Origin of the sequence: Sutcliffiella cohnii (assembly GCF_002250055.1) — a bacterium.
In the GTDB taxonomy this organism is placed as follows: Bacteria; Bacillota; Bacilli; order Bacillales; family Bacillaceae_I; genus Sutcliffiella; species Sutcliffiella cohnii.
The window spans coordinates 4,632,501-4,690,000 of record NZ_CP018866.1; the positions used below are offsets into that span (position 1 = coordinate 4,632,501).

The following is a 57,500-nucleotide window of genomic DNA, read 5'->3' on the forward strand; positions in this document are numbered from 1 at the left end:
GTCGTGGGCGTAGGAAATTTGAGAGGAGCTGTCCTTAGTACGAGAGGACCGGGATGGACGCACCGCTGGTGTACCAGTTGTCTTGCCAAAGGCATAGCTGGGTAGCTACGTGCGGACGGGATAAGTGCTGAAAGCATCTAAGCATGAAGCCCCCCTCAAGATGAGATTTCCTTTAGCGCAAGCTAGTAAGATCCCTGAAAGATGATCAGGTTGATAGGTTCGAGGTGGAAGCGTGGCGACACGTGTAGCTGACGAATACTAATCGATCGAGGACTTAACCAATTTAAATGAACGATATGAATGATCTTGATGAAAATATATTATCTAGTTTTGAAAGAACAATTCTTTCAACTAAATATGTCTGGTGATGAAGGCGAAGAGGTCACACCCGTTCCCATACCGAACACGGAAGTTAAGCTCTTCAGCGCCGATGGTAGTTGGGGGCTGTCCCCCTGTGAGAGTAGGACGTCGCCAGGCAGAAGAAAAAAACGGTTTAGTGCTAATAGGCGCTGACCGTTTTTTAGTTTGTTCGGTATGGGAACGACCGAAGGTCGAAAAGTAAATAATATTAAAATGGAATAGAAAATAAAACAGTACACTCCCGATGGTGCCAGAGAAGCGAGAAGATCGAGGAAGCGAAGGCCGTGAGGACCGGAGTGTACGTTTGCGAGGGTACATGAGGACCGGAGCGGCAGAGCTGACGAAGAGATTCGAAGCTTATCGGGCGCCAACGGCGAACACGGAAGTTAAGCTCTTCGGTGCCGATGGTAGTTGGGGGCTGTCCCCCTGTGAGAGTAGGACGTCGCCAGGCAAAAGGAAAAAACGGTTTTGTGCTAATAGGCGCTGACCGTTTTTTTGTTGTCTAGTTCCAGGCGTTAGCGGCTAACAAACTTCCCATTCTGTCCGTACGATAAGTCAACATCGGTTCATGCTAACGCATTCACCGTGTTTCCTTTATCTCCTACCAGAATAGTCCAGTTTGTACGCCGCTGATCGAACGCCTTCCACTTTTCTACTTTGTTCGGTATGGGAACGACCGAAGGTCGAAAAGTAAATAATATTAAAATGGAATAGAAAATAAAACAGTACACTCCCGATGATGCCAGAGAAGCGAGAAGATCGAGGAAGCGAAGGCCGTGAGGACCGGAGTGTACGTTTGCGAGGGTACATGAGGACCGGAGCGGCAGAGCTGACGAAGAGATTCGAAGCTTATCGGGCGCCAACGGCGAACACGGAAGTTAAGCTCTTCGGTGCCGATGGTAGTTGGGGGCTGTCCCCCTGTGAGAGTAGGACGTCGCCAGGCAAAAGAAAAAAACGGTTTAGTGCTAGTAGGCGCTGAACGTTTTTTTGTTGTCTAGTTCCAGGCGTTAGCGGCTAACAAACTTCCCATTCTGTCCGTACGATAAGTCAACATCGGTTCATGCTAACGCATTCACCGTGTTTCCTTTATCTCCTACCAGAATGTCGAGACCCCCCTTCTTTGGGTATGGACCAACTTAAATACTAGAAGGGTTATCAAAAATTTTGCGCTTGGCTAACACTTCCGTTTTTTACTAATAAGTTTATTTGTAATCAAGACAGACACAGACTAGTAGCAACGTCATACACTTTATATAAGATAATCAAACTACAAAGTTAAAAGTCTTGTATATATAAAGCATGTTTAGGGCAAAATAGTTGATGGAGGTGGAGAAATGAATCAAAGTATTCGTTCATCCGTTGGGGAAACGTGTATTATATGTGAAGAGATAAAATATAGAGGTTTACATCTTTATACAGAATTTATATGTTTGGATTGCGAGAAAGATATGTTAAATACAAGTACAGACGATCCAAAATATAAATATTATGTACAACAACTAAGAAAGATAAGCCTCCCCAAAATGTATTCTTAAAAAAGTCCTTTAAAAGGGCTTTTATTTTTGTAATAAAATACTAACTTGTTTACTTTATACAATAAGAGGTTAATAACTTGTTATAATAAAATAAAAAAAGGAATAGAAAAAAGATGAATAGTAAAAGTAAAAACGATATAGACACTCCTATATTTTCTACATTAATGAATCATTTTGAAAAAAAACCAATATCAGGACATGTTCCAGGTCATAAATATGGTACAGTATTTCCGAAGGAAGGTAGGCGATTTTTTGATAATATTTTAAAAATTGATGCTACCGAAATTACTGGTCTGGACGATTTACATGACCCACAAGGAATAATAAAAGAAGCACAGCAATTAACTGCTCAATTGTATGGATCCGAACGTACATATTTTCTTGTGAACGGCTCGACGGTAGGAAATATAGCAATGATTCTTGCCAATTGTGAAAGAGGAAGTAAAGTACTCGTTCAAAGAAACTGCCATAAATCTATTTTAAATGGAATAGAATTAGCTGGAGCAGAGCCAATTTTTATCATGCCTGAGTATAATCAAATGATCGGTGTATCTACTTCCATTACACTCGAATCGTTAGAGGAGGCATTAGACCAATATAATAACGTTAGTGGCCTTATTATAACAAATCCTAATTATTACGGATTAACCGTTCCTTTAACAAAAATAATTGAAAAGGCACATGATTACAATATTCCCGTTTTAGTGGATGAAGCACATGGAGCTCATTTCGTCATAGGTGACCCATTCCCTTCAAGTGCTATTCGATGTGGAGCAGATATTGTCATTCACTCAGCACATAAAACATTACCTGCGATGACAATGGGCTCATTTCTACATATGCAAGGAAACCTCGTAAACCGAGATCGAGTGGAATATTATCTCCGGATGTTACAATCAAGTAGTCCGTCCTATCCTATTATGGCTTCGCTAGATTTAGCAAGAGCTTATATCTCCAATTTTCGGGAACAGTCTAGCCTACTAATAGAAAAAATAAATAATTTAAAAGAAGAGATAAGTACAATAGAAGAAATTGAAATTGTGGAATCGGAAGAAAATGTTAAAATGGATCCACTTAAAATTATTCTTCGGTCAACCGTAGGATTGTCAGGGTATCAATTACAAAGTTTACTAGAGTCAGAAAATATATTTCCAGAATTAGCGGACTTACAAAATGTACTTTTTATCTTGCCATTGAGCACGGAAGAACATTTTCATGGTATGATTAATAAAATAAGGAAAGCAGTTCATTTAAAAGGAGATAATAGAAAAGAATCTCCAAATCCTTTAAATTTTGTAGATAAGTCAATAAGGAAACTTAGTACTTTACACATTCCGCTAGATAAACAGTACATGTTTAGAAAAGTAGAGTGCGATCTCCTACAAAGCGAGGGGAAAGTTAGTGCGGAAACAATTGTCCCATATCCACCTGGTATTCCAGTTTTGTATAAAGGGGAAGTAATAACAAAAGAAATAATTGAGTATATTACAACATTATCTGAACAAGGTGCTAAACTTCAGGGGAAGGAATTAGCGAAATATCGAAAAATATATGTTTTTTATATAGAAAAGGAGTTACATCAGTGAACGGACTATTTATAACTTTTGAAGGACCTGAAGGAGCTGGAAAAACAACAGTCATCCAAAGACTTGCAAAAGATTTTAGTAACGAATTGAATATTTTATTAACTCGCGAACCTGGTGGAATATCAATTGCTGAGCAAATTAGAGCTGTTATTTTAGATTGTGACAATACGAAGATGGATGCTAGAACAGAAGCTTTACTATACGCTGCTGCTAGAAGACAGCATTTAGTTGAAAAAGTTCTACCTGCACTCGAAAAGGGCAGTATTGTACTTTGTGATCGTTTTATTGATAGCTCGTTAGCTTATCAAGGATATGCTAGAGGACTAGGGATAGATGAAATATTAAAAATAAATGAATTTGCCACACAAAAGCATATGCCGAATTTAACAATTTATTTTGATGTGGAACCAGAAGAAGGACTTCGAAGAATTGCAGCGAATAATAATCGTGAAATCAATCGTTTAGATGAAGAAACTATTGATTTCCATTATAAAGTAAGAAAAGGTTATCACCTCGTAATGGAAAAATTCAAAAACCGTTGTGTACTAGTTGATGCTTCTAAAGATTTAGAATCAGTTTATGAAGAAGTAAAGGCTATATTTATTCAAACCATCAAGGAGAATTTCCAAAAATGAGTCAGTGAAGAACTGCCTAATTAATGGTAAAATGGAGGGGATGTAGGTGAAACTTATTATGGCTGTTGTACAGGATAAAGACAGTAATAAGCTTCTAAATGCGTTAGTGGAACATAACTTTCGAGCTACAAAGTTAGCTAGTACGGGTGGATTTCTTAAGTCTGGTAATACAACCTTCATGATTGGAACTGAAGATGTACGGGTACAAAAAGCTTTAGATATTATTAAAGAAAATTGCCAACATCGACAGCAGCTTGTTGCTCCTGTATCACCAATGGGTGGAAACGCAGATTCTTATGTACCGTACCCAGTTGAAGTAGAAGTGGGCGGCGCTACTGTATTTGTACTTCCTGTTGAAGAGTTTCAGCAGTATTAATATAGGCGGCTAACTAAGCTGCCCTTTCTGTTATTTAGTTAGAAAGGAAGCAGGACTAAAATGAAGATAACATCAGAATTCCGGACAGGTTTAGATAAAAATAGAGTAGAACAACCTAACGGATCAAATAAAAAGGCAGTATTTGGAGATATGTTACAAAAACATGATTCCAAATTAAAGTCTAATCAATTACAGTTGCTAATGCACGATATTAATAATGCAGGGGATCGTCTTAGTAATTCAAGGACGTTTCAAGACTTAGCAAAATACAAAACGTTAGTAAAGCGATTTATGGAAGAAACGGTTGAATTCGGTATGGAACTTAATCAATCTTATCATTGGACGCAAGATGGACAAGCAAGGCAGCTACAACTTGTACATCAAATAGATGAAGCATTACTTTCTTTAACGGGAGATGTAATGAATAAGGAAAAGAACAGGCTTGATATTTTAAGTAGTATCGGTGAAATTAAAGGTTTATTAATAAATTTATATACGTAGTAAGTGAGTGATATAGGTGTTGAAAAGCTGGACACAACTATCGGACGTTCAACCGACTGTTGCAAAAATTGTTGTAAATAGTTTACGTAGAGACCGTATTGCCCACGCATATCTTTTAGATGGTATGAAGGGTACTGGGAAAAAAGAGACAAGCTATTTATTTGCTAAAAGCCTCTTTTGTAAAAACCGAGATGGAGAAGATCCATGTCATCAATGTGTAAATTGTAAAAGGATCGAATCAAGAAATCACCCTGATGTTCATGTTGTTGAACCAGATGGAAATTCGATTAAAAAACATCAAATTCAGTACCTACAAGAAGAATTTTCAAAAACAGGATTAGAATCAAAGCAAAAAATATATATTATTGATCATGCTGATAAAATGACAACAAGTGCTGCTAACAGCTTGTTGAAATTTTTAGAAGAACCGAACCAAGAGACTTATGCCTTTTTATTAACGGAAAATATCCACCGAATATTAAATACGATTATATCAAGATGTCAGCCTTTGTCCTTCCAAGCGTTAACCTCAAAAAGATTGATAGACAAGCTAGTGGAACAAGGATATTCACCGTCTATATCCACAACCGTAGCACAACTAACGAATGATATGAATGAAGCTTTAGAACTATTAACAGACGACTGGTTTGCAGAAGCAAGATTATTAGTGATAAAATTATATGAAACATTGCAAGTAAGACCACAACAAGCCTTACTATTTATTCATGAAAAATGGATGCCGCATTTCCCAGATAGAAGTCAGTTAGAAATAGGACTAGATTTATTATTATATATATATAAAGATATGTTATATGCACAGCTTCAAAAAAATGAGGAGATAGTTTTTATTGATCAGCTCGAATTGATTGAAAAACAATCATTGCAAACAACTCAAAGTAAAATTGTTGATCAACTATCTTTTATATTACAAAGCAAGTCTAGGTTAGCGTCAAACGTAAATGCTCATTTATTAATGGAGCAAATAGCACTAAACTTGCAGGAGGGATAGTAGCTTGTATGAAGTAGTAGGAGTTCGCTTTAAAAAAGCGGGAAAAATATATTATTTTGACCCAAATGGGCTTAATATAAATGAGAACGAATTTGTAATTGTAGAAACAGTAAGAGGAATCGAGTACGGTAGAGCAGTTTTGATTGGGAAAAAGGTGGAAGAGGAAGATATAGTACTTCCATTAAAGAAAGTACTTCGAATTGCAGACCAGAAAGATCGCTTAATTGTAGAAGAGAATAAAAAAGCGGCAGAAGAAGCGTTTCACATTTGTTTTGAAAAAGTAGCAGAACATGGAATTGACATGAAGCTTGTAGATGTAGAATATACCTTTGATCGAAACAAAGTTATTTTTTACTTTACAGCTGATGGTCGTGTAGATTTCCGTGAACTTGTAAAAGATTTAGCAGCTATTTTCCGAACTAGGATTGAATTACGTCAAATTGGTGTTCGTGATGAAGCAAAATTACTCGGTGGTATTGGACCTTGTGGTCGGATGCTTTGTTGCTCCACCTTCCTTGGAGATTTCGAACCAGTATCGATTAAGATGGCTAAAGACCAAAATTTATCTTTAAATCCTTCTAAAATTTCAGGGCTTTGCGGACGATTAATGTGTTGTTTAAAATATGAAAACGACGAATACGAATCTGCAAAAGAGCAATTACCTGATTTAGATGAGGTAATTGCAACACCTAGAGGTGAAGGTAAAGTAGTTGGCTTAAATATTTTAGAAAGAGTATTACAAGTACAATTGCTAGAAGAAGAAAAGGTTATTGAATACACCTTAGATGAATTAATCAAAGAAGGAACCGTTTCGATACAAGCCACAGATTAATGAGGTGGAGATATTGGACAAGAAACAAATATTTGATTCGGTTACGAACATGGAAGAGCAAATAGGTCACTTATATAAGCAATTAGGTGAATTAAAAGAACAGCTAGCCCTTTTTATTGAGGAAAACCACAACCTACAAGTTGAAAATATTCATCTTCGCAACCGTCTAGAGCACTTTTCTCCTTCTGAAGAAAATATTGAAAAGATAGACAAAGAAACAGAAGGGAAAAAAGATGAGCAAAGGGCGGAAATTGGGGAAGGCTATGATAATTTAGCTCGCTTATATCAAGAGGGATTTCATATTTGTAACTTACATTTCGGAAGCCCAAGAAAAGAAGGGGATTGCTTATTTTGCCTCTCCTTCCTTAATAAAAAGTAAAGGTCGCCTATTTTTGGCGACTTTTTCTTTACGTGTTAAGAGAGACTAATTTTATAACTATTTATTTTTTTAACACCAACAATTAATCCATTAATGCTCGTCATAGAAAGGAAATAAATATGGTACAGTTACAAGGTGATGAAAGATTAGATTATTTACTAGCGGAAAATTTAAGAATTATACAAAGTCCTTCTGTGTTCTCGTTTTCTTTAGACGCAGTGTTGTTATCTCGTTTTGCGTCTATACCAATTCAAAAGGGGAGCATTGTCGACTTATGTAGTGGAAATGGAGTAGTTCCGTTACTAATGAGCTCTAGAACGAAAGCCTCCATCATTGGGGTTGAAATACAAGAACGGTTGTCAGATATGGCAAAGAGAAGTATTACATATAATAACTTAGAAGAGCAATTATCAATTATACATGGTGACTTAAAAGATATGCCAAAACAATTAGGAAAAGAAAAGTATGATAGTGTTACATGTAATCCTCCTTTTTTTCCAACTGTATCCGAAGAGAAGATTAGTGACAATATACATTTAGCGATTGCACGTCATGAAATATATTGTACGCTAGAGGATGTTATCCAAGTAAGTAGCCAATTATTAAAACAAGGGGGAAAAGCAACGTTTGTTCATCGTCCTGGAAGGTTGATTGATATCATAACGTTAATGAGAAAATATAAATTAGAACCGAAACGGATGAGGCTAGTTCACCCGAAAGAGGGAAAAGAAGCAAATACCTTATTAATTGAAGGAATAAAAGACGGAAAGAAAGATCTAAAGGTTTTGCCACCGTTAATTGTTTATACGGAAGATAACGAGTATACACCTGAAATTAGGAGTATATTGTATGGAGAATAATGAACACTATTTTTATGTATTACAATGTGCGGACAAGTCTTATTATGCTGGTTATACAAATAATGTTGCTAAAAGAATTGATGCACATAATGCGGGAAAAGGTGCAAAATATACGAGATATCGAACCCCTGTCCATCTAATCTATCAAGAGCAATATTCAACAAAAAGAGCTGCGATGCAAGCAGAATACCGCTTTAAACAATTAACAAGAAAACAAAAGGAAATTTATATAAAAGAGGGATTATGGAATGGAGCAATGGACACAGTCTAGTTTTTCCGATAAATACGAATATGGACGATTATACTTAGTGGCAACACCGATAGGAAATTTAGAAGATATTACATATCGTGCTCTACGAATATTAAAAGAAGTAGATATTATTGCTGCGGAAGACACTAGACAAACAAAAAAGTTAAGTAATTACTTTGAAATTGCAACACCGTTAATAAGTTATCATGAACATAATAAAGAACAAAGTGGTTACAAAGTAATCCAATTACTGAAAGAAGGAAAAGACGTTGCTTTAGTTAGTGATGCCGGAATGCCTTGTATATCCGATCCAGGATATGAATTAGTAGTAGAAGCAATAAAAGAAAAACTATATGTCATACCTGTACCAGGAGCTAACGCTGCGTTAACGGCTTTAATAGCATCAGGTTTACGAGCACAACCATTTTACTTTTACGGTTTTTTAAATCGACAAAAAAAAGAAAAGAAAAAAGAGCTAGATGCGTTTAAAAAATTAAAAGATACGATTATTTTATATGAGTCTCCTCACCGTCTTAAAGAAACATTAGTACTCATTCAGGAACAATTAGGTGATCGAAATATAGTTTTAAGTAGAGAGCTAACAAAACGTTTTGAAGAGTTCGTAAGAGGACCTGTAGGGGAAGTGCTCGAAAAAATAAAACAGCATGAAGTAAAAGGAGAATGCTGTTTAATTATTGAAGGCATTGAAATGGAGCAAGAAGATGAGGAAACAGAGTGGTGGGTAGATTTATCAATTGAAGAACATGTTCAACAAATGATAGAAGAAGGACATTCTTCTAAGGATGCCATCAAGCTAGTAGCAAAAGAAAGAAATATACCGAAGCGAGAAGTGTACCAATCCTATCATATTAATTAATAAAGAATAAAAGCGGAGGCGTCTCGCTCTGGCTCGACAAGAAAGGTATGGCGCTGAAGGTTTTGTCGACGGGAAGTGACTGACTTATGTCTCGAGGGCTATGTCGCCAGAGCTAGACGTAACAAAAGATGTCAAAAGCTATCCACAAGCTTTCCAGTGTTATAACCTCCTTAAAATGAAAAAAGCTTCAAGTGTTGAGTTAAAATCAACCACTTGAAGCTTTTGCTGTTTACATTATTTTGTTACTAATCTATTTTGGATTTCTTCCACGATTTTTTCTGCACCTTCACGGCTTAAGATGATTTTACCTTCTGCTAAAGTAAGGTTATCATCAGAAACTTCACCAGTAACTTGGCAAGTCATGTTTGGTTTGTATTTCTTTAAGATGATTTTTTCATCATCTACATAAATTTCTAATGCGTCTTTCTCAGCAATTCCTAAAGTTCTACGAAGTTCAATTGGAATCACCACTCGGCCAAGCTCATCAACTTTACGTACAATACCTGTAGATTTCATTTGTTTTTCTCCCTTCATTTTATAAATCATGTATGGTTTTTGGCATAGTGTTTCGTCATTATTCGACATTTATTCTATGAAACAATCATAGCAGTATTTACATTTTCCGTCAATCATTTTATTCTAGAATTTTGTACTTCTATTAAAATATGTATAATATACTCGGTGAGAACCCTATAAAATCAACATTCTTCATAAAGTAATACTATTTGGTGAATAATATATTTTTTCCAAAAAAATAATGCACTAAAAATAGATGACGAGCAAATTCGACAAAATACGACATATTCTACATAAACTTGTCGAAACAATGTTTTTGTAGTTTTCCTTTCGATGAAGTAGTAGTTACCATTCAGGAGTGAAAGAATGTATAATAATAAGAAGAATTAGGTTAAGATGTATCTATTAATGATACTAATTAACTTCCATTTTATATACAATTCGTACAAAAGGAGGATATTGTGTTGGTACAAAAAACATTTTATATTACTACTCCCATTTATTATCCAAGTGGTAAATTACATATTGGTCATGCGTATACTACGGTTGCAGGGGATGCGATGGCTCGTTACAAAAGAATGCGTGGATATGATGTGATGTACTTAACGGGTACAGATGAGCATGGTCAAAAAATACAAAGAAAAGCGGAAGAACTAGGTGTCTCGCCTCAAAAATATGTCGATGATATCGTAGTTGGTATTAAAGAGCTTTGGGCCAAGATGGATATTTCATACGATGATTTCATTCGTACAACGGATCAAGGTCATAAAGAAACAGTCGAAAAAATCTTTCAAAAACTGCTTGATCAAGGAGATATTTATTTAGACGAATATGAAGGTTGGTATTCTGTTCCAGATGAGACTTTTTATACAGAAACTCAATTAGTCGACCCAATCATGGAGAATGGAAAAGTTGTTGGTGGGAAAAGTCCAGATAGTGGACACCCAGTTGAATTAGTTAGAGAGCAATCTTATTTCTTCCGCATGGGTAAGTATGTTGATCGACTTCTTCAATACTACGAAGAAAATCCTACGTTTATTCAACCAGAGTCTAGGAAAAACGAAATGATCAATAACTTCATAAAACCAGGATTAGAAGATTTAGCAGTATCTAGAACTTCGTTTGACTGGGGAGTAAAAGTTCCTGGAGATCCTAAACATGTTATTTATGTTTGGATTGATGCGCTATCCAACTATATTACTGCATTAGGGTACGGTTCAGATAATGACGAAAAATATTTAAAATACTGGCCGGCTAATGTTCATTTAATGAGTAAAGAAATTGTGCGTTTTCATACAATATATTGGCCAATTATGTTAATGGCGTTAGATTTACCGTTACCTAAACAAGTATTTGCACACGGTTGGCTATTAATGAAAGATGGGAAAATGTCTAAATCTAAAGGAAATGTAGTGGACCCAAATACTTTAATAGACCGTTACGGATTAGATGCTCTTCGCTACTATTTATTACGAGAAGTACCGTTTGGTTCAGATGGGGTATTTACGCCAGAGGGATTTGTTGATCGTGTAAACTTTGATTTAGCGAATGACCTTGGAAACTTATTAAACCGTACTGTAGCGATGATTGGGAAATACTTTGATGGTGTAGTACCAACATACAATGGAAATGTAACGAATTATGATGAAACACTATCTAATTTCGCAAAAGATACTGTAACTAATTATGAGCAAGCGATGGAGAAAATGGAGTTTTCCGTAGCTCTAAGTACGATTTGGCAATTAGTAAGCCGTACAAATAAATATATAGACGAAACGCAACCTTGGGTGTTAGCAAAAGATGAAGAAAACAGAGAGGGACTCGCTTCTGTCATGACTCATTTAGCAGAAAGTTTGCGATATACAAGTGTAATGTTAAAGCCATTTTTAACAAGAACACCAGACAAAATCTTCAGTCAACTAGGAGTTAACGAATCTACTTTGACAAATTGGGATAGTATCCAAACTTGGGGAGTTATACCTGAAGGGACAAAAATAGAAAAAGGTGAGCCATTATTTCCAAGGTTAGAAGTAGCGGATGAAGTAGAATATATTAAAACCTCTATGTCAGGAAGTTCTGCTCCTACAATCGAAAAGGAACAAGAAGAGCAGGAAGAAACTCTACCGGAAATAACAATAGATGATTTCTTTAAAGTTGACTTGCGGGTAGCAAAAGTAATAGAAGTGGAACCTGTTAAAAAGGCTAATAAGCTGCTAAAACTTCAGCTAGACTTAGGATTTGAAAAGAGACAAGTCGTGTCCGGAATTGCAGAATTTTATAAACCAGAAGAGCTTGTTGGAAGGAAAGTTATTTGTGTCACAAACTTAAAACCAGTTAAGCTTAGAGGTGAATTATCGCAAGGAATGATATTAGCTGGAGAAAAAGACGGTGTATTATCACTAGCTACTGTAGATGAGGAATTACCGATAGGTGCCAAAGTAAAATAATAATTATATAGAAATACTATTTGGAAATAGGTGTTTCACGTGTAACGACGGGTAACACCTTTTCCTTTTTTGAATTAGGAAAGAATAATCATAACTAAATTAAAATGAGGTGTTCTCTTTGTTGTTTGATACACATGCCCACTTGAATGCTCATCAATATGAAGAAGATTTACAAGAAGTGATTGATCGGGCTATGAGTGAAGGGGTAACGAAAATTGTTGTTGTAGGTTTTGATAGACCTACCATTACACGTGCAATGGAGTTAATTGATCAATATGACTTTATATACGCAGCAATTGGATGGCATCCAGTAGATGCAATTGACATGAAGGATGAAGACTTACAATGGATAGAAAAATTATCCCAGCATGAAAAAGTAGTTGCAATAGGGGAGATGGGATTAGATTATTATTGGGACAAATCTCCAAAGGAGGTTCAACAGGAAGTTTTCCGTAAACAAATTCGCCTTGCTAAAAAATTAAAATTGCCAATAGTTATACATAACCGTGATGCAACAGAAGATGTCGTAACAATATTAAAAGAAGAGGATGCTCAAACGGTTGGGGGGATCATGCATTGCTTTACTGGTAGTATAGAAGTGGCACATCAATGTTTAAATATGAATTTTTATATCTCGTTAGGTGGTCCCGTTACCTTTAAAAATGCAAAAAAACCGAAAGAAGTGGCTAAAGAGATTCCTTTAGATAAATTACTTATTGAAACGGATTGCCCGTATTTAACACCGCACCCATTTCGTGGGAAGCGAAATGAGCCAGGTTACGTGAAGTATATCGCAGAGCAAATTGCAGAATTAAAAAATATTTCATACGAAGAAGTTGCAAGACAAACAACTCAAAATGCAGAAAAACTATTCGGCATTAATCGACACAAACACATGTAATTTATGGAAGAATCTTGTCCAATTATAAACTAATTCAAAAAAGTTCTACATGCCTCTTTTTCCTCATAGGATAAACTGTCGAGAAGTTATGCTTTCCTTTTTTTTAGATTGTCTGCATAATAAACAATACGTCAGGGCAATAAAGGGAGGGGTTGACAAGGCAGAAACAACTGTTTATAATCCATCCAAGGAGAAGGAGGCGTTTTTGCATGTTTCAAAACATGAAAAAACTGTTTTCCGGTTCTATGGGGAGAAAAAAATTAGTTATTATTATTACTAGTTTTATAGTCTTCCTAACCATACTAAGCTTCGGTACATACGAAGCGACAAAAGCGTCCGTAACAGTTAACGTTGATGGGGAAGAAGTAAACGTTCGAACTCATGCTAAAACTGTGGCAGACATCCTTAATGAACTAGACATCACTGTTCGATCAGAAGACTATTTATTTCCGGAGAGCTCAGAGCTTGTTACAAACTCGATGGAAATAGTATGGGAACCAGCCAAACAGATTACGCTTAATGTTAATAACGAAGAGCAAATCGTTTGGACAACGGCGAAAACAGTAAAAGAGCTTTTAGCTCAGCAAAACATAACAGTATCGAAACACGATAAAATTAATCCTAGTCTTGATACAGAGTTAGAAAAGGATATAAACATTGTATATGAGCAAGCATTTGAACTTACCTTAACAGTTGGTGGAGAAGAACAACAAGTGTGGTCAACTTCGACTACGGTCGCTGACTTTTTAGAACAGCAAGAAATTACGTTAAATGATTTAGACCGAGTTGAGCCTGGATTAAAAGCAATGGTTACGAGCGATTCTAATGTGGAAGTTATTAGAGTTGAAAAAGTCACCGATGTAGTGGAAGAACCGATAAAATTTGGTGTTGTTACGAGAAATGATAATTCTTTAAACAAAGGTAAAGAAAAAGTTGTTCAACAAGGTCAAGAAGGTTTAGTTGCTAAGCATTACGAAGTTATTATCGAAAATGGTAAAGAAGTTTCAAGAGAATTAGTAGAAACAAAGACATTGAAAGATAGTAGTGACCGAATTGTGGCAGTTGGAACGAAGCAAGCTCCTCAACCACAACAGGTCTCTAGAAGCAACAGTTCATCGTCAAAAGAATTTTATGTTTCATCTACAGCGTATACTGCTAATTGTAACGGGTGTAGTGGAATAACGAGCACGGGAATCAATTTAAAGGCTAACCCTAATATGAAGGTTATTGCCGTTGACCCTAGCGTTATACCTTTAGGAACAAAAGTTCATGTTGAAGGTTACGGTTATGCAGTAGCTGGAGATACTGGTGGTGCGATTGTTGGAAATAAAATTGACGTATTTTTCCCAGATAAGCAAAGTGCTTACCGCTGGGGATCAAAGCGTGTAAAGATTACAATTTTAGATTAACGTAAAGAGCAGAGGTGTTTTTACCTCTGTTTTTTTATTTACATTCTAGCTATAAATCGTATACAGCCTATTTTTTAATCCTCTTGGCTCAAAATTAGTTTTCGGGGTGTTATTAATACAAATACTAATTCAAGCCTTGTTGCGCTTTTTTTAACGTTTTGCGTTATAATATAAAAACATAAAAACAACTCTATATATATAGACGTATGTACATATGAAAAGTTGCATGATTTCGGAGGAAAAAATGAAAATAAAAGAAATAATCGTTGTGGAAGGAAAAGACGATACAGTAGCGATAAAAAACGCAGTTGATGCAGATACAATTGAAACAGGAGGATCTGCTATTAATAGAGAAATTTTGGAACGGATTAAACATGCACAAAAAACTAGAGGTGTGATCGTATTTACCGATCCAGACTTTCCAGGGCAAAAAATAAGACATACTATATCAGAGTATGTACCAGAATGTAAACATGCCTTCCTGCCGAAGGAACTAGCTAAAGGGAAAAATGGAAGGGGCATCGGAGTGGAGCATGCAAGTAAAGAATCAATTATTAAGGCTCTAACTGGGCTTCATCAATCGTATGAAGGGGAAAGCGAGCTTATCCCTATGTCTGTTTTGATTGATTACCATTTAGTTTCCCATCCAGCGTCAAAGGTGAGAAGAGAGCGTCTCGGAAACATATTAAATATAGGCTATACTAATGGGAAACAGCTGCAAAAAAGACTCCAAATGTTCCAAATAACGACGGAGCAACTAGAAGAAGCGGTGTCACAAATTAACCAGGAGGAAAGCTAAATGCATAAAGATATTGCAACACCTGTTCGAACAAAGCAAATATTAGAAAAGTATGGCTTTTCGTTTAAAAAAAGCTTAGGGCAGAACTTTCTCATTGATACAAATATATTAAGAAATATTGTAGACGCAGCTGAAGTAACAGAAGAAACAGCTGCCATTGAAATAGGTCCAGGGATTGGAGCATTAACGGAGCAAATCGCTAAAAGAGCAGGTCAAGTGATTGCATTTGAAATTGATCAACGACTATTGCCAATACTAGCAGAAACGTTAGAGCCTTATAACAATATTAAAATTATTCATGAAGATATTTTAAAGGCTGACGTACCGAAAGTGTTAAAGGAAGAGTTAAAGCCTTATAGTGAGTTAAAAGTAATTGCTAATCTTCCTTACTATGTAACAACACCAATCATTATGAAATTGCTATCAGAAGACTTACCTCTGCAGTCCATAACGGTTATGCTTCAAAAAGAAGTGGCAGATAGAATGACTGCTAAGCCTGGTACGAAAGATTATGGGTCGTTATCTATTGCAGTTCAATATTATACAAATGCCGAAACCGTAATGATTGTCCCTAAAACTGTATTTGTCCCACAGCCTAACGTTGATTCGGCGGTTATTAGACTAACCGTTAGGAAGGGTAGAGCTGTTACTGTTTTAGATGAGGAATTTTTCTTCTCTGTCGTGCGTGCTAGCTTTGCACAAAGAAGAAAAACGATTTTAAATAACTTATCAACGAATTTGCCGAATGGAAAGGTAGAGAAAGATTCGATATTAGAAGCGCTACAAATGGCTCAGATTGACCCGAAACGACGCGGAGAAACGTTATCTATTGAGGAGTTCGGTTTTCTAAGTGACACGCTTTATAAATTGTTAAATAAATGATGGACTTGCTTTTTAGAGCAAGTCTATTTTTTTTTATAAGCTAGTTGTCTGCGGCTCCTTGTATGTCTAGCCCATCCGCTACTTCCGGTACACAGTTTGATTGGACCCTAAGCGATTCACCTACGCTTTTCTAATCACCAAGGGGTATTTGGTTGCATAGTCTAGTTTAGGTGGCTGTTAAGTTAGCTGCTCGTCTTCCAGTTATGAAGTGAGTAAAACTTTTGATAGAACTTAGGGTGCGGTGTTCTGGAGAGAGAAGTTTTTGATAATCTGACCGCAAGCGAAAAGTGAAAAATCTGTTTAACGGAGCAGTTAAATGGATTAACGTTTATCTTATAGTCTTGAAGTGACGTCAAGCTCCGGTGTTGTGGTCCCAATGGCTTTTACTCTCTGTTTGTGATAAGGGAGAATGTATTTACTTGACCGAGAAAAACACCTAAGCTTTTTTGGTTTTGGAGGGAGTAACGATGAATATAAATGTTGGAGATATTGTTGCAAGAGCATCATATAAATTTGACTTGCTATTCCGAGTTATTGATATATATCACAATGAGAAAGGAGAAAAAATAGTACTTCTATATGGGGAGGATGTTCGCTTAATGGCGGATGCACCTTATGGTGATTTAAGAAAGATGGACAATATTGAAGTACAAGAAAGAAAAAAAGTAGAAGATATGAGATTAAGTCGTTCCTTATATCTTTTTCAGCAAGATTACGAGTTAATTCGTGAAAAAAGTGAATACGAGGTTACAGGAGGATATCAAACCGATAATGAATATTTTCAAGTGCCGGGGAAAGTTTTGCATATAGATGGAGATCCTCTCTACTTACAAAAGTGTTTAGATTTGTATTCAAAATTTCAAGTGCCAGTTCAAGGGGTGCATTGTCATGAAAAAGAAATGCATTTAAAGATTGGAGAATTAATCGATAAGCATAGACCAGATATTATTGTTATTACTGGTCATGATGCATATTCGAAATCAAAAGGAAAAGTATCAGATATAAAAGCATACCGTCATTCACGCCATTTTGTTCAAACAGTAAAAGAAGCTAGAAAAAAAGTCCCTCACTTAGATCAGCTTGTCATCTTTGCAGGAGCTTGTCAGTCTCATTTTGAATCATTAATTAGGGCAGGAGCGAATTTTGCGAGTTCACCTTCTAGAGTAAATATACACGCCTTAGATCCTGTGTATATTGTTGCTAGAATATGTTTCACCCCATTTATGGATAGGGTAAATGTGTGGGATGTATTACGTAACACATTAACAGGAGAAAAGGGATTAGGCGGTATTGAAACGAGAGGATTACTTCGTACAGGTATGCCGTATCGGAAACATGAAGAAGACTTCTGACAATTTTCGTTAGAAGTTTTTTTGTGTTGTTCACTATGAGTAATAGAGGTTTTTATTTTATATATCAAGCGAAGTAAAAGTTTTTAAAATATTTTTACATAGTAACGGAACTATTGGTGCAAAGTAATTGTAGACATTTGGAGATAATTGTTGATTAAATTATATTGACGAACTTTATATCTGGTTGATATAATTTAAAGTTTTATTTGTCTTTTTTCACGTTTTGTGCTATACTTAAAAATAGTGAGGTGGAGTAAAAATGGGAAAAACGCTAAATGATATTAAAAGTACGTTAGATTCTAACTTAGGGAAGAGATTAACTCTTCGTGCGAACGGTGGTCGTAGAAAAACTATTGAGCGTGTAGGTGTTTTAGCAGAAACATATCCATCTGTCTTTGTTATTGAACTAGATCAAGATGAAAATGCGTTTGAACGTGTATCCTACAGCTATGCAGATGTCCTCACAGAAACGGTACAACTTACATTTATTGAAGAACAAGGTAATATGGCTTTAAGTGGGCAGTAGACAAAAGTTTGCTGCTTTTTATTTTGTTCTAATTCAGGTCTTGTTAATATGTGCCATGAAAATAAATACTATACAATCAAATTTTTGCATGAAATAAATTACGTAATACTTATTCATACTAATAATGTCGTATCATTTTGAAAGGGGTTGCGTAACATGGGCAGACGTCGTAGAGGTATTATGTCTCCTCAGTTAAAAGAGGAGCTAGCAAAAGAGTTAGGTTTTTATGATGTAGTGCAGCAAGAAGGCTGGGGAGGAATCCGGGCTAAAGATGCTGGAAACATGGTAAAACGAGCTATTGAAATTGCTGAACGTCAACTTGCTCAAAAAGGTAATCAATAATAAAATTTCAAAGATACGACAACCGAAGCCTGCGCTTCGGTTTTTCTTTGTTAATAAAAATTATTACAACATGTTATGTGGATTGATTTATAAGTCGATATTGTTTTTATGATGGAAGTTTCACAACGTACAAGATAATGGTACAATACATAAATAATCAATGGAGAGACGAAAAAGTAGGTGAAAAAAGTGAAGGTGTTAGAAAAAGCCCCAGCTAAAATAAATTTATCGCTAGATGCTCTATATAAGCGGGAAGATGGTTTTCATGAAGTGAAAATGGTAATGACAACAATCGACCTTGCTGACCGAATTGAGCTAACAGAAAGAACGGATGGACAAATCGAAATTATTTCGCATAATCGATTTGTGCCAGACGATAACCGTAATTTAGCATATCAAGCTGCACAATTACTCCAAAAAAAGTATGGAGTTACAAAAGGGGTATCGATTGAAATATCAAAAATTATCCCAGTTGCTGCTGGCTTAGCGGGAGGAAGTAGTGATGCAGCTGCTACGCTAAGGGGATTAAATAAATTATGGAATCTTGGGCTAACATTAGATGAATTGGCAGTACTAGGAGCAGAAATCGGTTCTGACGTTTCTTTCTGTGTATACGGGGGCACAGCTTTAGCGACGGGAAGAGGCGAAATCATCCAACCTATTCCTGCACCTCCGCATTGTTGGGTCGTTCTTGCGAAGCCAACAACAGGTGTATCAACGGCTGAAATATATAATAATTTAGATTTAAAGAAAGTAAATCATCCAAATGTTGATGGTATGGTAGAGGCAATTAAAAACCAAAACTATGAAGAAGTTACAAAGTTAGTTGGGAATGTGTTAGAATCTGTTACTTTAAAACTTTATCCTGAAGTTGCCCAAATAAAAGAACAAATGAAACGTTTTGGAGCAGATGCGGTCTTAATGAGTGGAAGTGGCCCAACAGTTTTTGGACTAGTTCAACATGATTCCCGATTACATCGAATGTACAATGGATTAAGAGGATTTTGTGATCAAGTGTTTGCGGTTCGACTTATTGGAGAACAGAATAAACTTGATTAAATCCGTATATTAATGGTATATTTACTATAAAATTTTCGGATTTTAGGAGGGGTTCCATGAAACTGCGAAGAAGCGGTCGCCTCGTAGATATGACTCATTATCTGCTCCAAAACCCACAGACGTTAGTTCCTTTGTCATACTTTGCGGATAGATACCAATCAGCGAAGTCTTCAATTAGCGAAGATTTAGGGATTATTAAGCAAACGTTTGAACAGCAAGGTATTGGATCATTATTAACAATTCCAGGTGCAGCGGGTGGAGTGAAATATATTCCATATACAGGCTTGGAAGAGGCCACACAATTTATTGAGGAACTGAGTGAATTAATTGCGAAGCCGGACCGTTTATTACCCGGTGGCTATTTATATATGACTGATATATTAGGTAATCCGAAGCTATTGAACAAAATCGGCAAAATGTTTGCAACAGCCTTTAAAGACACAAAAGTCGATATTATTATGACAATGGCAACGAAAGGGATACCTCTTGCGCACGCTGTTGCAAGTTATTTAGACGTTCCTGTAGTTATTGTTAGAAGAGATAGTCGAGTAACAGAAGGATCAACAGTAAGTATAAACTACGTATCAGGGTCTTCTAAAAGAATTCAAACGATGTTGTTAGCAAAACGAAGCTTAGAAACGGGTTCAAACGTGTTAATTATTGATGATTTCATGAAAGCTGGTGGAACGGTTAATGGAATGGTAAATTTATTAGCCGAATTCCAAGCGAACGTGGCGGGTATAGGAGTTCTAGTGGAATCAGAAAACGTAGAAGAGCGACTAGTAGAAGATTATATTTCATTAGTGAAATTAGAGAACGTAAATGAAAGAGATCGTCAAATTGAAGTGAACCCAGGAAATTTTTTAACGGTAATGTCAAAAAGTAATGAATAAAATCTAGGAGGTATGTACTGTGAAAATTGTAAAAACTTTAAATGCACCGCAAGCTATTGGTCCATATTCACAAGGCGTTGTAGTGAATAATATGTTTTATAGTTCTGGTCAAATTCCTTTAAAGCCGAATGGGGAATTAATGGATGGAAATGTACAAGAACAAACGCACCAAGTTTTTCATAACTTAAAGGCAGTATTAGAAGCAGCGGGTGCAAGCTTAGATACCGTTGTGAAAGCGACTGTTTTTATCAAAAACATGGATGATTTCCAGGCTATAAATGAAGTGTATGGAGAGTATTTTCATAGTCATAAACCAGCTAGATCTTGTGTGGAAGTGGCAAGGTTACCGAAAGATGTATTAATAGAAATTGAAGTAATCGCATTAATAAAGTAGTTTTTTCATGTTTATTCACTTTTTTAAAAAAAACTTTTAGTATTTAGAAGGATTTTGAAAATTTTCGGAGAATTTATAATACTAAGTTTTTGTTTAAAGTAAAAGGTGGTGAACAGAATGGAAGTAACTGACGTAAGATTACGCCGCGTTAATACTGATGGTCGCATGAGAGCGATAGCATCTATTACATTAGATCATGAATTCGTTGTTCATGATATTCGTGTAATTGATGGAAACAATGGGTTATTCGTAGCGATGCCAAGTAAACGTACACCAGATGGGGAGTTCCGTGACATTGCTCATCCGATTAACTCTGGAACTCGTTCTAAGATTCAAGACGCTGTATTAGCGGAATATGACCGCTTAGGCGAGTTAGAAGTTGAGTATGAAGAAGCAGGAGCAGGGGCATCATAAAATTTTTCTTAAAAAAGGTATATTTGCCATTGGCTGTCGACATTAGTCGGCAGCCTTTAATTTTGTCTTTTTAACAATTATCCCCAAAAACGTGTTCGCGCACTAAATTAATTTGTAAAATAAATGTACTTTTATGAACTTCCTTGAAAACCTATCGTATTTAGGATATATTCGTAATGGATAATTAGGTAAATGGAGGCCTGTTATGGTTAATAAATATGCTGTCATATTAGCAGCCGGACAAGGAACAAGAATGAAGTCGAAATTATATAAAGTGCTTCATCCAGTATGTGGAAAACCTATGGTTGAACATGTTGTAGATCATGTAACCAGTTTGAATTTAGAAAAAATAGTGACGGTAGTAGGACATGGAGCTGAAATGGTAAAAAACCATTTAGGAAATCGTAGTGACTATGTTCTTCAAGAAGAGCAATTAGGAACTGCACATGCAGTGATACAAGCAGCACCAATCTTAAATAATCTACAAGGAATTACCCTCGTTATTTGTGGCGACACACCACTTATTACACCTGAAACGATGGAGAAGCTTGTTGAGCAGCATGAAACAACTGGAGCAAAAGCAACTATTTTGACTGCTTATGCAGAAGACCCGTCTGGTTATGGTCGAATCATTCGCGATAATAACGGACATGTGAAGAAGATTGTCGAGCATAAAGATGCTTCGGAGGATGAGTTAAAAGTAACAGAAATTAATACTGGAACATATTGTTTTGATAATGAGGCACTATTTGAAGCGCTTACAAATGTATCTAATGATAATGTTCAAGGGGAATATTACTTACCAGATGTGATTGAAATCTTAAAAAATCAAAATGAAATTGTAACAGCGTACCAAACGTTAGATCTAGATGAAACGTTAGGTGTAAACGACCGAGTTGCTTTAAGTCAGGCTGAACAAATTATGCAAAAACGTATCAATAAAAAACATATGGTAAACGGTGTTTCTATTATTGATCCAGCTAACACATATATTTCAGCAGAAGCTATGATAGGTAGAGATACAGTCATTTATCCAGGAACGGTTATTATCGGAAAAACAACAATAGGCGAGGATTGTCATGTTGGACCACATTCTGAAATTAAAGATTGTGTGATTGGTAATAATACATCTATCCGTCAGTCAGTTGCTCATGAAAGTGAAATTGGAAATGATGTACAAATTGGGCCATTTGCACATATACGTCCTGCATCTACAATCGGAAACGAAGTGAAGCTTGGAAATTTTGTGGAAGTAAAGAAGTCCACGTTTGGAGACGGAAGTAAAGCTTCTCATTTAAGTTATATCGGAGACGCAGAGGTCGGAAAAGATGTAAACCTTGGCTGCGGTTCTATAACAGTAAATTACGATGGCTCGAAAAAGCATTTAACAAAAATAGAAGATGGAGTTTTTGTTGGATGTAATTCTAATCTTGTTGCACCTGTCACAATTGGAAAAGGTGCGTATATTGCTGCTGGTTCAACTATTACGGAAGATGTACCAGGAGAAGCATTATCTATTGCAAGGGCTCGTCAAGTAAATAAAGAAAACTACGTTCAAAAATTAAGCAATAAATGAATTTAATTTCGGAGGTTCTTATTAACATGTCTTATAAATATGCAAACACAAATTTAAAAGTTTTCTCTTTAAATTCAAATATCGCTCTAGCGGAAGAAATTGCTCAACACGTTGGAACAACGCTTGGAAAAAGTAGTGTTACTCGTTTTAGCGACGGTGAAATCCAAATTAATATTGAAGAGAGTATTCGTGGCTGTGATGTATTCGTCATCCAATCTACAAGTGCACCGGTAAATGAGCACATTATGGAAACGTTAATTATGATTGATGCATTAAAAAGAGCTTCTGCTAAAACAATCAATATTGTTATGCCGTATTATGGATACGGTAGACAGGATCGTAAAGCACGTGCAAGAGAACCGATTACGGCAAAATTAATTGCAAACCTATTAGAAACAGCTGGTGCGCATCGTATCATTACACTTGATTTACATGCTCCACAAATTCAAGGTTTCTTTGACATCCTAATAGATCACTTAATGGGTGTGCCTATTCTTGCTGAATACTTTGAAAGTAAAGGTTTAGATGAGCTTGTTATCGTATCACCTGACCACGGTGGTGTTACAAGAGCAAGAAAACTAGCGGACCGCTTAAAAGCACCAATTGCAATTATTGATAAGCGTCGCCCTCGTCCTAATGTAGCGGAAATTATGAACATTGTTGGTCATATTGAGGGGAAAACAGCAATACTTATTGATGATATGATTGATACAGCCGGTACTATTACGTTAGCTGCTAACGCTTTAGTGGAAAATGGAGCAAAAGAAGTATACGCTTGTTGTACTCATCCAGTATTATCGGGACCGGCTATCGAGAGAATTGAAAACTCAAAAATTAAAGAGCTAGTTGTAACGAATACGATAGCTCTTCCAGAAGAAAAATGTATTCCAAAGATTACACAATTGTCTGTTGCAGAGCTAATTGCAGAAGCAATCGTACGTGTACACGAAGAGAAATCAGTTAGTACGTTATTTGATTGATTGAGTGAAAAATATTTTTTCTGTGATTAACTTTTTAGTAATAGGGAATGGATATATATAGACAAGTTCTTATATTACTAGGAAGGTGATTATATGGAAGCTGTATTAGAAGCAAAAGAACGCTCTAGTTTTAATAAGTCTGGGCGTAGTCAAGTAAGAAATGAAGGCTATATTCCAGCAGTTGTCTACGGAAATAATACTTCGAACAAATCAATCGCAGTTAATGAGAAAGATTTTATTAAAACAATTCGAGAAGTTGGGCGAAACGGAATTATTACGCTAGCTGTTGGGTCGGACAAAAGAAAAGTGATGCTTTCTGATTATCAAAGAGACCCATTAAAATCATCTGAATTTGTTCACTTAGACTTCCAAGTCGTCAATTTTTCGCAAAAAATTGACGTGGATGTAAATATTGTTTTAACTGGAGAAGCTAGCGGTGTAAAAGATGGAGGAGTGTTACAGCAATCCCTTCACTCTGTTTCTATTAGTGTGCTTCCAAACGATGTTCCGGAACAAATTGAGCTTGATGTTAGTCATCTAGTAGTTGGAGATACGGTTACTCTTGCTGATGTCCCTTCCTCTAACTTCGAGATAAACCAAGATTTAGAAACGACTGTTGCGTCCATCTTACCTCCGAAGCAAGAAGAAGAAATAAATAGCGGCGAAGAACAAGAGGCTGGGCAACCAGAAAATGTAGAAGGTCGTGAAACAACTGAAGTAAATGAAGAAGCGTAACCACATGGTTGCGCTTTTTGATTAAAAGATAGAAAACGTAATACCACTTAGAACAAAGACACGTGCACATTCCTGTTACTTTTAAGGTAGACACTATGCAAGTGAAAATTTGCATCATAAAGAATGAAAAATGGATGGATCGACTTTGAACAGCTACAATTTTTTACCTTTCCAAATCTAGTACCCTGAGTGGAACGGAGCGGAAGACACTTGACTCCAGCGGGAGGTAGAGGGAAGGTCGAGACCCCACAGGCGCAGCCGAGGAGGCTCGACTCCCTCCCCGCGGAAAGCAAGTGTCTGCAGCGAAGTGCAACGGGCTAACTTAAAACGTATAAAAACAAACGTTGCCTACAATGAAATGCAATATTTCTAAACACGCCTATTTTCAGGGGAGACTATCAAACAAGTGAAAATTTGCATAAAGAGGAATGAAAATAAGGAACGTGTGAATTTTTATCATTCATCAGCTATCATATACATATATTTTAAACCTCGTTATAAAGCACTATATTTAAATGTTTGAATCATTACATTATTTTTTGGAAGGTGTTTCATGATACAATTGTTACGTTCCATATTTTCAAAGCAAGAGGTAGAAGTAGGTGAAGAAGGCATGAAAGTAATTGTCGGACTTGGAAACCCAGGGCCAAAATATGCTGAAACAAGACATAATATTGGCTTTATGGTTATCGATGAATTGGCTAATAGATGGAATATCTCTTTAACTCAATCAAAGTTTAAAGGACAATTTGGGCAAGGACTAATAAATGGTGAAAAAGTAATTCTTGTAAAGCCGTTAACATATATGAACTTATCTGGAGAATGTATAAGACCATTATTAGATTATTATAAAGTGGAAATAGAGGACATTTACGTCATATATGATGATTTAGACCTTCCAGTAGGAAAATTAAGATTAAGGCAAAAAGGTAGCGCAGGTGGACATAATGGTATCAAATCATTAATACAACATCTTCAGACGCAACAATTTAATCGTGTTCGAATGGGAATTGATCGACCTACAAATGGTCAGCCTATTTCAGATTACGTTTTAGGGAAATTTACAGTGGAAGAACGTCCAATTGTACAAGAATCTGTCGAACAAGCAGCTAAAGCTTGTGAAGAATCAATGAAAACTCCATTTTTACAAGTCATGAATACATTTAATCAATAATAGAATGGTTTAAAAGCTGTATAACATTTTCCTTCCATGTTTATACTAATCTTAAAAAGCACGGGAGGAAAACAAAGTGGCTATTCATTACCATTGTAGACACTGCCAATGTGGTGTTGGAAGTATTGAGAATGCTTCCGTTTTTTCAGAAGCACTAGGCTTTCATCATTTAAGTGACGATGAGAGACAAGAGATGATTTCATATCAACAAAATGGTGATATACATGTACAAACAATATGCGAAGATTGTCAGGAGGCACTTAATAGAAATCCTGATTTTCATCAATATGAAAAATTTATACAATAATGACACTTGCTTTGGTACTTGCCAAAGCCTTTTTGTGTCAAAACATTAAGGAGAGGAGGGCTGGTATGAAAAGTAGTTTTATTCCTTATTTTAAAGAAAACGATGATTTTCAATCTGTAATTGTAGGTGTAGAGGAAGGTTTGCGGGAGCAGCTAGTAGCTGGTTTGTCTGGATCGGCTAGAACATTATTTATTACATCGATGTATGAACAATTACAAAAGCCTATCGTAGTGTTAACACACAATTTATATCATGCGCAAAAATTGTACGATGATTTTACAAATCTTTTTTCAGAAGATGAACTTTATTTATTTCCAGCAAATGATGTATTAGCAGCTGAGGTTGCAATTGCCAGCCCAGAGCTTAAAGCACAAAGGTTAGAAGTGTTAAACTTTTTGGCGAAACAAAAAAAGGGAATTATTATTGCTCCATTAGCAGGAGTGAAAAAAATATTACCACAACGGGATATGTGGCTTCAGTCAATAATGACATTTGAAGTTGGAAAAATAATAGAGTTAGATTCATTGGCTGAAAAACTTGTTCGACTTGGGTATCAGCGTGTTGGAATGGTGTCAACACCAGGTGATTTCAGTATCCGTGGTGGAATTATTGATATTTATCCATTAACGGAAGAATATGCTGTGAGGATTGAGTTATTTGACGATGAAGTTGATTCAATTCGTTATTTTAATGTAGAAGATCAACGCTCTCAAAAAAGTGATACGAAGGTTGAAATTGGGCCTGCAACAGAGGTTTTATTATCCAAGCTTGAAATGATGCGTGGAGCAGAGAAATTAGAGCATTTATTAGCTAAATCAATCAAAAAGGTAAAAGAAGAAAAAGTAAAGCAACTGTTAGCTGAAAACATTACACATGAAATAGAGACGGTAAGGTCAGGCCAAGAAGTAAAAGAGATAAATAAATATTTATCTGTCTTCTACGAAAAGCCAGCTAGTTTACTAGATTATTTACCAGAAGATGCAATAGTTATTATGGATGAAATTAGTCGACTTCAAGAAACTGCGGAATCGTTGGATAAGGAAGAGGCAGAATGGCTTACAGAGTTAATAGCTGAAGGGAAAATAGTTCATGATGTAAAGTTAACCCATTCTTTTATTCAAACATTACAAAAGAAGGTACGCCCTTACGTTTATTTATCGTTATTTTTACGTCATGTAAGTCATACGCATCCAGAAAATCTAGTAAATCTTTCTTCGAAGTCAATGCAACATTTTCATGGTCAAATGCATTTACTTAAAAATGAAATGGACAGATGGCAAAAAGCGGGTTATGCAGTTGTTGTATTAGGTTCGAACGAAGAACGTATGGAAAAATTAGAAGCAGTCCTTTCCGATTATGACATTGAAGCTAGGAAGCAAAAAAGCAATTCACCTATCTTACATGGACAAGTACAATTGTTAGAAGGAGACTTGCAATCTGGTTTTGAGCTACCACTTCAAAAACTAGCAGTAATAACAGAAGAAGAACTTTTCAAAAAGAAAGCGAAAAAACTACAAAAGAAAAGACAAAAACTTTCTAACGCTGAGAGAATAAAAAGCTATTCAGAATTAAATGTTGGCGACTACGTAGTACATATAAACCATGGAATAGGAAAGTACTTAGGAATCGAAACGCTGCAAATTAATGGTGTTCATAAAGACTATTTACACATTAAATATCAAGGTACCGATCAACTATACGTTCCAGTTGAACAAATTGATCAAGTTCAGAAATATGTAGGCTCTGAAGGTAAGGAACCGAAAGTATATAAACTTGGTGGAACAGATTGGAAGAAAGTGCGGAAAAAAGTAGAGTCATCTGTTCAAGACATAGCAGATGATTTAATTAAGCTTTATGCAGAACGTGAAGCTAGTATAGGATATGCATTTTCTCCAGATGCTGAAATGCAACGTGAGTTTGAAGCGTCTTTCCCATACAACGAAACGGAGGATCAATTACGATCCATCCTAGAAATAAAGAAGGATATGGAAAGAGAAAGACCGATGGACCGTCTTTTATGTGGAGATGTTGGTTATGGAAAGACAGAGGTTGCAATCCGGGCAGCATTTAAAGCGATAATGGATGAAAAACAAGTAGCAATACTAGTACCTACGACGATATTAGCTCAGCAACATTACGAAACAATTAGAGAAAGATTTCAAGATTACCCTATTAATATCGGTTTGTTAAGTCGATTCCGTTCAAGAAAACAACAGCAGGAAACGATGAAAGGTTTGGCCAATGGAACGGTCGATATTGTGGTTGGAACACATCGTCTTTTATCAAAAGATGTTAAATATAAAGATTTAGGTTTATTAGTTATTGATGAAGAACAACGGTTTGGTGTAACACATAAGGAAAAAATTAAAAAATTAAAAGCGAATATTGATGTATTAACGTTAACTGCTACACCGATTCCGAGAACGCTTCACATGTCCATGCTTGGAGTTCGTGATCTATCTGTAATTGAAACGCCGCCGGAAAACCGCTTCCCTGTTCAAACATATGTGATGGAATACAATGGTGCGCTAGTGAAAGAGGCAATTGAAAGAGAGATGGCCCGCGATGGTCAAATATTCTTTTTATACAATAGGGTAGAGGATATTGAAAGGAAAGCGGAGGAAATTTCGATGCTTGTCCCAGATGCTCGGGTTATTGTAGCGCATGGTAAAATGACAGAGAATGAACTTGAATCGGTTATCCTTCAGTTTTTAGAGGGAGAAGCAGATGTGTTAGTTAGTACAACTATTATCGAAACAGGAGTCGATATTCCGAACGTAAATACACTTATTGTGTTTGATGCCGACCGTATGGGTCTTTCCCAACTTTACCAGCTAAGAGGTCGAGTAGGAAGGTCTAACCGTGTTGCATATGCTTATTTCACATATCGAAAAGATAAAGTGTTAACAGAAGTCGCAGAAAAAAGACTTCAGGCGATAAAGGAATTTACTGAACTTGGATCTGGATTTAAAATTGCGATGCGAGATTTATCAATACGTGGAGCAGGTAACTTATTAGGAGCGCAACAGCATGGATTTATTGATTCTGTCGGATTTGATATGTACTCTCAATTATTAAAAGAAGCTATTGAACAAAGAATAGGAACAACTAACGAAGAAAAGCCTCATGAGGTAGAATTAGATGTGGAACTCGATGCTTACTTACCAGATGTATATATATCAGATAGTCGCCAAAAAATCGAGATATATAAGCGTTTCCGAGGATTAGACTCAATAGAAGAAATCGAGGAGTTAAAAGAGGAACTTTTAGATCGTTTTGGAGAATATCCTAAGGAAGTTCAATATTTATTAAAAGTATCAGAAATTAAAGTGCTAGCAAGATTAGAAAAAATTGACTCCGTAAAACAGCAAAAGCAACAGGTTACGATTCTATTTTCAGAAGAAGCGTCACAAACAATAGATGTGATGAAATTATCTCAGCTCATAGCAAAATATGGACGCCACGTAGGTGGAGGACAAGAAGGAACGAAATTTAAACTTGTTGTTGCAACAAATAAAATGAGCGATGACGAGTGGTTAGATTGCGTGAAAGAAATACTAGAACAATTAAGAACGTTAAAAAAAGAAAACGTTAGTGCTTAAAATAATAAAATAAACTTCTCCGTACTAGTATGCATGTTGCTAGTAAAGGAGAAGTTTTTTTATACATCAAAAAAATCAATATTAGAAAAAAAGGTTTAAGAATGCCTTTTCATGTCTATATAAATACTGGGGTAATTTTCTTCTACAAAAAAACTTTCCCAACATGTATATAAACCACCAGAAGTTAGATACTAATTTCAACAAAGGTGAATTATTCAATAGAAGGATAAATTGATCAATTCAACCAAATTAAATCATCTCTTTTTATCATCGGATGAAGGAGGCAACTTAGAAATGAAAGCAACTGGTATTGTACGTCGTATTGATGACCTCGGGAGGGTCGTTATACCGAAAGAAATTAGAAGAACGTTACGTATTCGTGAAGGAGATCCTTTGGAAATCTTCGTAGATCGAGATGGGGAGGTTATTCTAAAGAAATATTCTCCTATTAGTGAACTTAGTGATTTTGCGAAAGAATATGCAGAAGCCTTGTATGATAGTTTAGGGCAACCGGTTTTAATTTGTGACAGAGACACGTTTATCGCGGTTGCTGGTGGATCAAAGAAAGAATACTTAAACAAAAGTGTAAGTGACGTAATTGAACGTGCTATGGAAGAAAGAGGATCTGTACTAGTAACGGACGAGCAACAAGTTGCAATTGTTGACGGTAATACAGAAACACTTACGTCTTATACTATCGGAGCAATTGTAGCGAATGGTGATCCCATCGGTGCAGTCGTCATTCTTTCTAAAGACAAGGCACTTGGAGAAGTAGAACAAAAAGCAGTAGAAACAGCGGCTGGGTTTTTAGCGCGTCAAATGGAGCAATAAGAACAAGAACCGCAATCAAAAAAGCAGTAGGGGAAACCCTATTGCTTTTTCTTTTGAAAAGCATCGTGAAACTGCAGAAGCGGACTAACTAAAACATTAAAAATGACCTAATAGTTGATGTTCCTCTTATTTACGTGGGAATCGCGTCCCTCCCACCGCTACCCAAATGTAAACAGCTGGTGATATAATGGAGAAACTGGAATTAGAGAAAATTAGGCGGTATACAAATGAATAACAGTAAAAACGTAACAGGGCATGTACTAAAAGGTGCAGCTATATTATCCATTGCTGGAATCATAACAAAAATATTAAGTGCAGCGTATAGAATACCTTTTCAAAATATAGTAGGTGACGTAGGCTTTTTTATCTATCAACAAGTGTACCCTATTTACGGGATTGCACTTATTTTGTCTACATATGGCTTTCCTGTCGTTATTTCAAAATTAATTGCAGAATTCCCAGAAGAAGAACAACTTGAAGCAACAAGGAAAATTGGGAAAATATCATTTATATTTTTGAGCATAGTTGGTACGTTATTTTTTATCTTTTTATTTTTTAATGCCCAGTTAATAGCGAATGTTATGGGGGATGAGCAGCTAACAGGGTTAATTCAACTTTCTGCTTTTTCATTTTTGTCCCTATCAACTCTTTCTGTCATGAGAGGGGTGTTTCAAGGGCGAAATGAAATGGTACCAACAGCAGTTTCACAAATTGTGGAACAAACATTTCGAGTAGGACTAATTATTTTCTTCTCCATTTATTTAGTATATAACGAATATAATTTGTATTACGTTGGTAAAGGAGCTATATTAGCATCAGTCATTGGTGGAATGGCAGCTATCATTGTTTTACTTGTATTTTTAGTGAAGTCCAAGCAGCTTACTAACAGGACAAGTGTTAAAAAAACAAATATTTCTAGCTATACGATTATCCAAAAACTATTAACTCAAGGTATTACTATTTGTATAAGTAGTTTACTACTAATTTTAATTAACATGGTCGATGCTTTTACTGTTTATAGAAATATGGTGGAAGTGGGGATAGATGAAACTGTCGCCAAGGGGTTAAAAGGTATCTATGACCGTGGACAACCTTTTATTCAATTGGGTACTGTTGTGGCAACGGCCTTTTCTTTATCGCTAGTCCCCGCTATAACGATGGCGATAGTGCGAAAAGAACAGAAAGAAATAGAAGATAAAATAAATTTATCTCTAAGAGTAAGTATCGTCATTGGGTTAGGCGCATCATTTGGTTTAGCACTATTAATGAAACCAATTAATACAATGTTATTTATGAATGACCATCAGTCTAGCGTATTAATGATTCTTTCTTTTTCGATTCTTTTCAGTAGTATTGCATTAACGGGTGCAGCCATTTTGCAAGGGTTGGGCTTTCCTTATACGCCTGCTTTTATTGTAGCGATAGGTGTAGGATCTAAATATATATCTAACATCCTATTATTACCGAAATACGATATATTAGGTGCAGCTATTGCGACGGTTCTGTCATTATTTATCGTTGCAAGTATTATGTTAGTAATAATTTATAATAAAACGAGGAGACCAGTGCTCAATAGCAGTTTTATTTGGACTTTAGGGAAAGCTACTGTCTTCATGAGTGTAAGTTTATTACTTTATTTGCAACTACCTTTGAATTTAGATAATAGAGAAATTGTAAGGTCTTTTTTAGGAGTAATAATTGGTGGAGCGATATTTTTATATACAATAATAAGGGGACATTATTTTTCAAAGGAGGAACTATTATTACTTCCTCTTGGTAAAAGAATAGCTAGACTTTTAAATTAACTAGGATGGTGAAAGTATGAAACGAATCAACATAGTAGGTTTAGGTGCTGGAGATCTAAATCAACTTCCTTTAGGTATATATAAACATTTAAAAAACAGTCAATCATTGTATTTACGTACAAGTGAACATCCTGTAGTAAAAGAGCTAGAGCAGGAAGGTCTTTCGTTTGAATCGTTTGATTACTTGTATGAAGAGCACGAACAGTTTGAACAGGTCTATGAAGCAATTGTGCAAGTTTTATTACAAAAAAGTAGTGAAAACGATGAAATTACATATGCTGTTCCAGGGCACCCACTAGTTGCCGAAAGAACGGTACAACTACTTTTGGAAGAAGAAAAGCGAGGAAATATTGCTGTGGAAATAATAGGTGGACAGAGTTTTCTCGACCCGATGTTCTCCGCAATTGGTTTAGACCCTATTGATGGGTTTCAATTGTTGGATGCGACAAGTTTAAATAGAGATGATATTCAACTATCTTCTGCGCTCATTATTGGCCAAGTGTATGATGCTTATGTAGCTTCAGAAGTAAAGCTAACGTTGATGGAACTGCTACCAGATGATTATACAGTTTATTTAGTAACAGGAGCGGGTACAAGTGAAGAGAAGATAGTTGAAGTTCCTTTATATGAATTAGATAGGGTAACAACATTAAATAATTTAACGAGTGTATACGTACCAAAAGTTGAAGACCGCGCACTACTTAATCATCAGTTTGCTTCTTTCCGGGCAACTATCGCTACTTTAAGAGGGCCAAATGGCTGTCCTTGGGATAAAGAACAAACGCATGAATCGCTAAAGAAATATTTGATAGAGGAAGCATATGAGCTTATTGATGCGATTAATGGTGATGATATAGAAGGTATAATAGAAGAGTTAGGTGACGTTCTGCTTCAAGTAATGTTACATTCCCAAATTGGTGAAGATGATGGGTATTTTTCTATTGATGATGTCATACAAACAATAAATGAAAAGATGATTAGAAGACATCCGCATGTTTTTGCTAAAGTGGAGATAGAAACTGCAGATGATGTTGTGACAAACTGGGAAGCGATAAAAAAGGAAGAGAAAAAAGAGAGGCAGCAAAGTAACCTACTTGATACTGTGTCTAAAAGTTTACCAGCCTTATCAAAAGCGTTTCATTACCAAAAGAAAGCAGCGAAAGTTGGGTTTGACTGGGGAGAGACGGATCCGATTTGGGACAAAATTTATGAAGAATTAAAAGAACTACAAGAAGAGTGGAAAAAAGGTCACCATGATCTAAAGGTGAAAGAAGAGTTTGGCGACCTACTATTTGCACTCATTAACATAGGGCGTTATTACAAAATAGATCCAGAAGACGCATTAACTGTTACGAATCATAAATTTTATAATCGTTTTAGTTACATAGAGGGTCGAGTAAAAGAATTAAAAAAAGATTGGGACGAATTTTCATTAGAACAGCTAGATGCATTTTGGAATGAAGCAAAAAAATTAGAAAAGTAAAAGGGGTATGTGAGATGAGATTAGATAAATATTTAAAAGTATCAAGAATTATAAAACGTCGTACATTAGCTAAGGAAGTAGCTGAAAAAGGTAGAATATCGATTAATGGTGTTCAAGCAAAAGCTAGTAGTAACGTAAAAGCTGGCGATGAACTGACATTACATTTTGGTCAAAAAATTGTAACTGCTAAAGTTAACCATATTCAAGAAAATGCAAAGAAAGAAGAAGCGTCTTTAATGTATACGATTATAAAAGAAGAAAGAATAGAACAAGAAGAAGTTTAGAGCTTGTTCTAAAAAAGATTCTCTCTCATATATATGTACTATTAATAGTCTTAATAGTGAGGGATGAATATGAACCAATATTATGAACAGAATCAACCATCAAAAAGTAATATTCAAGATCAAGACATTGTTATGCGAGGCAGAAGGTTATTAGATATTACAGGAGTAAAGCAGGTTGAAAGCTTTGACAATGAAGAATTTTTATTAGAAACGGTAATGGGTTTCCTGGCGGTTAGAGGTCAAAACTTACAAATGAAAAACCTTGATGTAGACAAAGGAGTAGTGTCTATAAAAGGTAAAATTATGGAAATAATTTATTTAGACGACCAGCATGCAGACAAAACTAAAGGCTTCTTTAGTAAGTTGTTCAAATGAGTTTAACTATACAATTTTATACAATGGCCGCAATGATAGGTGTTGGAAGCTGGTTAGGTGCGGCGATTGATACGTACGGACGGTTTTTACAAAGAGAAAAAAGAGCTAAATGGTTCATCTTCATTAATGATGTGCTCTTTTGGCTCTTACAAGGTTTAATTACCTTTTACGTCTTGCTGCTGGTCAATGAAGGAGAACTACGTTTTTATATATTAATTGCCCTACTATGTGGCTATGCTGCATATCAAGCACTATTGCGGAATATTTTTTTAAGGTTACTTGAAACACTTATTCAATGGACCATTAACTTGTACCTTGTTTTAGAAAAGATCTTCCGATTGATCATTGTTCGACCGATTCAAGCAGTCGTACAAGCTATCATTGTGCTTATAATAGCTATTGGTAAAGGATTATATAATATTGGGAAAATGCTAGTAATCTTACTATGGAAAGTTACGTTAGTGTTATTATGGCCTTTAAAAGCAGTTGGATTAATTCTGTGGAAATTGACTCCTAATTTTGTCAAAAAGTATTTGGAAATTTTTATTCGCAAATTAGCAGGATTTTATGAGATAATAAAGAATACAACAGTGAAGGTTATAAAATATTTGAAAAATTTCCGAAAGGTGCGCTAAAGGAGGAAGACGTATGAGCACTGCTAATAATGATAAGGTAAGTCAAATTCGTTCACAATACTATCAACAGCTAGAAGAAGAACAGCAAAAGAAAATAAAAAAAAGACGCGGTCTATATATGCGACTAGCAGTGTTTTTTACTTTCACCTTAATAGTAGCGGGCTTTATCGGAAAGGCTTTTTATAATCAGCATGTCGTACTAAACGATAAGTTAGAGCAGAAAGAAGTATTGGAACAAAAGTTAAGTCAGCTACAAAAAGAACAACAACATTTAGAAGATGAGATTGTAAAATTAAATGATGATGAGTATATATTAAAGATCGCAAGGCGAGATTATTTTATGTCAGAAAAGGGAGAAATTATCTTTAATATCCCTAAACAAAAGGATAGAGATACCTCGTCATATTGACACCTTAATTTTGCTCTAGTTATAATAGAGGTAAAGTGAATTATTTTTTTAAAGATTTTAAGGAGGAACATTTTTTTTATGTCAATCGAAGTAGGCAGCAAATTACAAGGGAAAGTAACAGGTATAACAAATTTTGGTGCGTTTGTGGAGCTGCCAGGTAATATAACTGGTTTAGTTCACATTAGTGAAGTAGCGGATAACTATGTAAAAGACATTAATGAGCATTTGAAAGTCGGCGATGAAGTTCAAGTGAAAGTTATTAATGTTGAAAAAGATGGAAAGATTGGTCTTTCTATTAAAAAGGCTAGTGAAACTTACCGTGAACCACAACAACGTTCCAACCAGCAACGCCCGAAAAAGCAGCGTGACGATTTCCGTCCGAAGGAGAACTTCGAACAAAAAATGGCTCGCTTCTTAAAAGATAGTGAAGACCGTTTAGCTTCTTTAAAGCGTAATACCGAATCAAAACGCGGAGGTCGTGGAGCAAGAAGAGGATAATTTGCTGCTGAAATCCACATATATAGAAGAAATAATAAGATACAAGTTAAACCACATTCGTATAGAGTGTGGTTTTTTATATTTCATAATTTTATAATAACTAAATGTGAAATGAAAACGATCAGCCTTAAAGTGTTAGTTCTGGCAAATAGAAAAAGACATTCTCTCTTGAGAATGTCTTTAAGTATGACCCGTACGGGATTCGAACCCGTGTTACCGCCGTGAAAGGGCGGTGTCTTAACCGCTTGACCAACGGGCCTAAAATTATGGTAGCGGCGGAGGGAGTCGAACCCACGACCTCACGGGTATGAACCGTACGCTCTAGCCAGCTGAGCTACACCGCCATAATTCAAAAACTTTTTTAAAGCACAAGGAATATAGTACTAGCATATTGCATATATGTCAATATAAAAAGTTAATGAAAGAAAATTTAAACATTTTCTCCCCTTTTCTGTTGCCATTTTACAAAATATGAAGCGAAAAGATGACAAACAGAAAAGGATTGTGACATCTTTTCTGCCATTAACATGAAATAAGTCGAACATTTCTTCTTTTTACTGTAGTTACTTTGACAAATCTTTCTCTTCTGTCCTTATATAATGTTCACAACAATGAAAAACGGGAGAGGATTTTTTTATGGAAAGAAATATGGCACAGGCAATATCGGAAGTTCCAATGGAAAAAATTCAAAAAGGTTATTTACTACCGTTTAAAAAAATGAAGCAGTATGTAATGACTGTACTGTTTCGCCAAGGATTTCTTTTAGTTTTTATCGGCTTTCTGTTGGGACGAGCTCTAATATTAGGTGAAATTACACCATTTGCATTACCGTTCTTTGCGGCAGTCTATTTAATGAGACCGAAAAGAGCAGGTTTAACGTTAATTGCGTTAGTTTTAGGAGCTATTACGATCTCTGGATTTACGGCCTTGCATATAGGTGGTGGTATTTTATTATTAGCGTTGTTAATGAAATGGACAAGGTCTTTAAAATACGAAACGCTAAAACTATTACCATTTCTCGTATTTACAGCTGCTTTTCTATCAAAGGCTGCTTTACATTACATGACTTCCGAAATTGTCATGTATGACTGGATGATGATTGGTGTAGAGGCAGGACTAGGCTTTATATTGACGCTCATATTTTTACAAAGTATTCCGTTATTAACGATGAAAAAGAAAAAACAAACGTTTCGTACGGAAGAAATAATTTCACTTATTATTCTTCTAGCCTCTGTTCTTACTGGTACAATCGGTTGGTCCCTTTATGAAATGGAAGTAGTACACGTATTATCTAGATACTTAGTGTTATTATTCGCATTCGTTGCAGGGGCAACAGTTGGGTCTACAGTAGGAGTAGTAACTGGGTTAATTTTAAGTTTAGCTACTGTTAGTAGTTTGTATCAAATGAGTTTGTTAGCGTTCGCCGGGCTATTAGGTGGATTATTAAAAGAAGGGAATAAAGTAGGTGTTTCTGTAGGGTTACTATTAGGGACATTGTTAATCGGTATATACGGAGAGGGATTCCAAACATTACTACCATCTTTATTGGAATCATTAATAGCTGTTACCATCTTTTTATTTACACCAAAAAAAGCTATTTCATCTATTGCAAAACATATACCAGGAACAGCAGAATATGCTGCTGAACAGCAGTTGTATATGCGGAAAGTAAGAGATGTAACAGCGAACCGAGTAGATCAATTTTCACAAGTGTTTCAAGCGCTATCCAATAGCTTTTCAAAAATTCCATTTCAACACGACCAAGAAGATTATAGTAAAGATATCTTTTTAAGTAATGTTACGGAAAAAACATGTCAGTCGTGTTTTAAAAAGGAGCAATGTTGGGCGCAAAAATTTCAACAAACATATGAATTAATGAATGATATGATGGACGAAATGAATAACGGAACATATACCTCGAATATTAAACTTCAAAAACAATTTGAACGGCATTGTTCTAAAGCAGACAAAGTAAAAACGGCAATGTCACAAGAGTTATTACATTATCAGGCAAGTAATAGTTTAAAAAAACAATTGAAGGAAAGTAGGAGATTGGTAGCGGATCAATTATTAGGTGTTTCACAGGTAATGGAAGACTTTGCAAAAGAAATTCAAAGGGAACGTGAAAATCATTATGCACAAGAAGATCAAATTTTAGAGGCAATGCAAGCTTTTGGAGTCGAAATTGAACATGTAGAGATATATTGTTTAGAACAAGGGAATGTAGATATAGAAATGACAATTCCGTTCTGTAATGGCCATGGTGAGTGTGAAAAATTAATTGCTCCGATGCTTTCGGACATTTTACAAGAAAATATAGTAGTGAAAAATGAAGATTGCAATGCAGACAATAACGGATATTGTCACGTATCGTTTAGTTCTGCCAAAACTTATATAGTGAATTCAAGTGCGGCTCATGCAGCGAAAGGTGGGGGGTTAGTTTCAGGTGATTGTTACTCGACGATAGAGCTAGGGTTAGGGAAATATGCAGTAGCAATTAGTGATGGGATGGGAAATGGAGAGAGAGCACATTTTGAAAGTAACGAAACGATTAAACTACTTCAAAAAATCTTACAATCAGGAATCGAAGAAAGAGTGGCAATTAAATCGATTAACTCTATTTTATCGTTGCGCACAACAGATGAAATTTTTACAACGTTAGATTTAGCGATTATCGATTTGCAAGATGCATCTGCTAAATTTTTGAAGGTCGGTTCAACTCCAAGCTTTATTAAGAGAGGAGATAAAGTTATTAAAATTGAGGCTAGTAATCTTCCAATGGGTATCATCCAAGATTTTGATGTGGACGTTGTAAGTGAACAACTGAAAGCAGGAGATCTACTCATCATGATGAGCGATGGAATATTTGAAGGACCAAAACATGTCGAAAACTACGATTTATGGATGAAGCGGAAAATATCAGAAATCCAAACAGAGGATCCACAAGAAATTGCCGACCTTTTAATGGAGGAAGTAATCCGTACCCGTTCTGGCCATATTCAAGATGACATGACGGTAGTCGTTTCGAAAGTACAAAGAAATACTCCAAAGTGGGCATCGATTCCTGTCCATCAATATATTTCGAAAAAACCAACAATGAAAGCAGCATTATAAATTACGAAATCTAGTAAAATATGTATAAAAAACTCCCATCTAGGCGATGATGCTAATGCGTATGTAAGCATTAGGAGGGGATGGAAAATGTATAAAGGTACATTAAAACAAATTCTATTAATTACAGACGGGTGTTCAAATTCAGGTGAAGACCCAATTGCAATGGCGGCATTAGCACGAGAGTATGGAATTACAGTAAATGTTATCGGAGTCATGGACCGTGATGTTATTGATGATAGAGGAATGAAAGAAATTGAAGGTATTGCAATGTCTGGTGGGGGGGTAAGCCAAGTAGTGTATGCTAAGCAGCTGTCACAAACAGTACAAATGGTTACCCGTAAAGCGATGACGCAAACATTACAAGGTGTTATTAATAAAGAACTACAGCAAATATTAGGTCCGAATTCTAGTATGGAAGAATTACCTCCAGAAAAACGAGGAGAGGTTATGGAAGTAGTAGATGAGCTAGGTGAAACAGTTTCACTTGAAATTTTAATTTTAGTAGATACTAGTGCTAGTATGAAGACAAAACTTCCAACGGTAAAGGAAGCGTTGTTTGACCTTAGTTTAAGTCTAAATGCTAGAATTGGCCATAATAGCTATGGGGTATTCGTTTTCCCGGGGAAGCGCCAAGAAGTAGAAAAAGTGTTAGATTGGACACCAAAGCTTGAATCACTCTCTACTATTTTTCCAAAACTAACAACAGGTGGTATCACACCTACTGGTCCAGCAATTCAAGAGGCAATTTCCCACTTTAAGAATAATAGTGGCATAAGGAGCAAGGTGGCTTATGATGAACAGTACATGGAAGAGTCCGGATTATAAAATCGTCCCTGGGACAACGGTTGTTGGGAAATGGCATAAAAATCGTTACAGCATAATAAAAACACTTGGGTACGGGGCGACAGGTCATGTCTATTTGGCGAATTGTACAAATGGAGAGCAAGTAGCTCTAAAGATAAGTGATAATAGTCTTTCGATTACTTCGGAAGTTAATGTATTACGTCATTTTGAGAAGGTCCAAGGGTTTGCCCTCGGACCTTCTTTAATCGATGTAGATGATTGGGAAATAATGCATGGAAAATCGATTTCTTTTTATGTGATGGAATACGTTCGAGGAGAAAGCTTTCTCACCTTTATTAACCAAAGAGGGCAGGAATGGATAGGTATATTAATTTTACAGTTGCTTTCTGATTTACATATATTACATAAGGAAGGTTGGGTGTTTGGTGACTTAAAACCAGACAATTTAATGATTTCTCTACACCCACCAAAAGTGAGAATGTTAGACGTAGGAGGTACTACGTTAAAAGGTAGATCAGTAAAGGAATTTACGGAGTTCTTTGACCGAGGATATTGGGGCTTAGGAACAAGAAGAGCAGAAGAGTCGTATGATTTGTTTTCAGTAGCAATGATTATGATTAATGCTGCCTATCCAAACCGTTTTGAAAAAGACGGTAGAGGTGTTTTACAATTAAAAGAAAAGATTAAACATCATCCTTTTTTATTAGCGCATGAAAAATTCCTTACTAGTGCATTGAACGGGAACTTTGTGAATGCTTTACAAATGAAGGAAGCTTTAGCAAAAAGTTTGAGTAACGCACCAAGAAACAAGGAAAAAATAACAAAGGTTACAAAAACTAAAACTGTTACAAGTAGAGTAGCTCGAAGAAACCAAAGAAAGACAAAAAAGTTTATTAAAAGATTTTCAGAAACTATCGTGTTAGTTGCGGTCGTTTGTATGATTTATTTTCTTTATGTTTACAGTCACCTATTATAGGGTAAAAGTCATTTGCTAACTTTTTTAAAAAAATGATGTTTCTTTTTTGCTCTTAAGTAAGTGAAAATGATACGATAAGCATTGAAAATGACATTTATGGAAAAGAGTTTAGTATATGAAGGAAAAAGTGTTAGCCTTTATAAAAAAGCATAAATTATTGAAGAGTGGAAAAACGGTTGTTGTTGGTGTAAGTGGAGGAACGGATTCTGTCTGTCTATTACATTTGCTAAAGAGCATACAATTAAGTAAAAACATAACAATTATATGTGCTCATGTAGACCATATGTTTAGAGGAAAAGAATCGGAAGAGGATCTGTATTTTGTAAAGGCTTTATGTGAACAATGGGACATTCCGTTTGAATCTACTCAAATTAATGTTACTGATTTTATGAAAAAGCGAAAAATGAGCTCACAGACAGCTGCAAGAGAATGTCGTTACCACTTTTTTAAAGAAGTAATGAAAAAATATAAAGCCGAATACTTAGCTCTTGGGCATCACGGTGATGACCAAATTGAAACAATGTTAATGCGGTTCGGAAGAGGTGCAGTATCATTAGGTTATGCAGGTATTCAACCTTTACGTCCATTTGCAACTGGATTTCTCATTCGTCCACTTTTATGCGTAGATAAAGACGAGATTGAGAAATACATAAACGATGAAAATCTTCCGTACCGAACGGATCCTAGTAACAAAGAGAATGCTTATACAAGGAATCGAATAAGGCATTTTGTTCTTCCTTCATTAAAAGCTGAATTTCCAACAGTTCATGAAAAATTCCAAACGTTTAGCGAGCGGTTAACAGAAGATGAATTGTACTTACAGGAATTAACGCATCAAAAAATGAATAAAGTAATGAAAAGTAAAGAAGTAGGCTCCGTTAAAATCGACAGAAATGAATTCTGTTTACTGGCAAAACCTTTACAAAGAAGAGGGATTCAACTAATATTAAAATATCTCTATAATAATGAAATTCCTCCAGCTTTATCCTCTATACATATTAATAATTTATTATCGTTATTAACAAGTGAACATCCTTCAGGTTCATTGGATTTTCCAAACGGATTAACGGTTAAACGTTCTTATAATGAATGTTTGTTTACTTTTGAAACGGAAAGTAATCAACCGTATGCATTAACTGTAAATATTCCAGGGAAAATTATTTTACCTAGTGGGGATGAGGTTAATTGTGCAGTTTTAGCAGAATTTAAAAAGGATATTCGTAAATCCTCTAATACAGCTATAGTTGACTTAACGCACGTAACGTTACCGCTAATTGTAAGATCTAGAATATTTGGTGACCGAATTCAACTTAAAGGAATGGTTGGGAGTAAGAAGGTAAAAAATATATTTATCGACCAAAAAGTCCCTATACATGAGCGGAGTCGCTGGCCAATTATTACAGATAAAAACGGTAATATATTATGGGTTCCAATGTTAGCACGATCAATCTATGAAGCAAAAGAGGATACAGGTGGTCCAGTTTTACTTATTACATGGAAGTCGAGTCGAAGTTTGGGAGGCAATTATTGAAATGAATCAAGATATTGAAAAAGTACTTTACAGCGAAGAACAACTACAAGAAAAAATAAGAGAGTTAGGCAAGCAATTAACGGAGGAGTATAAGGATCGTTTTCCGTTAGTCATTGGCGTTTTAAAAGGTGCAATGCCATTTATGGGAGACCTTATTAAACGTGTCGATACATATTTAGAATTAGATTTTATGGATGTATCAAGCTATGGAAACTCTACAGTTTCCTCCGGTGAAGTAAAGATTTTAAAGGATTTAGATACTTCTGTTGAAGGTCGAGATATTTTAATTATCGAAGACATTATTGACAGTGGTCTAACTCTTAGTTACTTAGTGGAGCTATTTCGCTATCGTAAGGCTAAATCCATTAAAATCGTTACATTGTTAGATAAACCGACAGGAAGAAAAGCGAACATCAAAGCGGATTACGTAGGATTTATCGTACCAGATGAGTTTGTAGTAGGGTATGGGCTAGATTATGCAGAAAAATATCGCAACTTGCCTTATATTGGTGTTTTAAAACCAGAAGTTTATACTAATAATGAAGAATAATATTCATTCAAAGTACATTTCTTGAATGGAATTAATTCTCTATGATACTATTGTCTTTAGCTTGTTATTGCGGGAGGAGGTAAGGGATGAACAGAATATTTCGTAATACAATATTTTATTTATTAATCTTTTTAGTTGTCATTGGTGTAGTTAGCTTTTTTAACAATCCTGGAACAAATCAGGAGCCAATGTCTTATAGTGAATTCATTCAAGAACTAGAAGGCGGAAGAGTAGAACAGTTTTCTATTCAACCGGTCCGTTCAGTTTATGAAGTAAGAGGTTCCTTAGTAGGGGCTGAAGAAGGGAAAACATTTATTGTTGATGTCCTGCCTAGTGGTTTAGAAAGAATCGAAGCTTACGCTGCACAAAACCCTGGTGTAAAGGTAGAAAAGGCACAGGAAACTAGCGGTTGGGTTACATTCTTTACTTCAATCATTCCGTTTGTCATCATCTTTATTTTATTCTTCTTCCTACTCAACCAAGCACAAGGTGGCGGAAGCCGTGTAATGAATTTTGGTAAGAGTAAGGCAAAACTGTATAGTGAAGAGAAGAAAAAAGTGAAATTTAAAGATGTAGCAGGTGCGGATGAAGAAAAACAAGAACTTGTAGAGGTTGTAGAGTTTTTAAAAGACCCAAGAAAATTTTCTGAATTAGGAGCGCGTATTCCAAAAGGAGTTCTTTTAGTGGGACCTCCTGGGACAGGTAAAACATTATTAGCTCGTGCTGTTGCTGGTGAGGCGGGAGTTCCATTCTTCTCTATCAGTGGATCTGACTTTGTTGAGATGTTTGTTGGTGTCGGGGCATCACGTGTTCGTGACTTGTTCGAAAATGCAAAGAAAAACGCGCCGTGTATTATCTTTATTGATGAGATTGATGCTGTAGGTCGTCAACGTGGAGCTGGTTTAGGTGGAGGTCACGATGAGCGTGAGCAAACCTTAAACCAATTACTAGTTGAAATGGATGGTTTTGGAGCAAACGAAGGTATTATTATCATCGCCGCAACAAACCGCCCAGATATTTTAGACCCTGCATTATTACGTCCAGGACGATTTGACCGTCAAATTACAGTTGACCGTCCAGACTTAAAAGGTCGTGAAGCAGTACTTAAAGTACACGCTCGCAATAAACCACTCGATCAAAATATTGATATGAAAACTATTGCTATGCGTACTCCTGGATTTTCAGGTGCAGACCTAGAAAACTTACTTAATGAAGCAGCTTTAGTTGCAGCAAGGCAAAATAAAAAGTATATTGACATGTTAGATGTAGATGAAGCAATCGATCGTGTCATTGCAGGACCGGCTAAAAAGAGTCGTGTTATATCAGAAAAAGAAAGAAATATTGTTGCTTACCATGAAGGTGGTCATACTATTATCGGTGTCATGTTAGATGAGGCAGATATGGTACATAAAGTAACAATCGTTCCACGCGGTCAAGCCGGTGGTTACGCAGTAATGTTACCTAAAGAAGATCGCTACTTCATGACAAAGCCGGAGCTATTAGATAAAATTACTGGACTATTAGGTGGCCGTGTCGCTGAAGAAGTAGTATTTAACGAAGTAAGTACGGGAGCTCACAACGATTTCCAACGTGCAACGAATATTGCTCGTAAAATGGTTACCGAATATGGAATGAGTGATAAACTTGGACCATTACAATTCGGTCAAGCATCAGGTGGTCAAGTTTTCCTAGGTAGAGACATCCAAAATGAGCAAAATTATAGTGATGCTATTGCACATGAAATTGATATGGAAATCCAACGTATCATTAAAGATTGTTATGAACGTGCAAGAACTATTTTAACGGAAAATAGAGATAAACTAGAAATCATTGCACAAACGTTATTAGAGGTTGAAACGCTAGATGCAGAACAAATTAAACATTTAGTTGATCACGGCACTCTACCAGAAAGACCAGAACCGAAGTTAGACACTCCGAAAGAGGATGATGTAAAAGTAAACATTAACTCTAAAAGAGATGACAATGAAGAAAAAAAGGATAAAGACAATACAAAATCCGAATAATAAAAAGATGCCGTAATGGCATCTTTTTGTTTGTTTAATACAAGTTTTTAAAACGACACTTATTTTAAGAAACAAAGTATTTTATCTACATAAAAAAGGGAACATTAAGTCGAAAAGAGTAGAATAATCCACGTGCATGTCGAAAAAACATTTCCCGAGAAATAGAACGTTTGTATAAACATAAGAAAACATTGTATGGTATGATGTTGCCATGAATTATTCTTAAGCAAAGTTGGGGTATACATATGATATTTGTCTTAGATGTAGGGAATACAAATACTGTGCTAGGCGTTTACGAAAAGGATAAGCTTGTTCATCATTGGAGAATTGAAACAAGTCGTAATAAGACAGAAGATGAATACGGGATGATTGTAAAAAACTTATTACAACATGTTGGAATATCATTTAAAGATTTCAATGGAATTATTATTTCCTCCGTAGTACCTCCCATTATGTTTTCTCTAGAAAGAATGTGCAATAAATACTTTGGAATTAATCCGATCGTAGTAGGTCCTGGAATTAAAACTGGACTAAACATAAAATACGAAAACCCAAGGGAAGTAGGGGCAGACCGAATTGTAAATGCTGTTGCTGCGATTCGTGAATATGGAAGTCCTTTAATTATTGTGGACTTTGGTACTGCTTCTACCTATTGTTACATAAACGAGAAAAAACAATATATGGGTGGGGCTATTGCACCTGGGATTGGAATATCTACAGAAGCGTTATATTCAAGAGCAGCTAAACTTCCAAGAATCGAAATCGCAAGACCAGAGGGGATAATTGGAAAAACAACAGTAAGTGCAATGCAAGCAGGGATCTTATACGGGTACGTTGGACAAGTCGAAGGAATTGTTGAGAGAATGAAGCAAGAAAGTAAAGAAAAACCTAAAGTTATTGCAACAGGAGGATTAGCAGAATTAATAGCAAAAGAATCAAAAGTTATTGATATAGTGGATCCGTTTCTTACGTTAAAGGGTTTATATTTAATATATACAAAAAATAAAAGAGAAGAGGACATATAGAAAGGAGTTTCACCGATGAAAGATTACTTAGTAAAAGCACTAGCGTTTAATGGACAAGTGCGTGCATATGCTGCCAATACAACAGAAACTGTAGCGGAGGCCCAAAGAAGGCATTATACGTGGCCGACTGCATCTGCTGCACTCGGAAGAGCAATGACAGCAACTGTGATGATGGGCAGCATGTTAAAGGGAGACAACAAAATTACTGTGAAAATTGATGGAGGAGGTCCATTAGGGACTATTCTTGTAGATAGTAATGCTAGTGGAAGTGTGCGTGGTTATGTGCAAAACCCACAAACACATTTTGAATTAAATAAGCATGGGAAATTAGATGTTGCACGTGCAGTTGGTACGAACGGAACATTATCGGTCGTAAAAGATATTGGAATGAGGGATCATTTTTCTGGTCAAACAGAAATTGTTTCTGGAGAACTTGGGGAAGATTTCACATACTATTTTGTTGTTTCTGAGCAAGTTCCGTCAGCGGTAGGAGTTGGTGTTTTAGTCAACCCTGACAATTCCATTTTAGCAGCTGGGGGCTTTATTATTCAGCTATTACCTGGAACAGATGACGAAACAATTAACATTATAGAATCAAAAATTAATAATATGACGCCAGTATCTAAATTAATTGAAAAAGGCTTAACGCCTGAGCAATTAATCGAAGAGATATTAGGTAAAGAAAATGTAAAGTTTTTAGAAACTGTCCCAGTTCACTTTCAGTGTAAATGCTCAAGAGAACGATTTGAAAGTGCAATTATTTCATTAGGAAAAGATGAAATACAGGAAATCATTACAGAAGGTGGCGAAGCAGAAACGCATTGTCATTTTTGCAATGCAAAATACAATTTTACAAAAGAAGAATTAGAACAAATGTTAGATCAAGCAAAAGGATAAGGTAAAAATATATGTTGCACTATATTAAAAGGTTATCAAAACAAACGTTATGGTATTGTGTTATTGGGTTAATTGTAATAAATATTATTACAATTGTTATTACAACAAACAAAGCTAATAGCAAATCACAGGAAGTTGTTAGTTTAGTGCAAAGTGTTGATGATGTAGTTGCGGAAGTTGATGAGACACCGATAACGAAATTAGTGCTACTGACAGAACTAGAAAAGCGTTTCGGATCAGAAGTGTTACAGGAGTTAGTAAACAGAAAAGTTGTTAATGTAATGGCTAATAAATATAACATTACCATTTCAGATGAAGAAGTAGATCGAGAATGGAAGCTAATTAAGACCATCTATCAGCATAATACGAATTTTTCTTCGAATTCTGTAGAAGAGATGAAAGAACATATTCGTACTAGCCTTCAATTAGAGGAATTATTAGTTAAAGACGTAACCATTCCTGAGGATGAAGTACAAAAATTTTATGAACAAAATAAAGTATTATACAATATTCCAGAGTCATACCATCTTTCACAAATTATCGTAAATGATAAAGAAACAGCAGAACAAGTAATGAAAGAATTGAAAGAAGGCTCCAGTTTTTCTGCTCTAGCAATGGAAAAGTCGATAGATGATTTATCAGCAAATCAAGGTGGCGATATTGGTTATTTATCTTCTCAGCATATCGGGAATTATCCAGAAATATATATAAAAGAGGCTAGTGAGTTACAAAGTGGAAAGTGGAGCACCCCTATTCAACTAGAGGACGAAGCTTATGCCATTATTTACTTGCATGAAAAGATAGATGCTACAAACTTTTCTTATGAGGATGTGAAAGACCAAGTTCGTCGTATGTTAGCACTAGAACAAATTGAGGAACCAGTCCGAGTAGAAATGTTTTGGAATGAAGTTGGTGTTGAATGGCTTTACGACAACGAGGAAACGAATTAATTTTTGAAAAGCCTAATTGATTGACAATTTCGACCATTAAGTGATTTAATAAGATTAAATCCGATAAGATTACTTAGTTATTAAGGGGCTGATAATATGGTTCGTGTAGCAAACTCGATTGATGAGCTTGTAGGGCAAACGCCAATTGTGAAGTTAAACCGTATAGTAGAAGAAGAAATGGCAGATGTTTATTTAAAACTAGAATTTATGAATCCAGGTAGTAGTGTAAAAGATCGTATTGCTTTAGCGATGATTGATGATGCAATAGCAAAAGGGGAATTAAAAGAAGGAGATACGATTATTGAACCGACTAGTGGTAATACAGGAATCGGTTTAGCAATGATAGCAGCATCAAAAGGACTTAAGGCTATTTTAGTAATGCCTGAAACAATGAGCATGGAGCGTCGAAACTTACTACGTGCATACGGTGCTGAGCTAGTGTTAACTCCAGGACCAGAAGGAATGGGTGGAGCGATTCGTAAAGCAGAGGAACTTGCTGCTGAAAAGAACTTATTCATGCCACAACAGTTTAATAATGAAGCAAACCCAGAAATACATCGTAAAACGACTGGGAAAGAAATCGTTGAACAGATGGGTAACCAGTTAGATGCTTTTATTTCAGGGATTGGAACAGGTGGTACGATCACAGGAGCAGGAGAAGTTTTAAGAGAAGCTTATCCTGATATAAAAATTGTCGCAGTAGAACCAACAGATTCACCAGTTCTATCTGGAGGTAAACCAGGTCCACATAAAATTCAAGGAATTGGAGCTGGATTTGTTCCATCCATTTTAGATACGAATATTTATGATGAAATAATTACTGTGAAAAATGAAGAAGCTTTTGAATATGCTCGACTTGCTGCGAAGAAGGAAGGGCTTCTAGGAGGTATTTCTTCTGGTGCTGCAATATTCGCTGCACTTAAAGTTGCAAAAGAATTAGGTAAAGGGAAAAAAGTATTAGCGATTATACCGAGTAATGGTGAACGCTACTTAAGTACTCCTTTATATCAATTTGAAGACTAATTATTAAAAGGTATGAAATAATTATAATTAATTTTTACAAACTAAGGAAAACAGGTAATATACTGTTTTCCTTTTTTGGTCTTTTTTTATATTTTTTCTCATGTTTTTATTATAAAATTCATAATCGGAACACACTAACTAAAATCTTATCAATAGATTTCTAAATTTGGGCATTCAACAATGAAAAGGCTTCATGTAAAATAGGAGAGAGATTGAAGATAGGGCGTGAATATGATGAAGAAGATACCTACTGGAATTAGCTTTCCATATCCTCAGGAGAAATTTTTTCGCCAGTATAAGTCGTTAGTGAAGGATAAACGACATCATATATTGTTAGAGAGTGGTCGTGGAGGCCGTTATTGTATTGTAGGAATGGACCCAGTTGCAACAATTATGGGGAAAAGAGACAAATTGCACATTACTTCCGCAAACGGGACCGAAATAATCGAAGGAAATCCGCTAGAAAGTATGAAAAGTTGGATGAGGCAGTATAGAACCGAAACGTTAGAAGGATTTCCCCCATTTAGTGGAGGTGCGATAGGATATTTTACATACGATTGTATGAGATATATAGAAAAAATAGAGAGCATAGCTGAAGATGATTTAATGCTTCCAGATTTATACTTCTTACTATTTGACGATGTGTTTATTTTAGATAAAGAAACGGAAACGTTGTATATTATTGTCCATAAAGAACTAGATGAAGATAGTGATGCTACTGAAAAGTTGCGCTATTATGAAGCACTTTGGCAATCTGAACAGGAACAACTATCTCATTATTCATATGAGTCCTTATCTAGTTCAAGTGATCGAGAAGTTTCCTTATCAGAAGAGAAGTTTATAGAAGCAGTTGAAAAAATTAAACAATATATCGGACAAGGGGATGTGTTTCAAGTTAATTTATCGGTTAGACAAGCGGAACCGTTACATACACACCCGATAGAAGTATATAGTAAATTAAGAGAATTTAATCCTTCTCCTTACATGGGATATTTACATTTTCCTGAATTCCAAATAGTAAGTGGTTCACCAGAGTTGCTTGTGAAAAAGGATGGAGATGAAATTAGTACAAGGCCGATTGCGGGTACTAGGTCGAGAGGAAAGACAGAGGCGGAGGATTTCGCATTAGCAACCGAGTTAATCGAAAACGAAAAAGAACGGGCCGAACATGTCATGTTAGTGGACTTAGAACGTAATGACTTAGGTCGGGTAGCGCAGTTTGGTACCGTCGAAGTGAATGAATTTATGGTTATTGAGAAGTATTCACATGTCATGCATATCGTTTCTAATGTCAGAGGAAAATTACGAAATGGTCAAGATACATTTGATTTAATAAAAGCAACATTTCCGGGCGGGACAATTACGGGAGCACCTAAAGTAAGAACGATGGAAATTATTGAAGAATTAGAGCCAGTAAGACGTTCCGTTTATACAGGATCTATAGGGTGGATTGGCTATAATGGAGATACAGAACTAAATATTGCAATTCGTACCATGGTTGTAAAAAATGGATGGGCTTATGTACAAGCAGGAGCAGGAATTGTTATTGATTCTGTTCCAAAAAGAGAATATAAAGAATCGTTAAAGAAAGCAGCCGCACTTTGGAAAGCAAAACAGTTGAGTGAAGATGAGAGATTTTTTCGAGAGGAGCTAGAAAGATGATATTAATGATTGATAATTATGATTCCTTTACGTATAACTTAGTACAATATTTAGGTGAATTAGGACAAGAATTAATCGTGAAAAGAAACGATGAGATTACGATTAAGAAGATAGAGGAACTCCAACCACGATTTTTAATGATTTCACCTGGTCCATGCTCTCCTAATGAAGCTGGCATTAGTATGGAGGCTATTCAACATTTTGCAGGGAAAATTCCTATTTTTGGGGTGTGCCTTGGTCATCAATCTATTGCTCAAGTATTCGGTGGGGATGTTATTCAAGCAGAGCGACTGATGCACGGTAAAACGTCTGAAATTCATCATACCGGACAATCGATTTTTCAGAGCTTACCAAACCCGTTTGAGGCAACACGATATCACTCATTGATTGTAAAGAAAGAGACATTACCAGATTGTTTTGAAATGACGGCGTGGACGGATGAAGGAGAAATAATGGCAATTAAACATAAAACATTACCAGTAGAAGGTGTACAATTTCATCCTGAATCGATTATGACGAATGCCGGAAAAGAAATGTTGTTAAATTTTATTAATAAATACGGTGATTATTCGAATGCGAATTTATCATAATGGTCAAATAGTTCCATTAGAGAAAGCTGCTGTTTCTGTGATGGACCATGGGTATATGTACGGTGTTGGGTTATTTGAAACGATGAAAATTAACAATCAATACCCGTTTTTATATGAAGATCACCTTCTTCGACTTCGTTTAGGGCTTGAAAGTGTAAAAATAAAATGGGACTATACGGATGAACAAGTATTGCAAGCTATAGAGAGAACGTTAATAGCAAATAATATAGAGAATGGTAGTATTCGATTAAATGTTAGTGCAGGGGAAGATGTTTGGGGAATGCCGAGTTATCCTTATGAAAATCCAACGACGCTAATTTTTGCCCGGCAAGCAACTATGGCCCCATACTCTACGAAAGCAGGTGTAATTTTATCGACGAGAAGAAATACACCGGAAGGTCATGTTCGTTTAAAATCCCATCATTATTTGAATAACTTAATAGCGTACCAAGAGCTTCAAGGTCGAAAAGATGTGGAAGGGATTTTTTTAACAAAAGAGGGGTATATTGCGGAAGGTATCCTTACTAACATTTTTTGGGTGAAAGACCAAAGAGTTTTTACACCACATGTTGATACAGGAATATTAGACGGTATAACGAGAAGATTAATTATCCAACTACTTCATTATTGTAATATTAAAGTAGAGGAAGGGTTTTATTCGATAGATATGTTAATGGATAGCGATGAAGTTTTTGTTACGAACTCCGGTCAAGAAGTATTACCGATAACAGAAATTGAGGATAAGTCTTTTTTCGGTACTCAAGGTGAAGTAACAAAAAAACTACAAACATTAATTTCTTTATGTCCTTCCAAACTAGCTTCTACTAAACATATTAAGGGGGTTAACGAACGTGGGGATTGCATCATTGCGAAATAAGTGGAAGGTAGGCACTTATGAACTCCCAATAAATGAAAAAACATTAATAATGGGAATATTAAATATCACACCTGACTCCTTTTCTGATGGAGGAAAGTTCAATAATATCGAGGTTGCAGTTAAGCGGGCGAAGGAACTGGTAGAACACGGGGCGGATATAATTGATATTGGTGGGGAATCTACAAGACCTGGTTATACACAAATATCGGTGGAAGAAGAGATAGAAAGAGTAGTTCCTGTGATAGAAGCGTTAACGAGCGAAATAAATGTTCCGATATCAATTGATACTTACAAGTCAGAAGTTGCAAGAGCATCGTTACAAGCTGGTGCTCATATTATTAATGACATATGGGGCGCAAAAGCAGACGCTAATATGGCGAAAGTGGCAGTTGATTTCAATGCGCCAATCATATTGATGCACAATCGAGATAACATGAATTATACGAATCTAATTTCGGATATGCTTGAAGATTTAAATGAAAGTATCGAAATTGTTAAAGCTGCTGGAGTAACCGATGATCAAATAATATTAGATCCTGGCATCGGTTTTGCTAAAACGATGGAGGATAACTTAAAGGTAATGAACCATTTAGATCAGATTACGAATCTAGGCTATCCGGTTTTATTAGGGACGTCTAGAAAAAGGTTTATAGGAGCGGTTTTAAATGACCTTCCACCAGCAGAGAGAATGGAGGGTACTGGTGCAACTGTTTGTTTAGGGATTGAGAAAGGTTGTTCCATCATGAGAGTTCACGATGTGAAGGAAATTGCTAGAATGGCGAAAATGATGGATGCGATGATAAATAAGGGAGGTAATCATTATAGATAAAATATACGTAACTGGTATGAAGTTTTACGGTTATCATGGTGTCTTCCCAGAGGAAACAAAGCTGGGTCAACGCTTTAATGTTGATTTAGTAGTGTTGTTGGATTTATCTAAAGCTAGTCAAAATGATGATTTAAACGCTTCCGTTAATTATGCTGAGCTATATGAAACCTGTAAAAAGGTAGTGGAAGGGGAAACGTATAAATTGGTTGAAACAGTAACAGAAAGAATTGCCCAAGAAATGTTGGAGCGTTTCCCGTTAATCAATGAATGTACGGTAAAGGTAATAAAGCCAGACCCGCCTATCAAAGGACATTATGATTCTGTAGCGGTAGAAATGACGAGGAGCAGGGAAATATGAATGTAGCTTATATTGCTCTTGGATCAAACATAGGGAACCGAGAGGAAACTTTATTGGAAGCTATACGACATTTAGATAGTCATAAGGCTATCAAAGTTCGAGATATTTCTTCCATTTATGAAACAGACCCGGTAGGTTATAAAGAGCAGCCTACCTTTTTAAATATGGTAATTAGTGTAAATGTGAATTTGGAACCTACTGAACTTCTTTCATTCCTACAGGCTACCGAGCAACATTTTGGAAGGAAAAGGGAAGTGGAGTGGGGTCCGAGAACATTAGACCTTGACATTTTGCTTTATAACCAAGAAAATATTGAAATTAAAGACTTAATCATTCCTCATCCAAGAATGTGGGAAAGAGGTTTTGTATTAATTCCATTACGGGAGATTGCAGATTACAAACATATCCCTAAAGAGATAAATGACGAAAAGCTACAAGAACTACGAAGTAAAGAAGGGGTAAGAGTATGGAAGCCGAAAAATGGGGAAGGCGTATCCGGGCTTATCGAAAGTTAAAAGGATTCACACAAGAATCATTAGCTAAAAGTCTTGGGATATCGGTGTCAGTCTTAGGTGAAGTAGAAAGAGGAAATAGAAAACCGTCCGAACAACTTATTATATCTGTTAGTAAAGAATTAAACGTTTCTATAGATGAATTAAGACCGAACGATGAATAATGAAGAAAGGAGGAGAGTATGCTGAAGATTGGTAATATCACCATGAAAAATCAGGTAGTATTAGCACCAATGGCTGGTGTTTGTAATTCTGCCTTTCGATTAACAGTTAAAGAATTTGGTGCAGGTTTAGTATGCGCTGAAATGGTTAGCGATAAAGCGATTCTTTTGAACAATGCAAGAACGATGGGAATGCTGTATATAGATGAAAGAGAAAAGCCGTTAAGCTTACAAATTTTTGGCGGGGAAAAAGATACACTAGTAGAAGCGGCTAAATTTGTAGATAAAAATACAACAGCAGATATTATAGATATTAATATGGGCTGTCCTGTTCCAAAGATTACAAAATGCGATGCTGGAGCTAAATGGTTGTTAGATCCTAATAAAATTTATGAAATGGTTTCTGCTGTTGTCGATGCGGTGGATAAGCCAGTTACCGTTAAAATGCGAATTGGTTGGGATGAAGACCACATTTTTGCAATTGAGAATGCTCAAGCTGTAGAAAAAGCTGGCGGTCAAGCAGTTGCAGTTCACGGTCGAACAAGAGTACAAATGTACGAAGGGAAAGCGGACTGGAATATTATTAAGGACGTAAAGCAGGCTGTGAAGATCCCAGTAATCGGTAACGGTGATGTTCAAACTCCTCAAGATGCAAAACGGATGTTAGATGAAACAGGTGTTGACGGCGTGATGATAGGTCGTGCAGCACTCGGGAACCCATGGGTAATATATCGTACTGTTAAATATTTAGAGACAGGTGAACTTGTAGGTGAACCATCTGTAAGAGAGAAGATGGACGTTTGTAAGTTACATTTAGATCGTCTTATCGACTTAAAAGGTGAATTTGTAGCTGTACGAGAAATGCGTAAGCATGCAGCTTGGTATTTAAAAGGTATGCGCGGTAATGCGAAAGTACGTAATGCTATTAATGAAATGAATACTAGATTAGATCTAGTTTCAGTTCTTGATCAACTAGTCGAGCAAGCTGAAACAGAAGACGTATCAACTCAAGTCGTTTGACATGCCGATAAGGCTATCCTATAATACCCCTATATTACTCTTTGAAACTGCCAGTGCGTAAACTGGCAGTTTTAGCTTTATAATTATTCGGAAAAAATATATAGTAAGAACTAGATATTTAGATATTGTACATACAATAATTTAATAATTGGAGATGAAGAATAATGAGTCATGAAGAATTAAATGACCAGTTGCTAGTCCGTAGAGAGAAACTCAAATCTTTAAGAGAGAAAGGTTTAGACCCATTCGGTGGTAAGTTTGAACGCACACACCAATCTAAAGAACTATTTACTCTTTATGGTGAAACTGAAAAAGAAGCACTAGATGAAAAAGAAGTGTCCGTTACCATTGCAGGTCGTATTATGACGAAACGTGGTAAAGGTAAAGCTGGATTTGCCCATATACAAGATCTTACTGGACAAATACAATTGTATGTAAGAAAAGACGCAGTTGGCGACGAAGCATATGAGATTTTTAATAGTGCGGATATCGGGGATATAGTCGGTGTATCAGGATTAATATTTAAAACAAAAGTCGGGGAACTTTCTGTTAAAGTAAATTCTTTTGAGCTTTTAACAAAAGCATTACGACCTCTTCCTGAGAAATATCACGGATTGAAAGATGTAGAACAACGTTACCGTCAACGCTATCTAGACTTAATTACAAATCCGGAAAGCAAGGAAACGTTTATTGCTCGAAGTAAAATTATCCAAGCGATGCGTCGCTATTTAGATGATAATGGCTATTTAGAAGTTGAAACACCGATGTTACACTCAATAGCTGGTGGAGCTTCTGCGCGTCCATTCATTACACACCATAATGCGTTAGATATGACACTTTATATGCGTATTGCCATCGAATTGCATTTAAAACGTCTAATTGTCGGTGGATTAGAAAAAGTGTATGAAATTGGACGAGTATTTCGTAACGAAGGTATTTCTACTAGGCATAACCCTGAATTTACAATGATCGAATTGTACGAAGCATACGCAGACTATCAAGATATTATGAACCTAACAGAAAACTTAGTGGCACATATTGCTAAAGAAGTGTTAGGAAAAACGATAGTAACATATGGAGAACACGAAGTAGATTTAACTCCTCAATGGAAAAGGCTTCATATGGTAGATGCAGTTAAAGAAGTAACTGGAGTAGACTTCTGGAAAGAGATGACTACCGAAGAAGCGAAACAGTTAGCAAAAGAGCATGGAGTTGAAATAACAGAACATATGCTATTTGGCCATATTGTAAATGAATTTTTTGAGCAAAAAGTTGAGGAAACACTAATTCAACCAACTTTCATCTATGGACATCCTGTAGAAATTTCACCATTAGCAAAGAAAAATGCAGATGATCCTAGGTTTACTGACCGTTTTGAACTATTCATCGTGGGGCGTGAGCATGCAAATGCATTTACTGAATTAAACGATCCAATTGATCAGAGAGAAAGATTTGAAGCTCAATTGGTAGAAAAAGAGCAAGGTAACGATGAGGCTCATGAAATGGACCATGATTTTATTGAAGCGTTAGAATACGGTATGCCTCCAACTGGTGGACTAGGTATTGGTATTGATCGACTTGTTATGCTATTAACAAACGCACCATCTATTCGAGATGTACTACTATTCCCGCAAATGCGTCATAAATAATAATGTTAGTACCACAGGCAAAATGACCTGTGGTACTTTTTTATCGATAGCTAATAAAGAATGAGGGGTTCTATTCCATTAGTTTATTTGTATTCAGAGTGGATAGAAGATATTATCAAATATTCTTTATTACGGTATACTATCATTTAAATACTAATCTATAATTTACCATTAAATAATGTGCATAAAACAGTTGCTATCGAATGATGAAGGTGGTATATTAATATTCGTTGTTCAAAAACAAAAAACAACAAACATCGAAAAATAAAAAACATCAAAAAAGATGTTGACTTATAGTTTTTGATTTGGTAAGATAATAAAGTCGCTTCTGAGAGCGGCACTGAAAAATGTTCTTTGAAAACTAAACAAAACAATAGCGTGCAAGTCGATTTTTAAAATCGACAAAACAATAAATTGACGATAAGTCAGCAAACATTTTGAGCAATCAAATACTCTACGGAGAGTTTGATCCTGGCTCAGGACGAACGCTGGCGGCGTGCCTAATACATGCAAGTCGAGCGAACTTCTTTAGAGCTTGCTTTAAAGAAGTTAGCGGCGGACGGGTGAGTAACACGTGGGCAACCTGCCTGTAAGACTGGGATAACTTCGGGAAACCGGAGCTAATACCGGATAATATATAGTACCTCCTGGTACTATATTGAAAGATGGTTTCGGCTATCACTTACAGATGGGCCCGCGGCGCATTAGCTAGTTGGTGAGGTAACGGCTCACCAAGGCAACGATGCGTAGCCGACCTGAGAGGGTGATCGGCCACACTGGGACTGAGACACGGCCCAGACTCCTACGGGAGGCAGCAGTAGGGAATCTTCCACAATGGACGAAAGTCTGATGGAGCAACGCCGCGTGAGCGATGAAGGCCTTCGGGTCGTAAAGCTCTGTTGTTAGGGAAGAACAAGTGCGAGAGTAACTGCTCGCACCTTGACGGTACCTAACCAGAAAGCCACGGCTAACTACGTGCCAGCAGCCGCGGTAATACGTAGGTGGCAAGCGTTGTCCGGAATTATTGGGCGTAAAGCGCGCGCAGGCGGTTTCTTAAGTCTGATGTGAAAGCCCACGGCTCAACCGTGGAGGGTCATTGGAAACTGGGAGACTTGAGTGC

The 57,500-nt window shown here is 36.1% G+C and carries 57 protein-coding genes, 2 tRNA genes and 3 rRNA genes (2 of these 62 cut by a window edge); 59 read left to right on the forward strand and 3 right to left on the reverse strand.

Annotation, left to right across the window (positions count from 1 at the left end):
- The 13 genes from BC6307_RS23145 to rsmI form a co-directional block, all read left to right on the forward strand.
- Nucleotides 1-282, forward strand: a 23S ribosomal RNA gene (locus BC6307_RS23145) (it extends 2,653 nt beyond the left edge of the window).
- 78 nt (nt 283-360) lie between these two features.
- A 5S ribosomal RNA gene (gene rrf / locus BC6307_RS23150) occupies nt 361-477 on the forward strand.
- Nucleotides 478-1,694: 1,217 nt separating this feature from the next.
- A complete protein-coding gene (locus tag BC6307_RS23155; RefSeq protein WP_066419693.1) occupies nt 1,695-1,895 on the forward strand; it encodes a sigma factor G inhibitor Gin in 201 nt (66 codons plus the stop codon).
- A 113-nt stretch (nt 1,896-2,008) separates the two neighbouring features.
- A complete protein-coding gene (locus BC6307_RS23160) occupies nt 2,009-3,481 on the forward strand; it encodes an aminotransferase class I/II-fold pyridoxal phosphate-dependent enzyme (protein ID WP_066419694.1) in 1,473 nt (490 codons plus the stop codon).
- Nucleotides 3,478-4,116, forward strand: coding sequence for a dTMP kinase (tmk, locus tag BC6307_RS23165; protein WP_066419696.1), 639 nt, complete (start codon nt 3,478-3,480; stop codon nt 4,114-4,116). Before BC6307_RS23160 ends, tmk begins: the two co-directional genes overlap by 4 nt.
- A 46-nt stretch (nt 4,117-4,162) precedes the next feature.
- Nucleotides 4,163-4,492: a cyclic di-AMP receptor DarA gene (locus BC6307_RS23170; RefSeq protein WP_066419697.1), complete on the forward strand. Its 330-nt coding sequence runs from the start codon at nt 4,163-4,165 to the stop codon at nt 4,490-4,492.
- Nucleotides 4,493-4,552: 60 nt separating this feature from the next.
- A complete protein-coding gene (locus BC6307_RS23175) occupies nt 4,553-4,993 on the forward strand; it encodes a YaaR family protein (protein WP_066419699.1) in 441 nt (146 codons plus the stop codon).
- A 16-nt stretch (nt 4,994-5,009) separates the two neighbouring features.
- Nucleotides 5,010-6,002: a DNA polymerase III subunit delta' gene (holB, locus tag BC6307_RS23180; protein ID WP_066419700.1), complete on the forward strand. Its 993-nt coding sequence runs from the start codon at nt 5,010-5,012 to the stop codon at nt 6,000-6,002.
- A gap of 4 nt (nt 6,003-6,006) precedes the next feature.
- Nucleotides 6,007-6,834, forward strand: coding sequence for a PSP1 domain-containing protein (locus BC6307_RS23185; protein ID WP_066419702.1), 828 nt, complete (start codon nt 6,007-6,009; stop codon nt 6,832-6,834).
- Nucleotides 6,835-6,847: 13 nt separating this feature from the next.
- Nucleotides 6,848-7,213 carry a DNA replication initiation control protein YabA gene (gene yabA / locus BC6307_RS23190; RefSeq protein ID WP_066419704.1) on the forward strand — a complete coding sequence of 122 codons (366 nt, stop codon included), beginning with the start codon at nt 6,848-6,850 and terminating at the stop codon, nt 7,211-7,213.
- Between the two features lie 119 nt (nt 7,214-7,332).
- Nucleotides 7,333-8,073 (forward strand): tRNA1(Val) (adenine(37)-N6)-methyltransferase, encoded by a 741-nt coding sequence (locus tag BC6307_RS23195; RefSeq protein ID WP_066419706.1) that lies wholly within the window; start codon nt 7,333-7,335, stop codon nt 8,071-8,073.
- Nucleotides 8,063-8,344: a GIY-YIG nuclease family protein gene (locus BC6307_RS23200; protein WP_066419707.1), complete on the forward strand. Its 282-nt coding sequence runs from the start codon at nt 8,063-8,065 to the stop codon at nt 8,342-8,344. Before BC6307_RS23195 ends, BC6307_RS23200 begins: the two co-directional genes overlap by 11 nt.
- On the forward strand, nt 8,322-9,200 hold the full coding sequence (gene rsmI / locus BC6307_RS23205; protein ID WP_066419708.1) for a 16S rRNA (cytidine(1402)-2'-O)-methyltransferase: 879 nt from the start codon (nt 8,322-8,324) through the stop codon (nt 9,198-9,200). Before BC6307_RS23200 ends, rsmI begins: the two co-directional genes overlap by 23 nt.
- Before the next feature lie 234 nt (nt 9,201-9,434).
- Here rsmI and BC6307_RS23210 read toward each other — a convergent pair whose 3' ends face one another.
- Nucleotides 9,435-9,716 carry a transition state genes transcriptional regulator AbrB gene (locus BC6307_RS23210; protein WP_066419709.1) on the reverse strand — a complete coding sequence of 94 codons (282 nt, stop codon included), beginning with the start codon at nt 9,714-9,716 and terminating at the stop codon, nt 9,435-9,437.
- A gap of 458 nt (nt 9,717-10,174) precedes the next feature.
- On the opposite strand from BC6307_RS23210, the gene metG reads away from it, so the two are divergent.
- The 26 genes from metG to BC6307_RS23340 all read left to right on the forward strand — a co-directional run bounded on the left by metG (nt 10,175) and on the right by BC6307_RS23340 (nt 35,828).
- On the forward strand, nt 10,175-12,163 hold the full coding sequence (metG, locus tag BC6307_RS23215) for a methionine--tRNA ligase (RefSeq protein ID WP_084380637.1): 1,989 nt from the start codon (nt 10,175-10,177) through the stop codon (nt 12,161-12,163).
- A 118-nt stretch (nt 12,164-12,281) separates the two neighbouring features.
- Nucleotides 12,282-13,064 carry a TatD family hydrolase gene (locus BC6307_RS23220; RefSeq protein ID WP_066419712.1) on the forward strand — a complete coding sequence of 261 codons (783 nt, stop codon included), beginning with the start codon at nt 12,282-12,284 and terminating at the stop codon, nt 13,062-13,064.
- A 209-nt stretch (nt 13,065-13,273) separates the two neighbouring features.
- Nucleotides 13,274-14,473 (forward strand): G5 and 3D domain-containing protein, encoded by a 1,200-nt coding sequence (locus tag BC6307_RS23225; RefSeq protein ID WP_066419713.1) that lies wholly within the window; start codon nt 13,274-13,276, stop codon nt 14,471-14,473.
- Between the two features lie 244 nt (nt 14,474-14,717).
- A complete protein-coding gene (rnmV, locus tag BC6307_RS23230; protein ID WP_066419714.1) occupies nt 14,718-15,272 on the forward strand; it encodes a ribonuclease M5 in 555 nt (184 codons plus the stop codon).
- Nucleotides 15,273-16,154: a 16S rRNA (adenine(1518)-N(6)/adenine(1519)-N(6))-dimethyltransferase RsmA gene (gene rsmA / locus BC6307_RS23235; protein ID WP_066419716.1), complete on the forward strand. Its 882-nt coding sequence runs from the start codon at nt 15,273-15,275 to the stop codon at nt 16,152-16,154.
- A gap of 467 nt (nt 16,155-16,621) precedes the next feature.
- Nucleotides 16,622-17,506, forward strand: a complete 885-nt coding sequence (gene yabG, locus BC6307_RS23240; RefSeq protein WP_066419718.1) for a sporulation peptidase YabG — start codon at nt 16,622-16,624, stop codon at nt 17,504-17,506.
- Between the two features lie 259 nt (nt 17,507-17,765).
- Nucleotides 17,766-18,032 (forward strand): biofilm formation stimulator Veg, encoded by a 267-nt coding sequence (veg, locus tag BC6307_RS23245; RefSeq protein ID WP_066419720.1) that lies wholly within the window; start codon nt 17,766-17,768, stop codon nt 18,030-18,032.
- A gap of 156 nt (nt 18,033-18,188) precedes the next feature.
- Nucleotides 18,189-18,374, forward strand: a complete 186-nt coding sequence (locus BC6307_RS23250) for a small, acid-soluble spore protein, alpha/beta type (RefSeq protein ID WP_066419722.1) — start codon at nt 18,189-18,191, stop codon at nt 18,372-18,374.
- 189 nt (nt 18,375-18,563) lie between these two features.
- Complete coding sequence (gene ispE, locus BC6307_RS23255; protein ID WP_066419723.1) at nt 18,564-19,433, forward strand: 4-(cytidine 5'-diphospho)-2-C-methyl-D-erythritol kinase; 870 nt, start codon at nt 18,564-18,566, stop codon at nt 19,431-19,433.
- A 56-nt stretch (nt 19,434-19,489) separates the two neighbouring features.
- Nucleotides 19,490-20,326 carry a pur operon repressor gene (gene purR / locus BC6307_RS23260; RefSeq protein WP_066419725.1) on the forward strand — a complete coding sequence of 279 codons (837 nt, stop codon included), beginning with the start codon at nt 19,490-19,492 and terminating at the stop codon, nt 20,324-20,326.
- A gap of 19 nt (nt 20,327-20,345) precedes the next feature.
- The gene (locus tag BC6307_RS23265) at nt 20,346-20,720 is read left to right on the forward strand and encodes a RidA family protein (RefSeq protein WP_066419727.1); all 375 of its coding nucleotides are present in this window, start codon (nt 20,346-20,348) and stop codon (nt 20,718-20,720) included.
- A 117-nt stretch (nt 20,721-20,837) separates the two neighbouring features.
- Nucleotides 20,838-21,134, forward strand: coding sequence for a septation regulator SpoVG (gene spoVG, locus BC6307_RS23270; protein WP_066419729.1), 297 nt, complete (start codon nt 20,838-20,840; stop codon nt 21,132-21,134).
- Between the two features lie 205 nt (nt 21,135-21,339).
- Complete coding sequence (glmU, locus tag BC6307_RS23275; RefSeq protein WP_066419731.1) at nt 21,340-22,710, forward strand: bifunctional UDP-N-acetylglucosamine diphosphorylase/glucosamine-1-phosphate N-acetyltransferase GlmU; 1,371 nt, start codon at nt 21,340-21,342, stop codon at nt 22,708-22,710.
- A 26-nt stretch (nt 22,711-22,736) separates the two neighbouring features.
- A complete protein-coding gene (locus BC6307_RS23280) occupies nt 22,737-23,690 on the forward strand; it encodes a ribose-phosphate diphosphokinase (protein ID WP_066419733.1) in 954 nt (317 codons plus the stop codon).
- A gap of 93 nt (nt 23,691-23,783) precedes the next feature.
- Nucleotides 23,784-24,425 carry a 50S ribosomal protein L25/general stress protein Ctc gene (locus tag BC6307_RS23285; protein ID WP_066419734.1) on the forward strand — a complete coding sequence of 214 codons (642 nt, stop codon included), beginning with the start codon at nt 23,784-23,786 and terminating at the stop codon, nt 24,423-24,425.
- 613 nt (nt 24,426-25,038) lie between these two features.
- A complete protein-coding gene (gene pth / locus BC6307_RS23290) occupies nt 25,039-25,599 on the forward strand; it encodes an aminoacyl-tRNA hydrolase (RefSeq protein WP_094366351.1) in 561 nt (186 codons plus the stop codon).
- Nucleotides 25,600-25,675: 76 nt separating this feature from the next.
- Nucleotides 25,676-25,906, forward strand: a complete 231-nt coding sequence (gene fin, locus BC6307_RS23295; RefSeq protein ID WP_066418045.1) for an anti-sigma-F factor Fin — start codon at nt 25,676-25,678, stop codon at nt 25,904-25,906.
- A 65-nt stretch (nt 25,907-25,971) separates the two neighbouring features.
- A complete protein-coding gene (mfd, locus tag BC6307_RS23300) occupies nt 25,972-29,508 on the forward strand; it encodes a transcription-repair coupling factor (protein WP_066418042.1) in 3,537 nt (1,178 codons plus the stop codon).
- Between the two features lie 294 nt (nt 29,509-29,802).
- Entirely contained in the window at nt 29,803-30,339 is a 537-nt protein-coding gene (gene spoVT, locus BC6307_RS23305; protein ID WP_066418041.1) for a stage V sporulation protein T, read from the forward strand.
- A 227-nt stretch (nt 30,340-30,566) separates the two neighbouring features.
- Nucleotides 30,567-32,144 carry a putative polysaccharide biosynthesis protein gene (locus BC6307_RS23310; protein ID WP_066418037.1) on the forward strand — a complete coding sequence of 526 codons (1,578 nt, stop codon included), beginning with the start codon at nt 30,567-30,569 and terminating at the stop codon, nt 32,142-32,144.
- Nucleotides 32,145-32,160: 16 nt separating this feature from the next.
- Nucleotides 32,161-33,627, forward strand: a complete 1,467-nt coding sequence (gene yabN / locus BC6307_RS23315) for a bifunctional methyltransferase/pyrophosphohydrolase YabN (protein ID WP_066418034.1) — start codon at nt 32,161-32,163, stop codon at nt 33,625-33,627.
- 14 nt (nt 33,628-33,641) lie between these two features.
- On the forward strand, nt 33,642-33,911 hold the full coding sequence (locus tag BC6307_RS23320) for an RNA-binding S4 domain-containing protein (RefSeq protein ID WP_066418032.1): 270 nt from the start codon (nt 33,642-33,644) through the stop codon (nt 33,909-33,911).
- Between the two features lie 69 nt (nt 33,912-33,980).
- Nucleotides 33,981-34,286, forward strand: a complete 306-nt coding sequence (gene yabP, locus BC6307_RS23325) for a sporulation protein YabP (RefSeq protein WP_066418030.1) — start codon at nt 33,981-33,983, stop codon at nt 34,284-34,286.
- The gene (gene yabQ / locus BC6307_RS23330) at nt 34,283-34,921 is read left to right on the forward strand and encodes a spore cortex biosynthesis protein YabQ (protein WP_066418026.1); all 639 of its coding nucleotides are present in this window, start codon (nt 34,283-34,285) and stop codon (nt 34,919-34,921) included. The genes yabP and yabQ overlap by 4 nt, the downstream gene beginning before the upstream one ends.
- A gap of 13 nt (nt 34,922-34,934) precedes the next feature.
- Nucleotides 34,935-35,330, forward strand: coding sequence for an FtsB family cell division protein (locus tag BC6307_RS23335; protein WP_066418020.1), 396 nt, complete (start codon nt 34,935-34,937; stop codon nt 35,328-35,330).
- A gap of 78 nt (nt 35,331-35,408) precedes the next feature.
- Nucleotides 35,409-35,828, forward strand: coding sequence for a S1 domain-containing RNA-binding protein (locus tag BC6307_RS23340; RefSeq protein WP_066418018.1), 420 nt, complete (start codon nt 35,409-35,411; stop codon nt 35,826-35,828).
- 187 nt (nt 35,829-36,015) lie between these two features.
- Here BC6307_RS23340 and BC6307_RS23345 read toward each other — a convergent pair.
- Nucleotides 36,016-36,087: transfer RNA gene (locus tag BC6307_RS23345), tRNA-Glu, on the reverse strand.
- Between the two features lie 8 nt (nt 36,088-36,095).
- Nucleotides 36,096-36,172, reverse strand: a tRNA-Met gene (locus BC6307_RS23350).
- Nucleotides 36,173-36,464: 292 nt separating this feature from the next.
- Between BC6307_RS23350 and spoIIE the strand changes: the two genes are divergently transcribed.
- The 20 genes from spoIIE to BC6307_RS23450 form a co-directional block, all read left to right on the forward strand.
- A complete protein-coding gene (gene spoIIE, locus BC6307_RS23355) occupies nt 36,465-38,942 on the forward strand; it encodes a stage II sporulation protein E (RefSeq protein ID WP_066418013.1) in 2,478 nt (825 codons plus the stop codon).
- 87 nt (nt 38,943-39,029) lie between these two features.
- Nucleotides 39,030-39,767, forward strand: a complete 738-nt coding sequence (locus BC6307_RS23360) for a VWA domain-containing protein (RefSeq protein WP_066418010.1) — start codon at nt 39,030-39,032, stop codon at nt 39,765-39,767.
- Nucleotides 39,733-40,722, forward strand: a complete 990-nt coding sequence (locus tag BC6307_RS23365; protein ID WP_066418008.1) for a protein kinase domain-containing protein — start codon at nt 39,733-39,735, stop codon at nt 40,720-40,722. Before BC6307_RS23360 ends, BC6307_RS23365 begins: the two co-directional genes overlap by 35 nt.
- Nucleotides 40,723-40,837: 115 nt before the next feature.
- Nucleotides 40,838-42,253 (forward strand): tRNA lysidine(34) synthetase TilS, encoded by a 1,416-nt coding sequence (gene tilS / locus BC6307_RS23370; protein WP_066418006.1) that lies wholly within the window; start codon nt 40,838-40,840, stop codon nt 42,251-42,253.
- A 1-nt stretch (nt 42,254) separates the two neighbouring features.
- Nucleotides 42,255-42,803 carry a hypoxanthine phosphoribosyltransferase gene (hpt, locus tag BC6307_RS23375; RefSeq protein ID WP_066418004.1) on the forward strand — a complete coding sequence of 183 codons (549 nt, stop codon included), beginning with the start codon at nt 42,255-42,257 and terminating at the stop codon, nt 42,801-42,803.
- A gap of 86 nt (nt 42,804-42,889) precedes the next feature.
- The gene (ftsH, locus tag BC6307_RS23380; protein ID WP_066418001.1) at nt 42,890-44,827 is read left to right on the forward strand and encodes an ATP-dependent zinc metalloprotease FtsH; all 1,938 of its coding nucleotides are present in this window, start codon (nt 42,890-42,892) and stop codon (nt 44,825-44,827) included.
- Nucleotides 44,828-45,072: 245 nt separating this feature from the next.
- On the forward strand, nt 45,073-45,852 hold the full coding sequence (locus BC6307_RS23385) for a type III pantothenate kinase (RefSeq protein WP_066417999.1): 780 nt from the start codon (nt 45,073-45,075) through the stop codon (nt 45,850-45,852).
- 15 nt (nt 45,853-45,867) lie between these two features.
- The gene (gene hslO, locus BC6307_RS23390) at nt 45,868-46,749 is read left to right on the forward strand and encodes an Hsp33 family molecular chaperone HslO (RefSeq protein ID WP_066417997.1); all 882 of its coding nucleotides are present in this window, start codon (nt 45,868-45,870) and stop codon (nt 46,747-46,749) included.
- A gap of 11 nt (nt 46,750-46,760) precedes the next feature.
- Entirely contained in the window at nt 46,761-47,699 is a 939-nt protein-coding gene (locus BC6307_RS23395; RefSeq protein ID WP_066417995.1) for a peptidylprolyl isomerase, read from the forward strand.
- Nucleotides 47,700-47,795: 96 nt separating this feature from the next.
- Nucleotides 47,796-48,722, forward strand: a complete 927-nt coding sequence (gene cysK / locus BC6307_RS23400) for a cysteine synthase A (RefSeq protein WP_066417993.1) — start codon at nt 47,796-47,798, stop codon at nt 48,720-48,722.
- Nucleotides 48,723-48,953: 231 nt separating this feature from the next.
- Nucleotides 48,954-50,384: an anthranilate synthase component I gene (gene trpE / locus BC6307_RS23405; protein WP_066417990.1), complete on the forward strand. Its 1,431-nt coding sequence runs from the start codon at nt 48,954-48,956 to the stop codon at nt 50,382-50,384.
- Nucleotides 50,381-50,974, forward strand: a complete 594-nt coding sequence (gene pabA / locus BC6307_RS23410) for an aminodeoxychorismate/anthranilate synthase component II (RefSeq protein WP_066417988.1) — start codon at nt 50,381-50,383, stop codon at nt 50,972-50,974. Before trpE ends, pabA begins: the two co-directional genes overlap by 4 nt.
- Complete coding sequence (gene pabC, locus BC6307_RS23415) at nt 50,958-51,851, forward strand: aminodeoxychorismate lyase (RefSeq protein WP_066417986.1); 894 nt, start codon at nt 50,958-50,960, stop codon at nt 51,849-51,851. The genes pabA and pabC overlap by 17 nt, the downstream gene beginning before the upstream one ends.
- A 49-nt stretch (nt 51,852-51,900) precedes the next feature.
- Complete coding sequence (gene folP / locus BC6307_RS23420; RefSeq protein WP_084380524.1) at nt 51,901-52,680, forward strand: dihydropteroate synthase; 780 nt, start codon at nt 51,901-51,903, stop codon at nt 52,678-52,680.
- Nucleotides 52,673-53,038: a dihydroneopterin aldolase gene (gene folB, locus BC6307_RS23425; RefSeq protein ID WP_066417984.1), complete on the forward strand. Its 366-nt coding sequence runs from the start codon at nt 52,673-52,675 to the stop codon at nt 53,036-53,038. Before folP ends, folB begins: the two co-directional genes overlap by 8 nt.
- Entirely contained in the window at nt 53,035-53,553 is a 519-nt protein-coding gene (gene folK / locus BC6307_RS23430) for a 2-amino-4-hydroxy-6-hydroxymethyldihydropteridine diphosphokinase (protein WP_066417982.1), read from the forward strand. The genes folB and folK overlap by 4 nt, the downstream gene beginning before the upstream one ends.
- Entirely contained in the window at nt 53,505-53,714 is a 210-nt protein-coding gene (locus tag BC6307_RS23435; protein WP_066417979.1) for a helix-turn-helix domain-containing protein, read from the forward strand. The genes folK and BC6307_RS23435 overlap by 49 nt, the downstream gene beginning before the upstream one ends.
- A gap of 18 nt (nt 53,715-53,732) precedes the next feature.
- Nucleotides 53,733-54,731 carry a tRNA dihydrouridine synthase DusB gene (gene dusB / locus BC6307_RS23440; RefSeq protein ID WP_066417977.1) on the forward strand — a complete coding sequence of 333 codons (999 nt, stop codon included), beginning with the start codon at nt 53,733-53,735 and terminating at the stop codon, nt 54,729-54,731.
- 164 nt (nt 54,732-54,895) lie between these two features.
- Nucleotides 54,896-56,380: a lysine--tRNA ligase gene (lysS, locus tag BC6307_RS23445; protein ID WP_066417976.1), complete on the forward strand. Its 1,485-nt coding sequence runs from the start codon at nt 54,896-54,898 to the stop codon at nt 56,378-56,380.
- 453 nt (nt 56,381-56,833) lie between these two features.
- Nucleotides 56,834-57,500: ribosomal RNA gene (locus BC6307_RS23450) — 16S ribosomal RNA — on the forward strand; it runs 885 nt beyond the window's last position.

Excerpts from the sequence above, each read along its gene's own strand:
- BC6307_RS23155 (WP_066419693.1), top strand. The coding sequence starts at position 1,695 with ATGAATCAAAGTATTCGTTCATCCGTTGGGGAAACGTGTATTATATGT.
- BC6307_RS23160 (WP_066419694.1), top strand. The coding sequence starts at position 2,009 with ATGAATAGTAAAAGTAAAAACGATATAGACACTCCTATATTTTCTACA.
- BC6307_RS23175 (WP_066419699.1), top strand. The coding sequence starts at position 4,553 with ATGAAGATAACATCAGAATTCCGGACAGGTTTAGATAAAAATAGAGTA.
- BC6307_RS23195 (WP_066419706.1), top strand. The coding sequence starts at position 7,333 with ATGGTACAGTTACAAGGTGATGAAAGATTAGATTATTTACTAGCGGAA.
- BC6307_RS23200 (WP_066419707.1), top strand. The coding sequence starts at position 8,063 with ATGGAGAATAATGAACACTATTTTTATGTATTACAATGTGCGGACAAG.
- rsmI (WP_066419708.1), top strand. The coding sequence starts at position 8,322 with ATGGAGCAATGGACACAGTCTAGTTTTTCCGATAAATACGAATATGGA.
- BC6307_RS23210 (WP_066419709.1), bottom strand. The coding sequence starts at position 9,716 with ATGAAATCTACAGGTATTGTACGTAAAGTTGATGAGCTTGGCCGAGTG.
- BC6307_RS23225 (WP_066419713.1), top strand. The coding sequence starts at position 13,274 with ATGTTTCAAAACATGAAAAAACTGTTTTCCGGTTCTATGGGGAGAAAA.
- rnmV (WP_066419714.1), top strand. The coding sequence starts at position 14,718 with ATGAAAATAAAAGAAATAATCGTTGTGGAAGGAAAAGACGATACAGTA.
- rsmA (WP_066419716.1), top strand. The coding sequence starts at position 15,273 with ATGCATAAAGATATTGCAACACCTGTTCGAACAAAGCAAATATTAGAA.
- yabG (WP_066419718.1), top strand. The coding sequence starts at position 16,622 with ATGAATATAAATGTTGGAGATATTGTTGCAAGAGCATCATATAAATTT.
- veg (WP_066419720.1), top strand. The coding sequence starts at position 17,766 with ATGGGAAAAACGCTAAATGATATTAAAAGTACGTTAGATTCTAACTTA.
- BC6307_RS23250 (WP_066419722.1), top strand. The coding sequence starts at position 18,189 with ATGGGCAGACGTCGTAGAGGTATTATGTCTCCTCAGTTAAAAGAGGAG.
- purR (WP_066419725.1), top strand. The coding sequence starts at position 19,490 with ATGAAACTGCGAAGAAGCGGTCGCCTCGTAGATATGACTCATTATCTG.
- spoVG (WP_066419729.1), top strand. The coding sequence starts at position 20,838 with ATGGAAGTAACTGACGTAAGATTACGCCGCGTTAATACTGATGGTCGC.
- glmU (WP_066419731.1), top strand. The coding sequence starts at position 21,340 with ATGGTTAATAAATATGCTGTCATATTAGCAGCCGGACAAGGAACAAGA.
- BC6307_RS23280 (WP_066419733.1), top strand. The coding sequence starts at position 22,737 with ATGTCTTATAAATATGCAAACACAAATTTAAAAGTTTTCTCTTTAAAT.
- BC6307_RS23285 (WP_066419734.1), top strand. The coding sequence starts at position 23,784 with ATGGAAGCTGTATTAGAAGCAAAAGAACGCTCTAGTTTTAATAAGTCT.
- pth (WP_094366351.1), top strand. The coding sequence starts at position 25,039 with ATGAAAGTAATTGTCGGACTTGGAAACCCAGGGCCAAAATATGCTGAA.
- mfd (WP_066418042.1), top strand. The coding sequence starts at position 25,972 with ATGAAAAGTAGTTTTATTCCTTATTTTAAAGAAAACGATGATTTTCAA.
- spoVT (WP_066418041.1), top strand. The coding sequence starts at position 29,803 with ATGAAAGCAACTGGTATTGTACGTCGTATTGATGACCTCGGGAGGGTC.
- BC6307_RS23310 (WP_066418037.1), top strand. The coding sequence starts at position 30,567 with ATGAATAACAGTAAAAACGTAACAGGGCATGTACTAAAAGGTGCAGCT.
- yabN (WP_066418034.1), top strand. The coding sequence starts at position 32,161 with ATGAAACGAATCAACATAGTAGGTTTAGGTGCTGGAGATCTAAATCAA.
- BC6307_RS23320 (WP_066418032.1), top strand. The coding sequence starts at position 33,642 with ATGAGATTAGATAAATATTTAAAAGTATCAAGAATTATAAAACGTCGT.
- yabP (WP_066418030.1), top strand. The coding sequence starts at position 33,981 with ATGAACCAATATTATGAACAGAATCAACCATCAAAAAGTAATATTCAA.
- yabQ (WP_066418026.1), top strand. The coding sequence starts at position 34,283 with ATGAGTTTAACTATACAATTTTATACAATGGCCGCAATGATAGGTGTT.
- BC6307_RS23335 (WP_066418020.1), top strand. The coding sequence starts at position 34,935 with ATGAGCACTGCTAATAATGATAAGGTAAGTCAAATTCGTTCACAATAC.
- BC6307_RS23340 (WP_066418018.1), top strand. The coding sequence starts at position 35,409 with ATGTCAATCGAAGTAGGCAGCAAATTACAAGGGAAAGTAACAGGTATA.
- spoIIE (WP_066418013.1), top strand. The coding sequence starts at position 36,465 with ATGGAAAGAAATATGGCACAGGCAATATCGGAAGTTCCAATGGAAAAA.
- BC6307_RS23360 (WP_066418010.1), top strand. The coding sequence starts at position 39,030 with ATGTATAAAGGTACATTAAAACAAATTCTATTAATTACAGACGGGTGT.
- BC6307_RS23365 (WP_066418008.1), top strand. The coding sequence starts at position 39,733 with ATGATGAACAGTACATGGAAGAGTCCGGATTATAAAATCGTCCCTGGG.
- tilS (WP_066418006.1), top strand. The coding sequence starts at position 40,838 with ATGAAGGAAAAAGTGTTAGCCTTTATAAAAAAGCATAAATTATTGAAG.
- hpt (WP_066418004.1), top strand. The coding sequence starts at position 42,255 with ATGAATCAAGATATTGAAAAAGTACTTTACAGCGAAGAACAACTACAA.
- ftsH (WP_066418001.1), top strand. The coding sequence starts at position 42,890 with ATGAACAGAATATTTCGTAATACAATATTTTATTTATTAATCTTTTTA.
- BC6307_RS23385 (WP_066417999.1), top strand. The coding sequence starts at position 45,073 with ATGATATTTGTCTTAGATGTAGGGAATACAAATACTGTGCTAGGCGTT.
- hslO (WP_066417997.1), top strand. The coding sequence starts at position 45,868 with ATGAAAGATTACTTAGTAAAAGCACTAGCGTTTAATGGACAAGTGCGT.
- BC6307_RS23395 (WP_066417995.1), top strand. The coding sequence starts at position 46,761 with ATGTTGCACTATATTAAAAGGTTATCAAAACAAACGTTATGGTATTGT.
- cysK (WP_066417993.1), top strand. The coding sequence starts at position 47,796 with ATGGTTCGTGTAGCAAACTCGATTGATGAGCTTGTAGGGCAAACGCCA.
- trpE (WP_066417990.1), top strand. The coding sequence starts at position 48,954 with ATGATGAAGAAGATACCTACTGGAATTAGCTTTCCATATCCTCAGGAG.
- pabA (WP_066417988.1), top strand. The coding sequence starts at position 50,381 with ATGATATTAATGATTGATAATTATGATTCCTTTACGTATAACTTAGTA.
- pabC (WP_066417986.1), top strand. The coding sequence starts at position 50,958 with ATGCGAATTTATCATAATGGTCAAATAGTTCCATTAGAGAAAGCTGCT.
- folP (WP_084380524.1), top strand. The coding sequence starts at position 51,901 with ATGGGAATATTAAATATCACACCTGACTCCTTTTCTGATGGAGGAAAG.
- folK (WP_066417982.1), top strand. The coding sequence starts at position 53,035 with ATGAATGTAGCTTATATTGCTCTTGGATCAAACATAGGGAACCGAGAG.
- BC6307_RS23435 (WP_066417979.1), top strand. The coding sequence starts at position 53,505 with ATGGAAGCCGAAAAATGGGGAAGGCGTATCCGGGCTTATCGAAAGTTA.
- dusB (WP_066417977.1), top strand. The coding sequence starts at position 53,733 with ATGCTGAAGATTGGTAATATCACCATGAAAAATCAGGTAGTATTAGCA.
- lysS (WP_066417976.1), top strand. The coding sequence starts at position 54,896 with ATGAGTCATGAAGAATTAAATGACCAGTTGCTAGTCCGTAGAGAGAAA.